Annotated in this window: 59 protein-coding genes and 1 other annotated feature (1 of these 60 only partly in view); of the genes, 40 read left to right on the forward strand and 19 right to left on the reverse strand. The window is 39.1% G+C overall.

Annotation, left to right across the window (positions count from 1 at the left end):
* Together JOD18_RS02305 and JOD18_RS02310 are read left to right on the forward strand one after the other, a co-directional pair.
* Nucleotides 1-555 carry the end of a DUF418 domain-containing protein gene (locus JOD18_RS02305; protein ID WP_460578294.1) on the forward strand. 633 nt of this gene lie to the left of the window's left edge, so 555 of the gene's 1,188 nt are visible here — the last part of the coding sequence; its start codon lies beyond the left edge, outside the window; its stop codon occupies nucleotides 553-555.
* A gap of 105 nt (nucleotides 556-660) precedes the next feature.
* On the forward strand, nucleotides 661-1,029 hold the full coding sequence (locus JOD18_RS02310) for a YisL family protein (RefSeq protein WP_204667318.1): 369 nt from the start codon (nucleotides 661-663) through the stop codon (nucleotides 1,027-1,029).
* Between the two features lie 634 nt (nucleotides 1,030-1,663).
* Here the strand turns inward: JOD18_RS02310 and JOD18_RS02315 are convergent.
* Together JOD18_RS02315 and JOD18_RS02320 are read right to left on the reverse strand one after the other, a co-directional pair.
* Nucleotides 1,664-1,876: a hypothetical protein gene (locus JOD18_RS02315; RefSeq protein WP_204667319.1), complete on the reverse strand. Its 213-nt coding sequence runs from the start codon at nucleotides 1,874-1,876 to the stop codon at nucleotides 1,664-1,666.
* A gap of 333 nt (nucleotides 1,877-2,209) precedes the next feature.
* Nucleotides 2,210-2,713, reverse strand: coding sequence for a small multi-drug export protein (locus JOD18_RS02320; RefSeq protein WP_204667320.1), 504 nt, complete (start codon nucleotides 2,711-2,713; stop codon nucleotides 2,210-2,212).
* 661 nt (nucleotides 2,714-3,374) lie between these two features.
* On the opposite strand from JOD18_RS02320, the gene asnB reads away from it, so the two are divergent.
* The 4 genes from asnB (at nucleotide 3,375) to JOD18_RS02340 (ending at nucleotide 7,619) form a co-directional block, all read left to right on the forward strand.
* A complete protein-coding gene (gene asnB / locus JOD18_RS02325; protein WP_204667321.1) occupies nucleotides 3,375-5,204 on the forward strand; it encodes an asparagine synthase (glutamine-hydrolyzing) in 1,830 nt (609 codons plus the stop codon).
* Nucleotides 5,205-5,374: 170 nt separating this feature from the next.
* Nucleotides 5,375-5,602 carry a hypothetical protein gene (locus tag JOD18_RS02330; protein WP_204667322.1) on the forward strand — a complete coding sequence of 76 codons (228 nt, stop codon included), beginning with the start codon at nucleotides 5,375-5,377 and terminating at the stop codon, nucleotides 5,600-5,602.
* Nucleotides 5,603-5,763: 161 nt separating this feature from the next.
* Complete coding sequence (locus JOD18_RS02335; protein ID WP_204667323.1) at nucleotides 5,764-7,197, forward strand: alpha-amylase family glycosyl hydrolase; 1,434 nt, start codon at nucleotides 5,764-5,766, stop codon at nucleotides 7,195-7,197.
* A 221-nt stretch (nucleotides 7,198-7,418) separates the two neighbouring features.
* The gene (locus tag JOD18_RS02340; RefSeq protein ID WP_204667324.1) at nucleotides 7,419-7,619 is read left to right on the forward strand and encodes a transcription initiation factor TFIIIB; all 201 of its coding nucleotides are present in this window, start codon (nucleotides 7,419-7,421) and stop codon (nucleotides 7,617-7,619) included.
* 34 nt (nucleotides 7,620-7,653) lie between these two features.
* Here JOD18_RS02340 and JOD18_RS02345 read toward each other — a convergent pair whose 3' ends face one another.
* Complete coding sequence (locus JOD18_RS02345) at nucleotides 7,654-8,505, reverse strand: DegV family protein (RefSeq protein ID WP_204667325.1); 852 nt, start codon at nucleotides 8,503-8,505, stop codon at nucleotides 7,654-7,656.
* 889 nt (nucleotides 8,506-9,394) lie between these two features.
* Between JOD18_RS02345 and JOD18_RS02350 the strand changes: the two genes are divergently transcribed.
* The gene (locus JOD18_RS02350; RefSeq protein ID WP_204667326.1) at nucleotides 9,395-10,243 is read left to right on the forward strand and encodes a YitT family protein; all 849 of its coding nucleotides are present in this window, start codon (nucleotides 9,395-9,397) and stop codon (nucleotides 10,241-10,243) included.
* 117 nt (nucleotides 10,244-10,360) lie between these two features.
* Here JOD18_RS02350 and JOD18_RS02355 read toward each other — a convergent pair whose 3' ends face one another.
* From JOD18_RS02355 to JOD18_RS02365, 3 genes are all read right to left on the reverse strand, one after another.
* Nucleotides 10,361-10,624 carry a NifU N-terminal domain-containing protein gene (locus tag JOD18_RS02355; RefSeq protein WP_204667327.1) on the reverse strand — a complete coding sequence of 88 codons (264 nt, stop codon included), beginning with the start codon at nucleotides 10,622-10,624 and terminating at the stop codon, nucleotides 10,361-10,363.
* Nucleotides 10,625-10,896: 272 nt separating this feature from the next.
* Complete coding sequence (locus JOD18_RS02360; RefSeq protein WP_204667328.1) at nucleotides 10,897-11,088, reverse strand: DUF3813 family protein; 192 nt, start codon at nucleotides 11,086-11,088, stop codon at nucleotides 10,897-10,899.
* A 140-nt stretch (nucleotides 11,089-11,228) separates the two neighbouring features.
* Nucleotides 11,229-12,083, reverse strand: coding sequence for a Cof-type HAD-IIB family hydrolase (locus JOD18_RS02365; protein WP_204667329.1), 855 nt, complete (start codon nucleotides 12,081-12,083; stop codon nucleotides 11,229-11,231).
* Nucleotides 12,084-12,268: 185 nt separating this feature from the next.
* Here JOD18_RS02365 and JOD18_RS02370 point away from each other — a divergent pair, with 185 nt between their 5' ends.
* Both JOD18_RS02370 and JOD18_RS02375 read left to right on the forward strand, forming a co-directional pair.
* Nucleotides 12,269-13,033 (forward strand): prolyl oligopeptidase family serine peptidase, encoded by a 765-nt coding sequence (locus tag JOD18_RS02370; RefSeq protein WP_204667330.1) that lies wholly within the window; start codon nucleotides 12,269-12,271, stop codon nucleotides 13,031-13,033.
* Between the two features lie 123 nt (nucleotides 13,034-13,156).
* Nucleotides 13,157-13,468: a metal-sulfur cluster assembly factor gene (locus JOD18_RS02375; RefSeq protein ID WP_204667331.1), complete on the forward strand. Its 312-nt coding sequence runs from the start codon at nucleotides 13,157-13,159 to the stop codon at nucleotides 13,466-13,468.
* A gap of 181 nt (nucleotides 13,469-13,649) precedes the next feature.
* On the opposite strand, the gene JOD18_RS02380 is transcribed toward JOD18_RS02375, so the two are convergent.
* Complete coding sequence (locus tag JOD18_RS02380) at nucleotides 13,650-13,823, reverse strand: DUF2929 family protein (protein WP_204667332.1); 174 nt, start codon at nucleotides 13,821-13,823, stop codon at nucleotides 13,650-13,652.
* A gap of 542 nt (nucleotides 13,824-14,365) precedes the next feature.
* Here JOD18_RS02380 and JOD18_RS02385 point away from each other — a divergent pair.
* From JOD18_RS02385 to JOD18_RS02405, 5 genes are all read left to right on the forward strand, one after another.
* On the forward strand, nucleotides 14,366-15,325 hold the full coding sequence (locus JOD18_RS02385; RefSeq protein ID WP_239587870.1) for a BMP family ABC transporter substrate-binding protein: 960 nt from the start codon (nucleotides 14,366-14,368) through the stop codon (nucleotides 15,323-15,325).
* 589 nt (nucleotides 15,326-15,914) lie between these two features.
* Complete coding sequence (locus tag JOD18_RS02390; protein ID WP_204667333.1) at nucleotides 15,915-16,850, forward strand: beta-ketoacyl-ACP synthase 3; 936 nt, start codon at nucleotides 15,915-15,917, stop codon at nucleotides 16,848-16,850.
* An 18-nt stretch (nucleotides 16,851-16,868) separates the two neighbouring features.
* On the forward strand, nucleotides 16,869-18,107 hold the full coding sequence (gene fabF, locus JOD18_RS02395; protein WP_204667334.1) for a beta-ketoacyl-ACP synthase II: 1,239 nt from the start codon (nucleotides 16,869-16,871) through the stop codon (nucleotides 18,105-18,107).
* A 181-nt stretch (nucleotides 18,108-18,288) separates the two neighbouring features.
* Nucleotides 18,289-18,501, forward strand: coding sequence for a YuzI family membrane protein (locus JOD18_RS02400; RefSeq protein WP_204667335.1), 213 nt, complete (start codon nucleotides 18,289-18,291; stop codon nucleotides 18,499-18,501).
* 77 nt (nucleotides 18,502-18,578) lie between these two features.
* Nucleotides 18,579-19,340 (forward strand): DUF3603 family protein, encoded by a 762-nt coding sequence (locus tag JOD18_RS02405; protein WP_204667336.1) that lies wholly within the window; start codon nucleotides 18,579-18,581, stop codon nucleotides 19,338-19,340.
* A 159-nt stretch (nucleotides 19,341-19,499) separates the two neighbouring features.
* On the opposite strand, the gene trpS is transcribed toward JOD18_RS02405, so the two are convergent.
* Nucleotides 19,500-20,492, reverse strand: a complete 993-nt coding sequence (gene trpS / locus JOD18_RS02410; protein ID WP_204667337.1) for a tryptophan--tRNA ligase — start codon at nucleotides 20,490-20,492, stop codon at nucleotides 19,500-19,502.
* Nucleotides 20,493-20,615: 123 nt separating this feature from the next.
* Nucleotides 20,616-20,866: a binding site (T-box leader), on the reverse strand.
* A 286-nt stretch (nucleotides 20,867-21,152) separates the two neighbouring features.
* On the opposite strand from trpS, the gene JOD18_RS02415 reads away from it, so the two are divergent.
* The 14 genes from JOD18_RS02415 to pepF all read left to right on the forward strand — a co-directional run bounded on the left by JOD18_RS02415 (nucleotide 21,153) and on the right by pepF (nucleotide 36,187).
* Nucleotides 21,153-22,304 (forward strand): DUF2264 domain-containing protein, encoded by a 1,152-nt coding sequence (locus JOD18_RS02415; RefSeq protein ID WP_204667338.1) that lies wholly within the window; start codon nucleotides 21,153-21,155, stop codon nucleotides 22,302-22,304.
* 142 nt (nucleotides 22,305-22,446) lie between these two features.
* Complete coding sequence (locus JOD18_RS02420) at nucleotides 22,447-23,607, forward strand: Gfo/Idh/MocA family protein (protein ID WP_204667339.1); 1,161 nt, start codon at nucleotides 22,447-22,449, stop codon at nucleotides 23,605-23,607.
* A 156-nt stretch (nucleotides 23,608-23,763) separates the two neighbouring features.
* Nucleotides 23,764-24,603, forward strand: a complete 840-nt coding sequence (locus JOD18_RS02425) for a sugar phosphate isomerase/epimerase family protein (RefSeq protein WP_204667340.1) — start codon at nucleotides 23,764-23,766, stop codon at nucleotides 24,601-24,603.
* Nucleotides 24,604-25,130: 527 nt separating this feature from the next.
* On the forward strand, nucleotides 25,131-26,345 hold the full coding sequence (locus tag JOD18_RS02430; protein WP_204667341.1) for a putative glycoside hydrolase: 1,215 nt from the start codon (nucleotides 25,131-25,133) through the stop codon (nucleotides 26,343-26,345).
* A gap of 102 nt (nucleotides 26,346-26,447) precedes the next feature.
* A complete protein-coding gene (locus JOD18_RS02435) occupies nucleotides 26,448-27,056 on the forward strand; it encodes a GNAT family N-acetyltransferase (protein WP_204667342.1) in 609 nt (202 codons plus the stop codon).
* 298 nt (nucleotides 27,057-27,354) lie between these two features.
* Nucleotides 27,355-27,750: a transcriptional regulator SpxA gene (gene spxA, locus JOD18_RS02440; RefSeq protein ID WP_204667343.1), complete on the forward strand. Its 396-nt coding sequence runs from the start codon at nucleotides 27,355-27,357 to the stop codon at nucleotides 27,748-27,750.
* Between the two features lie 503 nt (nucleotides 27,751-28,253).
* Complete coding sequence (gene mecA, locus JOD18_RS02445; protein WP_204667344.1) at nucleotides 28,254-28,934, forward strand: adaptor protein MecA; 681 nt, start codon at nucleotides 28,254-28,256, stop codon at nucleotides 28,932-28,934.
* A 453-nt stretch (nucleotides 28,935-29,387) separates the two neighbouring features.
* Nucleotides 29,388-29,792, forward strand: coding sequence for a DUF418 domain-containing protein (locus JOD18_RS02450; RefSeq protein ID WP_204667345.1), 405 nt, complete (start codon nucleotides 29,388-29,390; stop codon nucleotides 29,790-29,792).
* Between the two features lie 79 nt (nucleotides 29,793-29,871).
* Nucleotides 29,872-30,540, forward strand: coding sequence for a DUF418 domain-containing protein (locus JOD18_RS02455; RefSeq protein WP_204667346.1), 669 nt, complete (start codon nucleotides 29,872-29,874; stop codon nucleotides 30,538-30,540).
* A gap of 87 nt (nucleotides 30,541-30,627) precedes the next feature.
* Nucleotides 30,628-30,981: a VOC family protein gene (locus tag JOD18_RS02460; protein WP_204667347.1), complete on the forward strand. Its 354-nt coding sequence runs from the start codon at nucleotides 30,628-30,630 to the stop codon at nucleotides 30,979-30,981.
* 17 nt (nucleotides 30,982-30,998) lie between these two features.
* Complete coding sequence (locus JOD18_RS02465) at nucleotides 30,999-31,544, forward strand: winged helix-turn-helix transcriptional regulator (RefSeq protein ID WP_204667348.1); 546 nt, start codon at nucleotides 30,999-31,001, stop codon at nucleotides 31,542-31,544.
* Nucleotides 31,545-31,776: 232 nt separating this feature from the next.
* Nucleotides 31,777-33,177 carry an MDR family MFS transporter gene (locus JOD18_RS02470; RefSeq protein ID WP_204667349.1) on the forward strand — a complete coding sequence of 467 codons (1,401 nt, stop codon included), beginning with the start codon at nucleotides 31,777-31,779 and terminating at the stop codon, nucleotides 33,175-33,177.
* A 50-nt stretch (nucleotides 33,178-33,227) separates the two neighbouring features.
* Complete coding sequence (locus tag JOD18_RS02475; RefSeq protein ID WP_204667350.1) at nucleotides 33,228-34,313, forward strand: competence protein CoiA; 1,086 nt, start codon at nucleotides 33,228-33,230, stop codon at nucleotides 34,311-34,313.
* A gap of 53 nt (nucleotides 34,314-34,366) precedes the next feature.
* Nucleotides 34,367-36,187, forward strand: coding sequence for an oligoendopeptidase F (gene pepF, locus JOD18_RS02480; protein WP_338029478.1), 1,821 nt, complete (start codon nucleotides 34,367-34,369; stop codon nucleotides 36,185-36,187).
* A 227-nt stretch (nucleotides 36,188-36,414) separates the two neighbouring features.
* Here pepF and JOD18_RS02485 read toward each other — a convergent pair whose 3' ends face one another.
* The 4 genes from JOD18_RS02485 to JOD18_RS02500 form a co-directional block, all read right to left on the reverse strand.
* Entirely contained in the window at nucleotides 36,415-36,609 is a 195-nt protein-coding gene (locus JOD18_RS02485; protein WP_204667352.1) for a hypothetical protein, read from the reverse strand.
* Nucleotides 36,610-37,022: 413 nt separating this feature from the next.
* On the reverse strand, nucleotides 37,023-37,916 hold the full coding sequence (locus tag JOD18_RS02490) for a DsbA family protein (protein WP_204667353.1): 894 nt from the start codon (nucleotides 37,914-37,916) through the stop codon (nucleotides 37,023-37,025).
* Nucleotides 37,913-38,314, reverse strand: a complete 402-nt coding sequence (locus JOD18_RS02495; RefSeq protein WP_204667354.1) for a globin domain-containing protein — start codon at nucleotides 38,312-38,314, stop codon at nucleotides 37,913-37,915. The genes JOD18_RS02490 and JOD18_RS02495 overlap by 4 nt, the downstream gene beginning before the upstream one ends.
* A gap of 1,024 nt (nucleotides 38,315-39,338) precedes the next feature.
* Nucleotides 39,339-39,920 (reverse strand): CYTH domain-containing protein, encoded by a 582-nt coding sequence (locus tag JOD18_RS02500; protein WP_204667355.1) that lies wholly within the window; start codon nucleotides 39,918-39,920, stop codon nucleotides 39,339-39,341.
* A 216-nt stretch (nucleotides 39,921-40,136) separates the two neighbouring features.
* Here JOD18_RS02500 and JOD18_RS02505 point away from each other — a divergent pair, with 216 nt between their 5' ends.
* From JOD18_RS02505 to JOD18_RS02525, 5 genes are all read left to right on the forward strand, one after another.
* A complete protein-coding gene (locus tag JOD18_RS02505; RefSeq protein WP_204667356.1) occupies nucleotides 40,137-40,319 on the forward strand; it encodes a hypothetical protein in 183 nt (60 codons plus the stop codon).
* Nucleotides 40,320-40,489: 170 nt separating this feature from the next.
* Nucleotides 40,490-41,056: a hypothetical protein gene (locus JOD18_RS02510; protein WP_204667357.1), complete on the forward strand. Its 567-nt coding sequence runs from the start codon at nucleotides 40,490-40,492 to the stop codon at nucleotides 41,054-41,056.
* 470 nt (nucleotides 41,057-41,526) lie between these two features.
* Nucleotides 41,527-42,150 (forward strand): GTP diphosphokinase, encoded by a 624-nt coding sequence (yjbM, locus tag JOD18_RS02515; RefSeq protein ID WP_204667358.1) that lies wholly within the window; start codon nucleotides 41,527-41,529, stop codon nucleotides 42,148-42,150.
* A gap of 14 nt (nucleotides 42,151-42,164) precedes the next feature.
* Nucleotides 42,165-42,971 carry an NAD kinase gene (locus JOD18_RS02520; RefSeq protein WP_204667453.1) on the forward strand — a complete coding sequence of 269 codons (807 nt, stop codon included), beginning with the start codon at nucleotides 42,165-42,167 and terminating at the stop codon, nucleotides 42,969-42,971.
* 18 nt (nucleotides 42,972-42,989) lie between these two features.
* Entirely contained in the window at nucleotides 42,990-43,880 is an 891-nt protein-coding gene (locus JOD18_RS02525) for an RluA family pseudouridine synthase (RefSeq protein ID WP_204667359.1), read from the forward strand.
* Between the two features lie 131 nt (nucleotides 43,881-44,011).
* Here the strand turns inward: JOD18_RS02525 and prpE are convergent, their stop codons facing one another.
* Nucleotides 44,012-44,743: a bis(5'-nucleosyl)-tetraphosphatase PrpE gene (gene prpE / locus JOD18_RS02530; protein ID WP_204667360.1), complete on the reverse strand. Its 732-nt coding sequence runs from the start codon at nucleotides 44,741-44,743 to the stop codon at nucleotides 44,012-44,014.
* An 89-nt stretch (nucleotides 44,744-44,832) separates the two neighbouring features.
* Entirely contained in the window at nucleotides 44,833-46,023 is a 1,191-nt protein-coding gene (locus JOD18_RS02535; protein WP_204667361.1) for an FtsW/RodA/SpoVE family cell cycle protein, read from the reverse strand.
* 578 nt (nucleotides 46,024-46,601) lie between these two features.
* On the opposite strand from JOD18_RS02535, the gene mgtE reads away from it, so the two are divergent.
* From mgtE to JOD18_RS02550, 3 genes are all read left to right on the forward strand, one after another.
* The gene (gene mgtE / locus JOD18_RS02540) at nucleotides 46,602-47,966 is read left to right on the forward strand and encodes a magnesium transporter (RefSeq protein ID WP_204667362.1); all 1,365 of its coding nucleotides are present in this window, start codon (nucleotides 46,602-46,604) and stop codon (nucleotides 47,964-47,966) included.
* Nucleotides 47,967-47,990: 24 nt separating this feature from the next.
* Nucleotides 47,991-49,850, forward strand: a complete 1,860-nt coding sequence (locus tag JOD18_RS02545) for a monovalent cation:proton antiporter family protein (protein WP_204667454.1) — start codon at nucleotides 47,991-47,993, stop codon at nucleotides 49,848-49,850.
* A gap of 197 nt (nucleotides 49,851-50,047) precedes the next feature.
* Entirely contained in the window at nucleotides 50,048-50,488 is a 441-nt protein-coding gene (locus tag JOD18_RS02550) for a thiol-disulfide oxidoreductase DCC family protein (protein ID WP_204667363.1), read from the forward strand.
* Nucleotides 50,489-50,558: 70 nt separating this feature from the next.
* Here JOD18_RS02550 and JOD18_RS02555 read toward each other — a convergent pair whose 3' ends face one another.
* Both JOD18_RS02555 and JOD18_RS02560 read right to left on the reverse strand, forming a co-directional pair.
* On the reverse strand, nucleotides 50,559-52,121 hold the full coding sequence (locus JOD18_RS02555) for a glycine betaine uptake BCCT transporter (protein WP_204667364.1): 1,563 nt from the start codon (nucleotides 52,119-52,121) through the stop codon (nucleotides 50,559-50,561).
* Between the two features lie 465 nt (nucleotides 52,122-52,586).
* Nucleotides 52,587-53,072, reverse strand: coding sequence for a CotY/CotZ family spore coat protein (locus JOD18_RS02560; RefSeq protein ID WP_204667365.1), 486 nt, complete (start codon nucleotides 53,070-53,072; stop codon nucleotides 52,587-52,589).
* Between the two features lie 171 nt (nucleotides 53,073-53,243).
* On the opposite strand from JOD18_RS02560, the gene JOD18_RS02565 reads away from it, so the two are divergent.
* The 3 genes from JOD18_RS02565 (at nucleotide 53,244) to JOD18_RS02575 (ending at nucleotide 54,471) form a co-directional block, all read left to right on the forward strand.
* Entirely contained in the window at nucleotides 53,244-53,621 is a 378-nt protein-coding gene (locus tag JOD18_RS02565; RefSeq protein ID WP_204667366.1) for a CotO family spore coat protein, read from the forward strand.
* A 119-nt stretch (nucleotides 53,622-53,740) separates the two neighbouring features.
* Nucleotides 53,741-53,950 carry a hypothetical protein gene (locus tag JOD18_RS02570; RefSeq protein WP_204667367.1) on the forward strand — a complete coding sequence of 70 codons (210 nt, stop codon included), beginning with the start codon at nucleotides 53,741-53,743 and terminating at the stop codon, nucleotides 53,948-53,950.
* 242 nt (nucleotides 53,951-54,192) lie between these two features.
* Nucleotides 54,193-54,471 carry a hypothetical protein gene (locus JOD18_RS02575; RefSeq protein WP_204667368.1) on the forward strand — a complete coding sequence of 93 codons (279 nt, stop codon included), beginning with the start codon at nucleotides 54,193-54,195 and terminating at the stop codon, nucleotides 54,469-54,471.
* A 115-nt stretch (nucleotides 54,472-54,586) separates the two neighbouring features.
* Here JOD18_RS02575 and JOD18_RS02580 read toward each other — a convergent pair whose 3' ends face one another.
* The 3 genes from JOD18_RS02580 to JOD18_RS02590 all read right to left on the reverse strand — a co-directional run bounded on the left by JOD18_RS02580 (nucleotide 54,587) and on the right by JOD18_RS02590 (nucleotide 56,587).
* Nucleotides 54,587-55,261 carry a DUF421 domain-containing protein gene (locus JOD18_RS02580; RefSeq protein ID WP_204667369.1) on the reverse strand — a complete coding sequence of 225 codons (675 nt, stop codon included), beginning with the start codon at nucleotides 55,259-55,261 and terminating at the stop codon, nucleotides 54,587-54,589.
* 172 nt (nucleotides 55,262-55,433) lie between these two features.
* The gene (locus tag JOD18_RS02585) at nucleotides 55,434-55,859 is read right to left on the reverse strand and encodes a GNAT family N-acetyltransferase (protein ID WP_204667370.1); all 426 of its coding nucleotides are present in this window, start codon (nucleotides 55,857-55,859) and stop codon (nucleotides 55,434-55,436) included.
* Nucleotides 55,860-55,870: 11 nt separating this feature from the next.
* Nucleotides 55,871-56,587 carry an alpha/beta hydrolase gene (locus JOD18_RS02590; protein ID WP_204667371.1) on the reverse strand — a complete coding sequence of 239 codons (717 nt, stop codon included), beginning with the start codon at nucleotides 56,585-56,587 and terminating at the stop codon, nucleotides 55,871-55,873.
* A 307-nt stretch (nucleotides 56,588-56,894) separates the two neighbouring features.
* On the opposite strand from JOD18_RS02590, the gene JOD18_RS02595 reads away from it, so the two are divergent.
* The gene (locus JOD18_RS02595; protein ID WP_338029479.1) at nucleotides 56,895-57,560 is read left to right on the forward strand and encodes a DUF3298 and DUF4163 domain-containing protein; all 666 of its coding nucleotides are present in this window, start codon (nucleotides 56,895-56,897) and stop codon (nucleotides 57,558-57,560) included.
* Nucleotides 57,561-57,671 lie beyond the last annotated feature (111 nt).

The raw sequence follows: 57,671 nt of genomic DNA on the forward strand, positions 1-57,671 counted from the left end.
AATAATCTTTTTCAATTTATTTTCATTACCTGTAATATCCTGCCTATTTTTTTGTTAGGAGTGTTGTTTGCAAGAAAAAAATGGCTGCATGATATCCAGCAGCATAAAAAGATTCTGCATATTTGGTGGGGGGTCTCTCTTGGTCTGTTTGTGATTTTCAAAGCAGGTCCATATTTAGCAGGAAATCCAATCTGGCTGCAGCTGCTTCAGGATACGATAGGTGGTATATCTTCTGCTGTATTTTATCTATTAACCATCACCCTTCTTTATAATAAGGCAGTGAAGTTCTTTCAATATATTGGCTGTGTAGGAAAAATGGCGTTATCCAATTATATCTACCAATCTATTATTAGTTTTATCATCTTTTATTCGGTAGGATTTAGTTTGTATGGAAAATTGACGCCGTTACAAACCGTATTAATTGGCCTTGGGGTTTACCTAATCCAGACCATAGTCAGCTACTGGTGGCTCAAGCATTATCAAAGGGGACCAATTGAATGGTTATGGCGCAGCCTGCTTTATAAAAAGAAATTGGCTAATAAACGAACAGGATAAAATGATTTGACAATTACGTGAAAAGAAAGCTGAAAAATGCATTTTGCAGATAGACATGATATGATGTACAGTGACAAATAACGGTTGAAATGGGGGTGCAAAGTAATGACACATTTACACATTACGGCATGGGTATTGGGACTGATTCTGCTATTTATTTCTTATGGAATGTATAAGAAAGGGAATAAGGCAGGCAAGATCTTGCATATGATATTACGTCTGGATTATTTATTATTGCTATATTCAGGTATTGTCATGCTGATCCAATATTTTGATATCGGCGGCGCATACATGGGAGAAGCCATTGTCAAGGCATTAGCAGGGTTGTGGGTTATTTCATCAATGGAAATGATTTTGGTAAAGGCCTCCAAGTCAAAGCCGACCAAGAGCTTCTGGATCCAACTTGTGATTGGCTTTATTATCGTGCTAGTATTAGGATTTGGCCGTTTGCCAATGGGAATCAAATTATTTTAAAAAATAGCAGACTTTAGCCTGTTGGCATAAAAAACACGAAGAGATCTTATCAAATAAATGTTTTCAGGCAATGCTCAAGTGGAATATGTACAAAAATCAAAGTTTCTAAAAGGTAGACGCAAAAATGAGCGTCTATCTTTTACTTTACACTATGAAAAAACTTTCCTATGGGACATATTCGAGAAAGTGAAATACCAGAAGAAAAATGGAAATCATATCTTGACTCTGATAGTGAGATGGTCATGCTGTATATTGGAATCAAATGTTTCCGGTTTGTTTCTAGCGTCGGATTTGTCTTTTGTTTCTGCCCCTCACCCTTTAAAGTCCATTGGATAAACAATGTCAGTACGCACAATACAAAGGTAAGCAGGAACGACATTGGAATTAGCTGTGTCTGTGGCAGAAGTTTTAAAAAGGAACTACTACCCGCTCCTTGCGATAGTGATAAGGCAAACTGCAAACGATATTGTTCAGAATGGTCAGCTGCCTTGTTTTCTTGGAATCTACAGGTGTGTAATTCACATATATTTAAAATCATATCTAGCTTGAGGGTGATATAATCTATATCAGAAACGTAGCATTTGAATCACTGTTTTAAGCTGATTAAAAGAAAATACCATCATCTGCCGCTCCTTTAGTCTTTACTTACAATCCTTGCCATTAAGTAAGAAACGACAACTATAAGTGCAATATTGATAAAACCGACAGGAACAAACCAGTCTGGCGATTCGAAATCGGGCAGTGCAGGTATATTCGATGATATTCCTTCATACATAATCAAAGATGGAATAACTGACAGTAATAGCATTATTATCAAGGCACCATATAAAAATATCCATTTTTTCATTGTCTTTTCACCTCTCAGATTAATTTTTTAAAAGTTCCAGCAATATATCTTTATCAACAGTAAAAAATAAAAGCAGTATTAATAAAATAATATTTAGTGCGCCATTGTAAATAATCCAATCAGATAGTTTTGAAATAAAAAACAAATCAATAGCTGGAAAAGTGATTTCAGAAGGATGAAGTAAATAAGAAGGGGAGGAGATCCATCAAAAATATTAATTTATCGTATCTTTTTTTATCCTATCTCCCATTCTTTCTTTACCTTTAATAAAAAAATGTCGTCAATCAGCAGGAATTTTCAGACTTTTCTTCTATACTAAAATCAGCCCCTTTTTTATGAAAATGGATTTAGATTTGGAAGGTATTCCAAAAGATTCACACCATAATGGAAAGCAACTCCTAAGGCAATCGACCATGCTCCAATACCAATAGCCTGCCAAAGACTCACATAAGCCTTGCTAGCCCCCGATGCAACGGAAATTGCAGCACATACATGGAAACAAATAATCGGTCCTGCAAAGGATATTCCGGCAACCCCATATTTGTTGAATATATTTTGTGCGCGATTGTTTCTCTTGCTTCCTTTATTTGTTCTCTTTTTAACTACTTTCTCGCGTAGACCAGATAACAGCCAAATAAATACCATCACTGACAGCCAGTTTCCCACAGCAGCTATCGCAACAATTTGAATACTTGGGAATCCAAATACAATCCCGATTGGAATTGCTACATAGGATTCAAAAAACGGAATAATCGAGATAAATAACGTCCCTAAATACTGCACCCATGTATCCGCCTGTGTTAATGTAATGACAAAATCTTGAAACCATTCAATCATAAGCATTCACTCCTCAATTATTTGTTGATTCCATCATATGGGGGAATAATCAGCCCCGCATTAGAATCCCGATGAAAAGGGGAAAAATAAAGGTGAGTGGGAAGTAAAGAAAGGTGAATAGTGATACTTTTAAAAGAATGCTGCTATTACAGTATTTGAAGAGAGATAATAAGGATGAATAGCGACTGTTTCAGGGTGGATGGGGTGGAAATAAAGGTGGATGGAACCGATTTTGGGATGTTTCTTTTCGAGAGTGAATATATCACCATGTAACCGGCTGTTGGTTCAACTTACGTTTAATGGGGAGAAAGGAAACGGACTAAGTGCATGACGTCACGAAGTTTCATTTTATGAGTTATAATTCCGCCTTTATCTATTATAAAGGTCAATTGGCATCCTTAGAAAATAGAAGATGTACATTAGCTGACAAGTAAAAATGAAGAATGAGCAGATGAAACATCATAGAAAAGATTTATCCTGGTGTGGCAGACTATGAATTTCCTGTTGTCAAAGAAACGACCAGGGAGAGAACGGACGTTAATATCATGATAAGTCTCGTTAACTGGACATAAAGCAGACCCTCAATTAGTGAAAGTCTCACTATCTCTTAGGCTCTGCATATAATGAAAAGAGTAATGAAGAGAAAGGTGTGTCGATACAAATGTGTGGGATAACAGGTTGGGTCGATTTCAGCCGTGATGTCGAACTGCAGCAAGTCCAGGTTATGACCGAACAACTAAAGCATCGAGGACCGGATGAGAATGGCTATTTTAATGATACGCATCTCGCATTTGGTCATCAGCGTTTGATCGTGGTGGATCCAGATGGCGGCAAGCAGCCAATGCAGTCGCAACGGCATGGACTTGATTATGTACTGGTTTATAATGGTGAATTATACAACACGGAAGAGTTACGGAACGCATTAATAAAAAAAGGCTGGACATTTAATTCTCATTCCGATACGGAAGTTTTGTTAAAGAGTTATATGGAATGGGGCGAGGATCATGTTGATAAATTGAATGGTATTTTTGCCTATGCGATTTGGGATCCAAAACATCAGCAGTTATTTTTGGCAAGGGATCGCTTAGGTGTAAAGCCGCTTTTTTATACCGAGCATCGCAATGGAATCTTATTTGCTTCTGAGATAAAAGCACTGTTAGCCCATACCGAGATAAAAGCCGTTCTTAAGGAAGAAGGGTTATCTGAGGTGTTGGCGCTAGGGCCTTCACGTACACCGGGTCATGGTGTCTTTGATGGCCTGCATGAATTGAGGGCAGCCCATGTAGGTATCTATAATCGGGATGGCTGGAAAACAAGACGGTACTGGAATGTGCGAAGTCAGCTGCATCAAGATTCAGTGGAAGAAACCGCCCTCAGAGTGCGTCAGCTGCTTATGGAGGCCGTAGAACGTCAGTTAGTATCTGATGTGCCATTGGGAACCTTTCTATCGGGTGGTGTTGATTCTAGTGCGATTACAGCCATTGCTGCTAATAAGCTAGACCAGCCGTTTCAGACATTTTCAATTGATTATCAAGAAAATGATAAATATTTTACTAAAAGCAGTTTTCAGCCTAACCAAGATCGCGACTTTATAAAGACCATGGTGGAGGCCTTGGGGACAGATCATCATACATGTACAATGGAAAATAAAATGCTAGCAGATTTATTAAAAGCTGCTGTTACTTACCGTGACTTACCTGGGATGGCAGATGTCGACTCCTCTTTTCTTTGGTTCTGTCAGCAGACGAAGCAACACGTGACGGTTGCCTTGTCGGGAGAATGTGCAGACGAAATATTTGGAGGTTATCCATGGTTTTATCGTGCAGATGATCTAAACCGACAAGGCTTTCCTTGGATCCGGTCATCAGAGGTGCGTAAACAGCTGTTGCGTGATCAAATTACGTCAAAACTAGATATTGATCAATACTTACAAGAACGATACCATGAAACCATTCAGGAAACCCCGCTTTTAGAAGGAGAAAATTCCGAATCAGCGGCCAGAAGACAAATGTTCTATCTGAATATGCACTGGTTTATGCCAACATTGTTAGATCGAAAAGACCGGATGAGTATGGGAGCAAGCTTTGAAGCGCGTGTCCCATTTAGTGATCATCATTTAGTGGAGTATGTCTGGAATATTCCTTGGGAAATGAAAAATTATGGTAATAGAGAAAAAGGTATCCTAAGAAAGGCACTGGAAGGTTTACTGCCTGATGAGATATTATATCGCAAAAAAAGCCCATATCCGAAAACTTATCACCCTGATTATACGGCGGCAGTCGTACAGTGGATGGAGTCGATCGTTGATAATAAACAATCCAGATTATTTGAAATTATGGATCGTGACAAAGTAGCTGAATTAGTCAGACACAGGGCTGCCAATATTCGTGATCCATGGTTTGGCCAATTGATGGCAGGGCCGCAATTGCTTGCCCATATCGCCCAAATAAATTATTGGTTAGAAGCCTATGATGTCACAATTGATTTGTAAATTCACTTCAGCTGCAGTACCGGTCAGTTTTATTGATTGGGTCAGGGAACGGCCTAATATGCTGGCTTTTGTCATATTAGGTATATTAATAACCAGCTATTATACGCGTAACAAATTAAAGAAGAGAGTAAAAGAAGCAGCCAGGCACAAATACTAATAGATTGGTATTTGTGCCTGGTTTTTCTAAAAAGGTAAGAAAGCATATCCAATGCCAGCTATTATTAGCTACTTCAGAAATAACCATAGTAGAAGATATGGAGAGCAAGGAAGTCGCTGCGGCTGACCGTTTCGCTTTTCGACGTACAGGACGTACTAGTCCAGACGTGGCGATTGTCGTCGCAATGTTAGTCTGCCGAGGGGTTGCTCTTCTTGGTTTTTCTTATTACAATCGTCTGTAACTGGGAGACTTACAGACTTACGGATGATTGCACAAGGATAAATACATAAGAGAACCGGCTAGTCACAAAAATGTCATAGACAATGATAGATATGTATTTGACTTTCTAATCGACACTCTAGGATAATAGAAGAATAAATAATTGTGGAAAAGGGGACCAATATGTATTACATGAAAAAAGGAATAATTGCTTTTTGCTCTTTATTTCTGCTTTTACCTTTCTTATCAGCAGAAGCAACAGAGCAGAATGATGAAAAAATGTATTATATCCTTGTCGATCGTTTTAATAATGGAGACAGTAGCAATGATATCGATATAAATATTGAAGATCCTCAAGCTTATCATGGCGGGGATTTACAAGGGATTATCAAAAAGTTAGATCACTTTCAGGATATGGGGATTACTGTTATAAACTTAAGTCCAGTTATGGAGGCCGGCTCATACCATGGTTTTGATGTGGTGGAACCGCAAAATGTAAATCCGCACTTTGGAGATGTGGCGGTATTGCAACAGTTGGTGTCTGAAGCACATGAAAAGGATATAAAGGTGATTTTAGATTTTGTTCTAACACATGTAAGTGAAGAACATCCATGGAATAATGGGCAAATAAATTGGGTGGGAGCAGCAACAGAGAATCAACTTGGCGAGAGTTTGCCGACAGTAGATATGGAGAATCAGGATGTACAGGAGTACTTCTTAGAAACGGCTGTCTTTTGGATGCAGACCACCAATATCGATGGGTTTCACTTTTATATTAATGAACAAACACCAGATGATTTCATTAGTAACATGAATCAACGCCTTCAAACAGAAAAAGAAGACTTGATTATCCTTTATGATGGAGAACATGCAACAAATGATAATGATATGAATACGTCCTTTCAAACAGAAGCGGTAGATATATTGAAGCAGCCTGGTCAATCAATTACCCCTCTATTAGAGCGAGATATAACTGGTATTCATTATATGGAGGGAGTAACCACGCCACGTTTTGCCTATGCTTCTTCACAGGCGGGTTTTAATCCGTTAACCAGATGGAAGTTAGCTACGACCTTGCTTTATACACTTCCTGGTACTTCTATGTTGTATCAAGGGGTAGAAGTACCAATGGATAATGGCGTTGCAGAACCAGATCATCGTATGGCAGAATTAAATAAAGAAGACGAAGAATTGATGGAACATATCGACCGTTTATCCAATTTTGCACAAGATTCGTCGGCTATGCAGCATGGTGATTTTGAAATAGTTGGAGAAACAGACGCGATGACAGTGTTTAGGCGCTCTTCAGAGGACCAAACAATGTACGTAGCCATTAATAACGATACCGAGACAAAATCGATCTCTCTGTCTGGAATTGCAGATGATATGCAATTACGCGGGTTGCTAGAAGATGATATCGTCAGACAGCAAAGTGATGGGGAGTATCGAATTATTATGGACCGTGAAACAAGCAATATCTTTATTCTAGAGGATAACAGCGGTATCAATTGGTTCTTTATTTCATTAATTGTTGTCATCTTTGGTGGTTTTGCTGGATTTATTGTAGCTGTGAACAGAAGGTATAAAAAAAGCCAAGCAGAAAATGGAAAATCTTAACGACACAAAAAACCAGATGACATCAAACGATGTACATCTGGTTTTTACTTGGTTGTCAGCTTCCGTACCCGAGTTTATAACCATCCGTATGCCCTTGCTAATCAGAGTCCAGTCTGACAAGTCTTTCTTCCTGTTATCTTTTTTCCTTCTTTCATAAAAAATTCTATATGAAACAAATCAGTCATCTCATTCGTATTATCTAATAACAGGAGGTATGTTTTATGAATAATCAAAGAAAGCAATGTCCAAATTGCAGCTCCACCGAATTAGGGATAGGCAAACAAACAGGCTATGCCGTTGTCCAGCCAGAAAATAAGATGTCGTTTGGTTCGAATATTACCCATCTTATTTGCACGGAATGCGGTTTAGTTATCGAAAGCTTTGTGAAAAAACCAGGGATATTTAAGGATACACTTTATTAAAGGCAGGTTCATGTACGGGTGCATAGGATAAGTTTTAGTCGTTTAGGAAAAAGAGAGCAATCGTCCCGGGGCCTGCGTGTGCACCAATCACAGCTCCTACCATGCCAATTTTGATCTCTTTTACATCCCATTTCTCACGAATCATTTGTGCAATATGCTCTGCCGTTTCCAAGGCATCACCATGACTAATCGCAATACGTTGATTCTCGAGATTAGCACCTCTTTCTTCCATAATCTCTATCATCCGTTTAAATACTTTCTTTGATCCGCGTATTTTCTCTAATGGAATTAATTTACCGTCTTCCATGTGTAAAAGCGGTTTTACCTTGAGCAGGGTACCAACAAAAGCTGCAGTCTTACTTACACGGCCGCCACGGTATAAATATTCTAAATCATCTACTGTGAAGATATGTTCCATATGTTTGTAGTCATGCTGGGCTGCTTGCAGGATTTCCTCTGCACTTGCACCAGACTGTGCCAATTCAGCGGCATGTAGTACGACTAAGCCATAGCCAAGTGAAGCACATTTCGTATCTAAGACATGCAGTTCGAAATCAGGATAATCTTCTTTGACCTCTTGCTCCATTAGTTTGGCCCCTTGGTAGGTTCCAGAAAGAGCTGAGGAAAAGGCAAGGTAAATGACTGGATTACCTGCAGCGGCATGCTTTTCAAAGATATCTTTAAATGCTTGTGGACTTACTTGAGCCGTTTTTGGTGAGGCACCGTCACGCATGGCATCATAGATTTTTTTCGGTGAAATGGTTATCCCGTCCTGGTATTCCTCTTGGTTAAGCTGAACGGTTAGCGGCACCATTTCAATCCCATAGGTTTGATAATCCTCTGTCGAAAGGTCACACGCGGAATCTGCAATTATTTTTACTGTCATCATTATTTCCTCCTTTTTCTTATCGAATAATAAAATGAGATTGTCATTAGGGAAGTATCTCCCGCTGATATTAAGTGAAGCTAGCAACCTCGTTACGAGTGGGCAGTACTGAGTTAAAGAGGTTGTTCAAAAAGTCCAATAAAAATGACGCATCGAATTTCTGTGTTGGCAATAGAGGAACTTCTACTAAAATCACCCACAGCGTGTGGGTAACGCAGAAGTCAACACTTCCTGTGTAAGTCCGCTACTCACGTATTAAAAGCATACGTTCCGTTCCTTGAAAAAGAAAACCACTTTTTCGGCGTGCAAGATCGTTTCCTTGAAAAAGAAGGTCACTTTTTCTGTGTGAAAGACCATCTCCTTGAAAAAGAAGGTCGCTTTTTCTGCGTGCAAGATCGTTTGCTCAAAGGCTGCGCGGCTTGGAACTTTCGACGTACAGGACGTACTAGTGCAGGCGTTATGACAGGACGTCATGGGTTTAGCCTGCCGACGCACACGATGTGCTAGTATTGGTGTTGCAACAAATGGTTTCGGTGGGGCAAGTAACCGCAGTCCCAGGACGTTGCGAACTTAACCGATGATGATCCTTTTTATCGAACTTTTTGAACATGCACTCTAGGAGATTATTTCACAGGAGAACTGGTACTCATCCCTATTTTCTATATAATAAGTGTAAGTGTTATGTTTGTAAACGTCAAAAAATCGTCAAATACTTGAAAAAGGTAAACTTTTTTAAAATAGTGTAGGTTTGACTAGAGCGGCATAAGAACATACTTATAAAGTCAGACTATTATCAGTGAGTTTTTTCCAGCTCGACTGACGGTTGAAAAAAATGATCAGCGTTCTTATCACCTTGATGAACGACTAATGCAAAAAAGGAGGAAATCTTGTGTTTTTGATGGGAGCAAAACGAATTATCATCGTAATTATTGGAGCAGTACTAAATGCTATCGCCTTAAACTTCTTCTTGATCAGTGCCAATGTGTATGCAAGTGGTTTTACAGGGGCAGCACAAATCCTAACAACCGTGTTCCAAGATTATTTGGGAATTGGATTTGCCAGTACAGGACTTATTTTATTCATACTTAATATACCTGTCGCTATACTTGGATGGATAATGGTTGGGAAGGGTTTTACCATATACAGTATTCTGTCGGTATTAGCTACTTCTTTTTTCCTGGAAATATTCCCAGTTATCAGCGTGTCAAATGATATTATGCTAAATGCGGTATTTGGCGGTGTTATCGCAGGCTTAGGTGTCGGGATTACATTAAAATGGGGGGCTTCTACTGGGGGATCTGATATCATTGCGATGATCTTATCGAGAATGAAAGATAAACCAGTTGGCGGCTATTTAATGATCATTAATGGAGTTATTATCGTAATTGCAGGAATCTTAAATGAGCCAGAGAATGCATTGTATACACTAATTGGTTTATATGTGACTACAAGGGTTATTGATGGTATTCATACCCGACATGAGAAAGTAACCGTAATGATTGTGACCAAGAAAGCAGACGAGCTTCAACAGGCTGTACACAATACAATGGTACGTGGTATCACCATTTTGCCAGTGCAAGGAGCGTATACAAAAGAAGATAAACATATGTTGTATTTGGTCATTACTCGTTATGAACTATATGATTTGGAACGGATTATACGTGAAGTTGATGAGCATGCCTTTGCCAATGTAATGGAAACAGCAAATGTGTATGGGTTTTTTAGAAGAAACGATTGATAAACCTACTTATGAAAAAACGCAAATCTCTGTATGCCTCGTCCAAACAACCACTAACATAGAGAAAAGGGCTGTTGCACCATGTAGTTCCCATTGTGCAACAGCCCTTTGCAATTTTTAATACCCGTGTTTTGTAATGATTTCTTCCACCTTGTTTGTCAGCTCGTCCCATTCGACATGGGGGAGTTTATTTACTGTGATAAAGTGCTGAAAGCCAAACACATTATCAACACCGTCAACGGTCATCAATTCATTCAATACGTCATGCTCACTGGTTTGTCCGGGCATCACAGAGATGCTGTTATTTCCTTCAAAGATCATTTTGTCACTAGTAAATTTCATGGCATTCGGATTAGGGGTAGGTTCTACATGAATGGTCATTAATTATTCTCCTCTCCAGTTCAATACTGCGTCAGCCATCATAAGCCAAAAGCTGACTGATGAAAAGTTTATTCTATCATGGTGTTCACTGCCCGTAAATCTCTGCGAGAATATCAGAGGAAACAGCTTTTGGAATGATAGACATTGACACCAGATACCGTTCACTTTATATAGTATCATATCCAACAGGTAACGTATAGCAAAGTCAAAGCAAATCTTGCCATAGAAAAAGCAGAGATACGTAAAAGTGATCTCTGCCATTTCTTGTGATGTTACTTCCAATTATTATCTTTCTGTAATTGTTCTTCGAGCTGGCGCAATTCTTGCTGTTCTTCCGTTGTAGCATGAGAATAGGCAGCTTGGATAGCCGACTGTGCAGCCCGCTTATCCTCTTCATCAAAGGTACCGCCGTTCATCATGCGGTTTACAGCATTCTTTGCTTGTTCTAACATTTGATTTTTCATCATAATCCTCCTTAGGAATCTTAGGTGTATCCAATTAGATGACCATCATGATTCGCGGTAGACAATGTTTAGGGCTCAGTACGAAGAAAAACATGAACATCCTTTGACGTTCATGTTTAGTATGGCTGGAAAGTAGTGATTTATTCTAATGAAGTTTTAGCAGTTATCGGTACGTTATCCAATTTTAAATAGTCTGCTAGGAAATTACCAATACCATCTTCTTCATTGGTGGCTGTTTCGTGTTTGGCAATATTCTTTAATTCGTTAATGGCATTTCCCATTGCAACGCCAACTCCCGCATATTCGATCATTTCTAAGTCATTATCTTGGTCTCCAAAGGCAATGATCTGATTAACAGAAATTTGAAAATAATCCGCAATCTTTTGTAAGCCGACAGCCTTATGGATACCCTTTCGAACGATTTCGATAACATTCCACGGCACTCCCCAATTACGGTGTTCAATAACAGCAGCATGGTTGTCACTTAAATAATCCCGTAATTGATCGATATGATGATCTTCTGGATGAATTAATAAAGAAGTAGGATCATCTTGAAGGGATTGATGTAAACTGCCGATATTAAGTAGTTCCTTCTCTGCTGGAATAGTGAATACATCCACTAACTCTTGGTCAAAGCGGTCTAAATACATATTATCCATCATTTCGGCAAAGATATTTTTCACATCAAAATCATAGCACGTTTGAATAATCTCTTTGGCCGTACGATTAGGAAGCGGCGAATGAAGCATATCCCAATTCTTATCGAATGGATGATGAATCAACGCTCCATTGAAATTAACCATCGGAGTATCCAAGTTAAGCTCCTGATAATATTGAATACTGGCGCGGTGCGGTCTGCCAGTTGCAATGACAACGATATGACCAGCTTCCTTAGCCTGTTGAATTACTGCTTTTGTATAAGAGCTAATTTGCTGCTGATCGGTTAGTAATGTCCCATCTAAATCCAATGCGATTAAATGTCTATTTGTCTGCATATCATCACCTCTTTACTAATTATAGTCTATCTGTATTTCTAATTGGTGTAAAGTTCTTGTGTTTTTTCTTCCTATTTTTTGCAAGTTAGCTGGAGAAGTACTATCATAAAGGGAGAAGGTACTATTAGAAGCAAAGCTTCCGTTATAAGGGAGGCGAGCGCCAAACAGATGAAAGGATTGTTATAATGATTATTGTAAATAAAGAATATTGGAATAACATCCCACTATTACATATTGTCGAAGCGGAAAAAAGAGAACAGCCCTTGCCAACGTTAACATATTTCCATGGTATTACAGGCGGGAAGGAAGATAATTTACCAATTGCCTACTTACTTGCTGAAAAAGGCTATCGTGTGCTATTGCCAGACTGTCTGCTGCATGGGGAAAGAGAAGAGGATCTCGGTCGTTTGGAGATAGAATTACGATTTTTTGAGGTCATTAAGCAGAATCTTGATGATCTAGAGAGTCTTTATCATGAATTGATAGCAAAAGGCTTACTGGAAGACAACCGCTTTGGAGCAGCCGGGACAAGTATGGGAGGAATCACCACTGCTGCAGCCTTAACACAATTTGCATGGATTAAAGCGGCTGGAGTTTTAATGGGCACACCAAAAATAACGGCCTATATGGAAGATCGCATTGCCATATTGAAACAGAATGTCACAGAGCTGCCAGTCTCTGATCAAATGATTGAAGTCATGTTAACGGAAGCGGAAGAAATGGATTTATCGCTGCAAATAGAAAAGCTATTTGAGCGGCCTTTATTTTTCTGGCATGGTACAGCAGATGAAGTAGTGCCCTTTAAGCATGCTTATGATTTCTATGAAGAGGCAGTCGGCCAATATAAGAACCCTGAGAATATTCGTTTTCTAAAACAGCCAGACAGGGGACATAAAGTAAGCCGGCTGGCGGTTTTAGAATTGGTCGATTGGCTGGCGTATCAATTATGAGGTAATTTATGTGAACTACTCACCACTTAGCTACGCTTGAAGATGGAGACTTCTTGGCTAAAATCTTTAAAAAAATGTGGGTTTGTTTTATAATAAGGAGCAAGTAAATAAAGGAGGTATATTATGGACCAAGCACTAGAAGAGAACCTAATGGGAGCTTTGGAGAATGTTATTGACCCAGAGCTTGGTATAGATATTGTCAATTTAGGACTAATTTACGGTGTAGATCTTGATGAGGAAGGTATTGCTACTGTAACCATGACATTAACTGCAATGGGCTGTCCCTTAGCAGGTCACATTGAACAAGATGTAAAACGGGTGATGGAAGATATTCCTGAAGTAAAGGATACGGAAGTCAATATCGTTTGGAACCCGCCATGGTCAAAAGAGCGTATGTCACGCTACGCCAAAATTGCCTTAGGTATCCCAGATTAATAAAGTTAGACTTATCTAGAGGTAATTGTCCGTTCCTCCATGAAATGGGACTTGCGGATAATTGTATTAGGATAAAAGACAGAACACCCTTTCACTAGTTAATGTGGAAGGGTGTTCCTTTTGAACAACCTCTATAACAAAAATTAAAACTCTTGCCATATGGCAAGAGTTTATCGGTGTCCTATTTTTCCTCTTTAAGAATGCCTTCACCTAAGACGATAGCAGCAATCGCAAAGACAGCCGCAATGGAGATGGCAGATGCAAAATTAAAGGCTTGACCAGCCATACTTGAAAGTACATAGGCCACTACAACGATAATAACGACAGCCCAAAAGATAGTAGCAAAATATTTCAATTCGTTCACCTCTCTATTCTCTGAGAAATCTCATTTATTACAGCGTTACCGCCCAAATACCTCATTTCCTATAAATGATAACAGACGTTAGCATGATTTTGCTGGGAAGAATAAATCCCTTAATTTTCTTTGTCACCAGTTTTTATGTATTACCTCACCTACCACATTTAATCATTAATGATCGTTTCTAGTCCTGCTGATTTGGTTATAGAGGCTCTTTTTAACCACTATTCATTGTTTGGCGGATAAAGAGGTTTGTGATATAGGGCTTACAATATGTTTTTTTACATAATACATTTTATCAAACTTCTTGTACAAAATAAACAAAAATATTTATAGTAGAGGAAAATATGATCAGTTTGTGACGTCTCTATTTTTTAGTAATACTATTTTGCACCCATTTTTTGAAAGCTATAAGTGCTGTTTTGCGTGCAGTTGTAATGAATTTGTAATATCTTCTTTGTTTACGGAATCAGGGCTAAACGGTAGAATAGTACTAGGTATACATAGATGAATAGATCGTTCATTAAGGAGTGCATATATTGAGAAGGTTTATGACGTTTCTTGCCATTATACTGCTGTCCGGCCCATTTCTAGCTAGTTGTCAGCAAGGGGACCATTACCAGATAGAAAGGGTTGGTATGTTAATTGAACATACGATAAATGACCAAACATGGGGAAGTAAGGGGTATCACGGTTTATTGGATATACAGGAAAATTTGAATGTCGAGGTGTTATTTCGCGAAGGCGTTCAAACACAGCAGCAAGTAAATATAGCAGTAGAAGAGCTCTCCAACCAGGGCGTACAGGTTATCATTGGTCATAGCAGTATATACGGCGAGTTTTTTAACCGCATCCAATCATCTTACCCGGATATACAATTTATTTATGTGAACGGTGGTTATTCGGCAGATAACTTAATTAGTTTAAATTTTAATTCATTAGCCATGGGCTTTTTTGCTGGTATGCTGGCAGGAGAAATGACCGAAACCAATCAAGTTGGTATCATTGCGGCATTTGAATGGCAGCCAGAAGTAGAAGGTTTTTATGAAGGGGTAATGTACCAGAATAAGAATGCTAAGGTAAATGTGCAGTATGTAAATGGCTGGGATGAATCGCCATTAGCATTAGATTATTACAGAAAAATGAGAGAAGAACAGGTTGACGTCATTTATCCCGCTGGTGATGCTTACAGTCTCGCAGTGGTGGAATCTGCCATGAGTGAGGGAATCTATTCTATCGGATATGTTAATGATCAGCAGGCACAAGGCGGTCAATCCGTCTTATCTAGTACCATACAGCATATCGATAAATTGTATGTATATGCCTTAGAACAACTAATGGATGGAAATCTTCCAGGAGGAATTTATAATTTTGGCTTTACGGAAGATGTAATCAGTATGGGGACTTACAGTAATCATGTGCCACAAGAAATGATTGATCTTTTAGATCATCTAATCGAAGATTATAAGGACACAGGTCTGCTTCCTCACCAATCTTAGTTATTTTATCCCTTATGTCATTTAAAGAGGTTATTCCAAAAGTCCAATAAAAATGACACGGCTAATGCCGGAGTTGACAATAGGGGAACTTCTACTAAAAACGTCCACATCATGTGGACAAGGAAGAAGTCAATACGTCCTGTGCAAGTCCGTTACTCACGTATTAAAAGCATACGCTCCGTTCCTTGAAAAAGAAAATCACTTTTTCTGCGTGCAAGACCATCTCCTTGAAAAAGAAAATCACTTTTTCCGCGTGCAAGACCATCTCCTTGAAAAAGAAAATCACTTTTTCTGCGTGCAAGACCATCTGCTCAAAGGCTGCGTCGCCTTGAACTTTCGACGTACAGGACGTACTAGTGCAGGCATTATGACAGGACGTCATGGGTTTAGTTTGCCGACGCACACGATGTGCTATTATCGGTGTTGCAACACGATGTTGCGAACTTAACCAATGACTGTCCTTCTATCGCCCTTTTTGAACACGCACTTAAACAGGTTAGAAACAAACTTGAAAAAAAGTATATCTTGTTTTATTATTAGTACCAAGTCTTAATAATTGATATTAATTCCTTTTGAGAGGATGTTGCAGGTGAAAGCAGGGATTCTTGGAACAGGGCATTATGTTCCTGAGAGAGTATTAACGAATAAAGATATGGAAGAGATAGTAGAAACCAGTGATGAATGGATTCGCACACGAACAGGTATTGAAGAACGGCGAATCGCTGGTGATCATGAGAAAACCTCTGATATGGCTTACAAGGCAGCTGAAGAGGCCTTAAAAGAAGCAGGAATTACTGGAGACCAATTAGATTTAATTTTAGTTGCGACAGTGACCCCTGATCAATCGTTTCCGACAGTTTCTTGTAAGCTGCAGGAATATTTAGGAGCAACAAAAGCCGCTGCTATGGATGTTAGTGCTGCTTGTGCTGGTTTTATGTATGCTATGATAACGGCAAAGCAGTTCATTGAGTCAGGAGATTATCAACATATATTAATTGTTGGAGCAGAGAAACTGTCCAAAATTACCGACTGGACAGATCGAAATACATGTGTGTTATTTGGTGATGGAGCTGGGGCAGCTGTCCTAGGACCAGTAAGTGAAGGAAAAGGAATTTTATCTTTTGAATTAGGTGCAGACGGCAAAGGCGGTAAGCATCTATCACAAGATGGAGACTTCATTTTTATGAATGGGCGTGAAGTGTTTAAATTTGCTGTCCGTCAAATGCCGGAATCAGCTGTTCATGTAGTTGAGAAAGCAGGGTATGCTAAAGCAGATGTTGATTATTTAATTCCGCATCAAGCCAATATCCGGATTGTGGAGGCAGCTAGACAACGTTTAGATATAGCAGAAGACCGTGTAGCGATTAATATTAATAAATATGGCAATACTTCAGCGGCTTCTATACCAATTGCTTTGTCTGAAGCAGCAAAAAACGGTAAAATAAAGAATGATGATTTAGTGGTTCTTGTCGGTTTCGGTGGAGGACTGACATGGGGCGCTGTCGCCTTAAGATGGGGTAAATAGATCAAGGGAGGAAATGAAATGAGTAAGAGACGAGTCGTAGTGACGGGAATGGGTGCCGTTACACCATTAGGAAATACGGTCTCTGAATTCTGGGACCATTTGAAATCAGGTGCTTCAGGTATTGATTACGTGACAAAAGTAGATAAAGACAGCTTCCCAGCAAAAGTAGCTGGTGAAGTAAAAGATTTCGATCCAACACTGTATATGGACAAAAAAGAATCCAAACGTATGGATCTTTTTACACAATATGCAGTGGCTGCTGCTCGTATGGCAGTAGAGGATGCCAAACTTGATATTAATGATGAGATTGCAAATCGTGTAGGTGTTTGGATTGGTTCTGGTATAGGCGGAATGGCAACTTATGATGAACAATTTCGGAAGTTTGTTGATAAAGGTTACCGCCGTGTAAGTCCATTCTTTGTGCCAATGCTTATTCCAGATATGGCGGCTGGACAAGTATCTATTTTATTAGGTGCTAAAGGGATCAACAGCTGTACAGTGACAGCTTGTTCTTCTGGTGCAAACTCGATCGGTGACGCCTTTAAGGTTATTGAACGTGGTGACGCTGATTATATGATCACTGGCGGGGCAGAGGCGCCATTAACACCAATGGCATTTGCTGGTTTTTCAACAGCTAAGGCCTTATCGTTTAATGAAGATCCACATACCGCAAGTCGCCCGTTTGATAAGAATCGTGATGGATTTGTGATGGGAGAAGGTGCTGGAATCTTAATACTAGAGTCATTAGAAACAGCAGAGAAACGTGGGGCTACGATCTACGCAGAGATTGTAGGTTATGGTGCTACAGGTGATGCGTACCATATCACTTCACCAGCTCCAAATGGCGAGGGTGCTGCTCGTTCGATGCAGCAAGCTTTAGATGATGCAGACATTTCTCCAGAACAAGTGGACTATGTCAATGCACATGGTACTAGTACAGCTTATAACGATGAATTTGAAACACAGGCTATCAAAACCGTATTTAAGGACCATGCTTATCAAGTACCGGTTTCATCGACAAAATCAATGACCGGCCATTTATTAGGAGCGGCTGGTGCCGTAGAATCCATTGCATGTGTGAAGGCACTGCAAGAGAGTATTCTGCCGCCAACGATTAACTATGAAACACCAGATGAAGCTTGTGATTTAGATTATATTCCTAACCAAGCCGTCGAAAAAGAGATTGACATTGCTATCTCTAATTCGTTTGGATTTGGCGGACATAACGTAACATTAGTATTTAAGAAATTTAAATAAAGCGAGATTGATCGGGTGTTAATGTCCATTATGCTTGCCTCAGGATTAAATTTGTTAGCTGAGCGTCCTATTTTTATGATAGGGCGCTGTTTTTATTTGCGTCATTTTTAAGCATGAGATTATCGACATAGTTTCTAAGCTTGTACATATAATAAAACAAAGCTAAGAGGGAGCGTTTTATATGATTTATCTAGTGTTATTTCTGGTTGGATTTGGCTTAGCGATATCAGGTGGTGTATCGATTATTTTATATTTAAACTTCATTCCAGCCGGTTTGAGCATCTTAGATTATCTAGCAATTATCCAAACAAAAATAGAATGTTATTTCTTTTTCATCGGTCTGATTTGTATGGGGTGTTCAGTACATAAGCTGTCTAATTTATCTGTTAAATAATAACAGCAAAAGAATAATTTATCCTAGATTGGTCATACTGTTCATTAAACAGATTAGTCAAAGTGAGGGATAGAAATATGCTATATTTACACGATGTATGGGTGAATTGGTTTGAAGGAGAAGAGAATGGTTACAATGTTTGTGAGTTTCATGAGTGGCGTAAGTCTGACGGTATCGAAATTCTGGATCAAGCTCCGATTCTGCTTATAGATCACAAAGCATTTGTCTACATTGAAAATGACCTCCAAGATATCCCTTCTGCTATTTTAAAGCAAATTTACCAGCAGGCATATGTTCGTAAAAACCAGAAACGACAACCTCTTGACTACGCTTGTATTATCACCGATGGTTTTTCGATTATGGCCTTTGATACGATGGGGTATCATATTCCCATGCGAAAAAGCCGGTTGATTCCGCGACAAGAACGTTTGGTATTGGAATTAATAAGAGGGAGAACACCGGAAAAGTATTCTTTACCTAAACATACTGAGAAGGAGTTCCATATTTTATCCTTACCTCCACAATATATGGCGGGGCTTACGCGCAAAGAGCGGCAGCTTAAGCAATTATTGATGATTGCTATTGATCAATTGGAGGCGAATCAATCGATTGAAGAAATCAGATATTGGTTAACAGAGTGGCAGCCGGAACAATACCAGCAAATTAAACATATGTCCTTCGAGCAGGCTTGGTACACATTATATCAAGAACTGGTAAACGGCTGGGGGATAAAGCATGAAGCCTTCTGTCAGCAAATTATCAAAGGACATGCCTTCTATGAGGATATTTGGGAAAGGGAGCAATCTACACATACGGCAAAAAGCCTTCGTTCTACATAATTAAGAACGAAGGCTTTCATTTGGCTAACAATAAACTGTTTTGGATAGGTGGTGTGAGTCATCACTTTCCATTAGATGTTCTAGCCATGCAATGGTATGATCTTGTGGAACAGGCCTCTCTAGTAACGGATTAAATATACAGTTGTTTTCTAACAAAAACTATTTCTTCTTAACACGGCCTAGACCGATTGCTTTTTTTGCTTTTGTCAGCATTCTATTAGCAGCTATATTTGCCTTTTCTGCCCCTTGGTCTAGTAAGTCATCTAATTCCTCTGAGTTAATTAACTCATGATAACGTTCCTGGATAGGTCGTAATGTCTCAATCACCACATTAGCGGTATCTTGTTTGAACTCTCCATAGCCGCTGTCACGATATTTCTCTTCTAATTCTTCAATGGACTGACCAGAACAGATAGAGTAAATGCTGAGTAAATTACTGATACCAGGTTTATTTTCTTTATCAAACTTGACAATACCTTCGGAATCAGTCACCGCACTCTTAATTTTCTTCTCAATCTGTTTTTCGGAATCGAGCATTAAGATGACTGCTTTTTGATTTTCATCAGACTTACTCATTTTTTTCGTTGGCTCCTGTAAAGACATAATACGTGCTCCAACTTTTGGAATGCTTACTTCCGGGATGGTGAAGATATCATTAAAACGTGAATTAAAGCGGTGTGCTAAGTCGCGCGTTAGTTCTAAATGCTGTTTTTGATCTTCACCAACTGGTACGATGTCTGTGCCGTAAAGCAAGATATCGGCAGCCATCAGCGGCGGATAGGTAAGTAAGCCGGCTGATACCGCTTCTTTTCCTTTTGATTTATCTTTAAACTGTGTCATTCGCTCTAATTCGCCAATATAACTGATGCTTTGAAGGATCCACCCCAATTGCGTATGTGCCGGTACTTCCGACTGGATAAATAAGACCGATTTGGTTGGATCAATACCAGAAGCAATATACAGCGCTGCCAGTGATTTTATATTCTCCCTTAGTTTTAACCGGTCTTGCGGCACCGTAATGGCGTGCTCATCAACGATACAAAAAAAGCATTCATTATCTGCTTGTAATTCTACAAACTGCTTCATTGCCCCTAAATAGTTACCCAGCGTTAATGTACCGCTAGGCTGAATACCTGAAAAAATTCTTTTCATTCATGTTCACCTCTGCAAATTTATTAACTAACAGATTGGCGAAAGAGCCAGCATAGCTCCTCACCTATTTTTTAACAACCTGTTAAACACAAAAAAGCCCATTCTATCCCCTTTTCTATATAGATAAGGGACGAATGAACCGCGGTGCCACCCTTGTTATCATCCTTAAGATGATCACTTGACTGCTAGATAATGCTAGCATGCATGGAAAATCTTCTGAAAAGGCCAATTCCTTCGTTACACTAAACTGCAGTATAACAAAAAACAATGCCTGTCATAAGGCTTTGTTTTTCTTTACATAGTACCTATTCCCAGCTGCCATAGGCTCTCTTTAACTAGAGGTAAAGAAGTACTTCCCTTTTCTTTTCCAAATTCTATTCGTATGTAATGTATGTGATTGCATTATATAGAATTTAAGCCTGATTTTCAAGTCCTATCTTTCGATTCCTCCAAAATACGCTGTTTGATTCAATCTGGGAAGTTTTGCTAGTGGCAGCAGCGCAATCAATGCTGAACCCGTTTTTTTCCAATAGGAGAGTGCAACCTACGTCATAGCATAAGTGTTTCGAGGCAATTGCAGACTAGACAAAGTAAAGCTTAGTAAAGTAGACTAAACGCATGAAAAACTTCTGAATTATAGTTGTAATGAGGTGATACATTATGCAAAAAAATGGACAGGAACGTCAATATTGGCTGGATACCATGTTACGGATTGCTGCCCCTGTCTTACAAGCCTTATCGGAGAGACAGTTGAAACAGCTAATGCCAGTCGAAGCAGTTCCTGGACAGGACAGAACAATTTATACACATTTGGAAGCGTTAGCAAGGTTGTTGAATGGGATGGCACCGTGGCTGGAAAGGGAGAGTAACGACAGTCAAGAAGAAGCAAGGAGAAGACAGTACTGCGCATTAGCCAGAGAGGCTATCAGAGCTGGCACAGATCCTGATTCGCCTGATTATATGAATTTCACGGAAGGTGGTCAGCCTATTGTAGACGCGGCTTTCTTGGCACATGCTGTTCTTAGGGCACCGGTGGAGCTGTGGGAGAAACAAGATGATCAAACGAAAAGAAATCTGATCATAGCCTTGAAACAAACGAGGCGGCAGAAACCGGCTTTTAATAATTGGTTATTATTTGCTGGTATTATTGAAGCTTGCCTATATAAAGTGGGAGAGCAGGAATGGGATCCGATGCGGATTGACTTTGCTTTTAAACAGCTAGATCAATGGTATATGGGTGATGGTGTGTATCAAGATGGACCGAGGTTCCATTTTGATTATTACAATAGTTTTGTTATTCATCCAATGATTGTTGATCTAGTCGAAACAGTCGGTGCTGTTTATCAAGATTGGCACGACCGGCAAGACAGTTATCTGCAGCGTGCGCAGCGATATGCAGCTATTCTCGAGCGGCATATTTCTCCGGAAGGTACTTACCCGCCAATTGGCCGGTCACTTGCTTATCGATTTGGTGTCTTTCAGTCATTGGCCCAATCGGTACTGCGCCACGAATTACCTGCTGAACTGTCGCCAGCCCAAGTGCGTACTGCATTAACGGCAGTGATCGAAAAGACAGTAAAGGTACCAGGGATGTTTGATGCCAATGGCTGGCTACAAATTGGTCTGACTGGTCACCAGCCAGAGATTGGGGAGCCTTATATCTCAACTGGCAGTCTTTATTTATGCAGTACCGTATTCTTACCACTAGGATTACCGAAAGAAGATGAGTTCTGGACCAGTCCGGCAGAACCTTGGACTGCCAAAAAGGCTTGGGAAGGGAGCACCTTTCCTTTGGATGCAGCAAAGGAATAAAATTTTGTCCATGGAGACAGCAGCTGAACACAGGTGAAAACAGCGATCCATGATTTCTGCTTAACTTCTGTAATTTCGCTGGAACTTGTAGTAACAGTTTTGCAAAAGGTAAAAAATATGTTAAGAAAGGATGTTTTATATAGTGAACAATGTACGTATTGGAATTATTGGGGTAGGTAATATGGGCAGTGCTCACTCCAAATATTTGCTGGATGGAGCAATTGAGGGAGCAACATTAAATGCCATACTAGATACAGATCCACAAGCAATTCAAGCTTTTACAACAAGATTTGGTGAACGTGTTGCTACTTTTGTTGATGAGGAGGCTTTTTTTCAATCAGGTCTGATAGATGCCGTGTTAATTGCGACACCACACTATGATCATGCCTCGCTTGCTATTAAAGCGTTTGAACACGACTTGCATGTATTATGTGAGAAGCCTGCAGGTGTTTATACAAAACAAGTTCGCGAAATGAACGAGGCGGCCTCGAAAACAGATAAGATTTTTTCGATGATGTATAATCAACGGACCAATCCGTTATATCAGAAACTGCGAGAGTTAATTCAAGATGGCGAGCTGGGAGAAATCAGACGGATTAACTGGCTGATTACCAACTGGTACCGTTCGCAAAGCTATTATAATTCAGGCGGTTGGCGTGCTACTTGGTCAGGTGAAGGCGGGGGTGTACTTATAAACCAATGTCCGCACCAATTAGATTTATGGCAGTGGCTGACTGGAATGATGCCGAAGCGGATGCGAGCTTTCTGTCAATTTGGTAAATACCGAGAGATTGAAGTAGAAGATGATGTAACTGCTTATGCCGAATATGATAATGGCGCAACAGCCGTGTTTATCACAACTACTGGCGAAACACCAGGTACCAACCGTTTAGAAATCTCCGGGGACCGCGGTAAGGTTGTAGTGGAAAACGGTAAGCTGGAATTCTGGCAGCTGCGTGTATCAGAGCCAGAGTTTAACCAAACATATACAGGCGGCTTTGGCGAACCAGAATCATGGAAAATCGACATACCGATTAAAGGTGAAGAAACGGAACATCCTGGGATTACACAAAACTTCGTAGACGCTATTTTGAAAGGTACTCCTTTATTGGCTCCTGGTGAGGAAGGTATTAAAGGATTAACCTTATCCAATGCCATGCAGCTGTCTAGCTGGACCGATGATTGGGTGGAGTTTCCGATCGATGAAGAATTGTATTATCAGCACCTGCAAGACAGGATTAAGCAGTCCACAGTTGAGAAAAAGACAGCCAAAGTAACCTTGGATGTCGAAGGTACTTATTAATAACCTAAGTACTAGTTGGTAGCAAACTTTGCTGACCGTGCCTAGCGGTGTAAAAATAAGAGACCGGCTGGATGTCCGCTTGGCTAAATAGAATAGGACTGACCTTGAGACATTTCTTATTTTTCGGAAAAATAATCGAAAGGAATGGTAAAAACGATGAAATTTTCTGTATTTACAGTAATGGCTCCTGATACGACACCGGAAGAAATGATTCTTTATCTAAAAGAAACCGGCTATGACGGAGTGGAATGGCGCTTTAAAGAAACACCAGAAGAAGTGAAACAACAAGCAACCAGTTTCTGGGGCAATAACCTTTGTACGATTGATCCATCAATTACAGACGCTGAGATTGAACGATTGGCGAAATTAGGCAGCGATAATGGGATTGACGTGTTTAGTGTAACACCATATCTGACATCTGGCGATTTACAGGCCACAGAGCGTGTCTTGGAAGTGGCACAGAAATTTGGTGCTTCTTCCATTCGGGTTGGAGTGCCCCGTTATGACCGATCAAAAAACTATCTAGATTTGTACAAAGAAGCAGTAAGCTACTTGCAAGAAGTAGAGCAAATGTGTAAACAATATAAAGTTAAAGGCTTGGTAGAAACCCATCACGAAACAATTACCCCAAGTGCAGCTTTAGCGTATCGCCTTGTTCAATCATGTAACCCTGATCATATTGGTGTGTTGTATGATCCTGGTAATATGGTTCATGAAGGGTATGAGAATTATCGTATGGGGATGGAGCTATTAGGAGATTATTTGGCACATGTTCATGTCAAAAATGCCAAATGGAAGCAACATGATGGTAACTGGCAGGTTGAATGGGCACTGCTGGATGAAGGAGTCGTCAATTGGGCGCAAGTGTTAGCTGATTTAAAAGCAGTTGGTTATGATGGGAATATTGGGATGGAAGATTTTAGTGGAGCATACGGTACAAAAGATTCGCTAAAATACAACATCGATATGATTAAAGAATATTTAAATCGGGTATAGCCATTAGGTGAAAGGAATATATATTCCTTTCGCCTTTTCTATTGGAAACGTTGTATTCCTTTGTTCAATACCTATTCACATTTCCAAATTTTTTGAAAAAATTTAAGGGAAAAACACAAAAATAGGCGTTTTTTCTGTATAATGAAAAAATACATATAATTAAAGTGCGTGTTCAAAAGTTCGATAAAAAGGATCATCATCGGTTAAGTTCGCAATGTCCTGGGACTGCGGTTACTCGCCCCACCGAAACCATTTGTTGCAACACCGATACTAGCACATCGTGTGCGTCGGCAGGCTAAACCCATGACGTCCTGTCATAACGCCTGCACTAGTACGTCCTGTACGTCGAAAGTACCAGGCGGCGCAGCCTTTGAGTAACGTACTTGCACAGGATGTGTTGACTTCTGCGTTACCCACACGATGTGGGTGAACTTAGTAGAAGTTCCCTGATTGCCAACGCAGAAATTCGCTGTGTCATTTTGATTGGACTTTTTGAACAACCTCTTAAAGTTAGGAGCTGTAAATACATGCGGAAATACATAAAAGTAATACTGGGTATGTTGTTTTTACTGCCTATTATTTCTCTCGCAACACCAGTCAGTGCAGAAGAAAATGAGGAACTATTGATGGCAAGTACCCATATGACCCATTCAATAGGGGAGGTACAATTAGATTCACAAGCTCATTTTGCACGATTTACATATGATTCAGGCCGTAATTTCGAATATCCCGATGCGGTTAGGGGAATTTTTGTAACGGGCAATTCAGCAGGCGGGGAGAAATTTAATTCTTTGCTTGAGATGATCGATAATACCGAATTAAATGCAATGGTTATCGATATCAAGGAAGATGATGGAAATATCATGATTGACCCAGAGCAAGACCTCCCGTATGAGGATGCTGTACAAGGAATAATCAAAGATCCGGAGGCAATGATGGAGACCCTTGAGGAGAGAGGTGTGTATCCGATCGCTAGAATTGTTGTCTTTAAGGATACACAGTTGGCCGAAGCACGTCCAGACTTATCTTTTCTGGAGAATGGGGAAGTATGGAAGAATGGCAGGGGAGAGGCTTTTGTAAGTCCATTCCAGAAAGAAGTGTGGGAATATAATGTGGAAATTGCCAAAGTAGCGGCGGAACTCGGCTTTAAAGAAATCCAGTTTGATTATGTACGTTTTCCAGAAGGTTTTGAAACAAGAGATGAAGACTTAGAATATGATCAAGGTGACTATGCAGATGTAGATATGGACAATATTAAGAAAAGGGTCGAGGCAGTAACAGACTTTGTTGCTTATGCTCGAGAGCAGCTTTCTTATTATGATGTAGACGTTTCTGTAGATATCTTTGGTTATGCGGCAACACTAGAAGAAGCACCAGGGATTGGTCAGAACTTCTCTAGAATTTCAGAAAATGTCGATGTGATTTCTTCGATGATTTACCCAAGCCACTGGACTTCTTATTTCGGTATTGATTTTCCTGATAAAGAGCCTTATAAATTGGTCAGTGAGTATGCTAAGCTGGAAAATGAAGTGCTTGGTGCGTTGGATGAGCCACCAGTTTCAAGACCGTGGCTGCAAGACTTTAGTGCCCCTTGGTTATACAGTGGTCCTACTTTTGAATATGGAGTAAAGGAAGTAGAAGCTCAGATCAGGGCTTTACATGAAAATGGGATTGAAGAGTTCTTACTTTGGAATGCTAGCAATAATTATACAGAAGGCGTAGATTATACACCGTTAGATTAATCATAAAATGGAGGAACATCCTCCATTTTATGATTATATTTCATGAAAAAGGGTATAATACTTTGTAGGTAGAGATGACTGCAGCGAAGGGGGGAACGTTAAGTGAATTGGTATGAGAAATTACAACGGTATTTTCCCGAAGATGAGATGAAGTCGAAAGAACATATGGAATTATTGTTAAAGGAAAAGGGAGACGTATACTTTAAGGATGAAGGACCAGATCATGTGCTGATGTTTGCAGAATTTCCTACTTTCTTGTTTATCGATTATGTATACGTGTCTAAGGAATCGAGAGGACAAGGGATTGGTCATCAATTATTTGAGAAACTCAAGCAGAAGAATAAACCAATTATTCTAGAAGTGGAGCCGCTTGATTATTCTGATTCAGATACATCTAAACGATTACACTTTTATCAGCGGGAAGGCTTTAAACATGCGGCAGCTATTGGATATACCCATCAATCATTAGTGACGGATCAATCAAGCACATTAGAGATTCTATATTGGTCGCCTCATGATGAGAATGAGGAAGAAGTATATCAGCAAATGAAGATGATGTACGAAGATATTCATACGTATAAAGATAAGGAGTTATATGGAAAAACTTATCGTTCCGTAGATGAGGCAGTCAAGTATGATACGAATCGCAAGTCAGATAATATTTTCCATTCTATACAAAAGATGAATGACAAATCTTCAGAAAAACCCTAGAGATTTTCATTCTCAATTAGTATAATTGTATATTCAAAAAGATCGGTAAAAAAGACTAAAAAGCCCATGGTGGCGCGGAAATTTGCCATTTTATTTTTATCGGACTCTTTGAACAACCTTTATAAGAATGTGTAAAAAGAATGTGTAAAAAGTGAATAAAATCACTTAATACTCTATCATTAAGTGATGAAATATAGTATACTTACATTAGAAGATAATAGATTATAGTCATTTTAAAGTAATAAAAAATGAAAATAACAGAAGCATCATTATAAACTATATTGAGGAGTGAAGTTTCATGGTAACACTTTATACCTCGCCAAGTTGTACATCATGCCGTAAAGCGAAAGCATGGTTAGAGGAGCATGATATTCCATTTAAAGAGCGTAATATTTTCTCAGAGCCGTTGAGCTTGGATGAGATTAAGGAAATTCTTAGAATGACTGAAGACGGAACAGATGAGATTATCTCCACTCGTTCGAAAGTCTTTCAAAAATTAAATGTCAATTTGGATCAATTGCCGCTTAAGGACCTGTTCCAGTTGATTCAGGACAATCCAGGTTTACTAAGAAGACCGATTATCTTAGATGAGAAACGATTACAAGTAGGTTACAATGAAGATGAAATTCGTCGCTTCTTGCCGCGTACTGTTCGTACCTTTCAATTAAAAGAAGCGCAGCGGATGGTGAACTAAATGAGAAAGCAGATCTTATGTAGAAGATCTGCTTTTTTTTACTGAAAATGTTACTCGCAGCTATGAATTTTTCCGCTGTAATAACAAACCATAAAGAGAGACGCCCGTCAGTGGAAGTCTGCATTTTGCAACGCGATTAGTCTTGACCGAAATCATACATGGAGTCTAGGACGAACCGCTTTATGCTAGTTACTTGACAATCTTAGGATTTAATGGATAATGGGAGTTCCACACACATATATTGTATGAAGCAGAATATCTAAATAAATGAATCATATAACTAGTGACAAATGGAAGCGAATAAGCTAAAATCTATAGATAATATAAGAATGTGAAGAATTTTAATTTTTTTGGCTTAATTGTTTTCAAAAACATCATTTTTATCATACAATATATATAGAATAAGTTAAAGTAGCTGATAAAAAGGGTAAATATAAATAAGGGTTTAGCTAAACAAAGTCCCTTCCACCCCATTACTTTTGCAAGAAGGGAGAGTTTATATAATGGAAATAGAGAGAATTAATGAGAATACCATTAAATTCTACATCTCTTATATGGATATTGAAGATCGTGGTTTTGACAGAGAGGAAATATGGTATAACCGTGAGAAAAGCGAACAGCTTTTTTGGCAGGTTATGGATGAAGTGAACTATAATGAGGAAGATTTCCAAATTGATGGACCATTATGGATTCAAGTTCAGGCATTGGAAAAGGGTCTTGAAATTGTTGTAACAAAGGCTCAGCTTTCTAAAGACGGACAGAACCTGCACTTACCAACTGAATCAGGCAAAACCATTGATATGCCAGTCGATGACAAAATTGAGTCATTGCTTGAAGAGAAGTTTGGCCCTGCAGAGAAAGATTTAAGCCAAGCAGAACAGTATGGTCAGGATTTTGTTGTTGTGGTTAAATTTGCTGAGTTAGAAGATATTATTCAGTTAAGTCATGTGTTTGAATCCGTCGAAGGGATGAAAGATGAACTGTATTTCTATGAGAACCAATACATGTTAGTGACACGTTTCGATGAAGAATTCTTATCAGATGATGAACAAGAAGACCTTATCAGCCAAATTTTAGAATATGGTCAGGAATCAACGGTGACTGTATTTATTGTAGAAGAATACGGGAAAGCAATCTTTGCCGAAGAGGCACTCGCTCAAGTCAGCGAGCATTTTGCAAGATAACTAAGTATCGAATTTTGGTGCTTAGTTTTTTTGTGGTATAAGAAATAAAGTACGATAGCCATTCTAAGCCGTTGAAAGTACAACAAAGCCATTTAGCTAAATGTTTTGGAGTATAAGAGCTTCTAGGAAAACAACATACTTTTTCAACCCTATTTAACGAATGCCGAGTTTTTTTTATGATAAAAAGACTATGTAAGCTTTCGCTGCTTAAATGAGTAATACATTATATTCAGATACCTGCTGGTCTTTCCCTCTCTCTAAGGCCTCTTCTTTTACGCCTCTTGTAATAATACTGCCAAATAGAAATACCCCCCAGCAAGTAAAATAAACTCGATAATCCCAAATCCCTATTATTTTTTAATTGCACTTTCCGTAACGTGAACCACTATACTTTGATTTAAACATCGTGATAAACACGTTTCATTTGATTACAAATTGAGTGGGGAGAGATCAATGGAAAGGATACGACTGCTGGATGTGTTAAGGGGTTTGGCAATTATCGGAACACTGGGTATTAATATTTGGATTTTCTCATTAATGGATAGTCAGGGAGGTTTTTCTGACAACGAAGGGTTAGCGTATCTGGAATCATTGGATGCGTTTATATACACGTTGTTTATATTTTTATTTAACGGAAAATTTCTTGGGCTCCTTACCATTATGTTTGGAGCAGGACTAGAGCTAAAACGGCAAAAGAATCTGTCCGCAAATCGAAAATTTCTTGGTGTTTATGTATGGAGCTGTGTGCTTTTGTTCATAGATGGATTGTTACATTTTCTGTTTGTGTTTGAGGCAGATATTCTAATGAGTTATGCGTTAGCAGCCAATCGTTGCTGTCATTCTGGACAAGGGCAATGAATTAGCGAAGTGGATCGGATGGATTCTCGGCATACTGCATGGCGTCGTAATCATCGTCATTAGTCTGGGGTTCGGTCTTTTGTTAAGGTTTGAAGAAGCACAGGATATGATGACTAGAGTGTTTCAACGAATAGCTAATGAAACAGCAGAAATCTTTTTATACGGAGGTTATTGGGAGCAGGTTGCTTACCGCAACAGCCATTTTTTTGAATTGCGGATGGAGGCTGTTACTATTATTCCTTTTAATATTTGTCTGTTTTTAATTGGTGTCTGGCTGGTGCGCAGCGGATATTTTGCACAAACAGAAGTTGGCAGAAAGAAACGGATCAAGCTGTTGAAATGGGGCATGGGCATTGGAATTCCGTTAAACGGTATTATATTTACTCCTTTAGCTGAATTTAACGTTGTAGCCGATCGTTATTTATTTGCTCCGATTATGTCATTAGGATACATCGGACTTGTTTCCTATCTCCTTGATAAATACAGCACTTCTTTTATGATACATGCATTAGAAAAAGTGGGGAGAGTCGCATTAAGCTGTTATATACTGCAAAATATCTTAGCCTGTGTTATTTTTTACGGCTGGGGGTTTGGTTTAGGTGCTTATAGTAACGTTTGGATTGTTATGGCAGCATGGCTGTTTATATCTGCATTGTTGATCATGTTTTCCTTTAGCTGGCTGCGCTTCTTTAAACAAGGACCATTTGAATATATTTGGAGAAGTACTGCCAATGTTAAATTTAAATAAACGGACTATTTTTTTCAAGTATTATTGACAACCGAATATATATTAAGTATACTTTCGGTATCAAGATTTAAAAAGGAGTGTTCTAATATGTATAAACCAGGTTTTACATTATGGTACAGTGTTAGTGATGTCGAGCGTACATTGGCATTTTACACGGAGCAGTTAGGATTTGAAATCGATTCATATGACAAAGAAAATGGTATGGGAAGTGTGCACACCAATACGAAAGATTGCTACATTGGATTTTCCGAAGCCGAGCAAGTCGTTCCGTCCACAGCCGCTGCCGTCATTGAAGTAGAGGATATTGATGCGACAGTTAAACATTTGAAAGAGAAGGGGATTGTGTTTAACGGTGAGGTTTCTACCATTCCGGGATATGCTAAACTAATTACCTTTAAAGATCCGGACGGACATGATATGGAATTATCTCAAACACTATAATGGAAAAAGTTGTTCAGATGATACACATCACGAAAGAACTTTCGGGAAGGTGGAACATTCCAATTCTGCTGTCACTTGATGAATCAGGAGGCAGATTCACTCCTTTAAAAAATATGCTGCAAATTTCACCATCCAGGCTGAGCAGCAATTTAAAGACGATGAAAGAAACAGGGCTTATTCAGCAGCTATCTCCTTTTGAGCGGAACCATCCATTGCTTCCGGAATACAAACTTACGGAAAAAGGGCACTTCCTGAAAGAAGCTGCCCTTATCATTTCAAATGCTGAGCATCAGCTGCAACAAGGATTTCTTGCTGCTAAAGCGTGGAACTGGCCGATATTAATTGCCCTCTATCACCAATATCATGAGTTTAATGCTATACGTCAGCTATTGCAGACAGTAACACCTCGCATACTGTCCAAACGGCTCAGTGAACTTCATGAAAAAGGTATAGTCGAGAAAACATTAATCACAGATCCAACACCAAAGTATACGTACGCTTTAGGTGTAGACTCCGAATCGATTATTCAAAGTACAAATAGTAAATTGACTGCATTGCTTTAAGTTCATCTCTTGTTTTGGTGTAATGGCATCAAAAGCAAGAGATTTTTCTATGCTGTTTTGCTGGTTTAGCACGTCCCAATGCTTTTTTATGTGCCAAAAAGCACGTTTATCACAGTAGATATTCTTACGCTTTCAGAATGCATGGAAAGTAAGGGAAACATATGTTTATTTCGTTAATCGAAATAAATTATGTTATACTTACGGAAAGAACACAGCAGAAAGTAGGAAAGCTATGACAAATGAACAGACGACCATTAACCGCACCCCTCTAATGATTGTTTTAATTTCAGGAGCTTTTGTTGCCATTTTAAATCAAACGTTATTAGGTACGGCATTACCACATATCATGGCTGATTTACAAATTGATCCAGCCACTGCCCAGTGGTTACAATCGATTTTTATGCTTGTTAATGGGATTATGATTCCTGTTACTGCTTTCTTAATGGAACGATTTACAACCAGGGCATTATTTCTGACCGCTATGGGAAGCTTTACGATAGGTACGTTGATTGCTGCCCTTGCGCCTGATTTTTCCTTTCTTATGGCCGGCCGTGTATTGCAGGCTGCCGGCGCTGGGATTATGATGCCGTTGATGCAGACAATTATGTTTCTTGTTTTTCCAATTGAGAAACGTGGTTCAGCCATGGGGATGTTTGGGTTAGTTATTGCTTTTGCTCCGGCAATCGGACCTACATTATCAGGCTGGCTGGTGGAGCACTTTCCATGGCGAAGCTTATTCTATGTTGTCCTGCCGATTGCAGTCCTCGATCTCATCGTAGCTTATAAAATTTTAGTGAATGTAACCAAGCAGACATTCCCGAAGGTAGACACTATTTCTATCGTATTATCGACTCTAGGTTTTGGCGGTTTGCTTTATGGCTTTAGCTCAGCTGGAGATATCCAATATGGCTGGGGGAGTCCAATGGTATATATTCCCTTAATTATCGGTGTAATTACGTTAATTTTCTTTATACACCGCCAATTACATTTAGAAAAACCAATTTTGGAATTCCGGATTTTTCAATATAGAATGTTTGCTTTGACAACTGCGATCGGGATGATTTCTTTCTTAGCTATGATTGGCGGAGCGATTATTTTACCAATTATGATGCAGGATTATTTAGGTTATAGTGCGCTTGATTCTGGTTTGGCATTATTACCCGGTGCTGTTTTAATGGGGTTGATGAATCCAATAACTGGCCGTCTTTTTGATAAATTTGGCGGGAAATGGCTGGCTGTTATTGGCTTGGGTCTGATAACAGTGACGACATTTATGTTTACCGTCTTGACAACTGACACATCATGGATGTATATCGCTACTGTCAATGCGATCCGGATGTTTGGAATTGCAATGGTGATGATGCCAGTAACAACCGCAGGATTAAATCAGCTGCCAGAACGATTAATTCCTCATGGAAGTGCAATGAATAATACGTTACGGCAAATGTCAGGTGCCATTGGTACGGCATTATTAATATCGGTAATGTTAAATCAGGCCATACCTGCAGATGGGCTTTCCGGTATGGTAGAAGGAGTGAATATTTCCTTCATGGTAGCAGGGATTTTTGCCGCAATTGGTTTTCTATTAGCCTTTTTTATCACCAATTCCATCCCAAGAAAAAAAACGGCATAAGCAGGGAAATACACCTTCATGTAGAATTATATACATGGAGGTGTTTTCCTATGTTACAAGCAATCAATCAAGATGGGCAAGTAGTAGCTATCTGGTCAGTGGATCGGCAAGAGATCGAACAAATGCGTAGCATGACCTTTTATTGTCCTGCTTGTAAACAGCCATTAATAATCAAAGCTGGGAGCAAGAAATCTCCACACTTTGCTCACAGGGTTGACAAAGGCTGTGCCTTGTCAGGTGAAAGCAGCTATCATGATGAAGGCAAAAAGGATATCTATGTGTGGCTGAAGCGTCAAGGCTATAAGGTCTATTTGGAACATCATATTGCAGAGATTAATCAGCGGCCTGATATCTTATTGGAGATAGCAAATAAACGAATTGCCATCGAATATCAGTGTGCTGCCATTTCACAGCAAGAAATGTTGAAGCGGACGGCAGGCTATCGTTCTGTTCAGATACATCCCATTTGGATTCTAGGCGGCAATCGACTGAAACGTCAATCAGCAGACACGTTACATGTCTCTATTGCTGATCAGGTTTTTCTCTCGCAAATTCATCCTGTTTATCCATTAGCTTTGTACTATTACTGTTCTGCTTCCAAACAAATTGCTTCATTTCAGGACATTATTTTTGTCACTAGGCGGACAGCATTTGGTAATCTTACATTTAAGAAGTTATCCGGACTTACTTGGCAAGAACTCTTTCAACCGCATTATCGATCTAAATCTTTGTTTCAGCGGTTTTGGCGGCGGAAGAAAGAGAAATGGCGCTATCAGCCTGCTTCTCCTTATCATCAGCAAGAACAGGTGTGGCGGCAATGGCTCTATTTAAACCAACTGCAAATCACTGATTTTCCTTCCTATGTGTATCTCCCGATTACATCACAATATCAAATGAAATCTGCTCCATGGATTTGGCAATCTCGTCTTTATGTAGATTTATTTTTACAAAGACAGCAGTTCTTTCGGTCAGAGGCAGAACATATACTGCATGATCATTACCTTCCCCTTGAGCAATTTCCCTTAATCAATAATAAGACTAACCCCATTGATGAATATCTTCAACTTTTGATCCGCTTTCAAGTAATTAAAAAAATCACCAGCAATCAGTATCAGGTTAATCATAGTACTGTATGATTCAGCGTAAAATAAGGTATAATAAATTAATAACCTTGTTAAGGAGGATGTATATGACAAAAGAGCAAAAATCATTGCCAACTCGGGATCAGATTCCCGAAGAATTAACTTGGAAACTAGAAGATATCTTTGCTACAGATGAAGAATGGGAGAAAGAATGGCAAGAGGTTAAAAATGTATTACCTAAATTCGAATCTTTTAAAGGGACACTAGGAGATAGTGCAGACAAGCTATATCAATTATTTACTTTGCAAGATGAAGTCTCGGAAAGTTTAAGTAAATTATATACATACGCACATATGCGCTATGATCAGGATACAACGAATTCCTTTTATCAAGCACTAAATGGAAAGGCTGAAACACTTATTACACAAGCTTCCAGTATGATGAGTTTTATCACGCCTGAAATATTGAAACTTGATGAGTCTGACTTGAATCAATATGTGAAAGAACATGAAGGATTACAGCGTTATCAACATACACTTGATGAAATTAACCGTCAGCGCCCCCATGTCTTGTCTGAGCAAGAGGAGGCTTTACTGGCCGAAGCTTCAGAGGCGACGGATAGTGCTTCACAAACGTTTGGAATGCTTAATAATGCAGATCTAACTTTTCCAACGATTGAAGATGAGAATGGTAATCCAGTGGATTTAACTCATGGCAGATATATTAACTTTTTAGAATCTGCTAACCAACGTGTAAGACATGACGCCTTTAAGGCAATGTATGACACGTATGGACAATTCAAAAATACTTTTGCTTCTACACTCCAAGGTGCAGTGAAAAAAGATAATTTCTATGCGAAGGTTCGTAACTATGATTCAGCACGTCACGCTGCCTTGGATAAAAATAATATTCCTGAGTCTGTTTATGATAATCTAATTGAGGCTATTCATGAAGGATTACCTTTACTGCAGCGCTATGTCGCACTCCGTAAGAAGGTATTGGATGTTGACGAGCTCCATATGTATGATTTATATACGCCAATGGTTCCGAATGTCCATATGAAGTATTCTTATGAACAGGCACAAGAAGCTGTTATCGAGGCTCTGAAGCCGTTCGGTGAGGAGTATTTAGAAGTAATGAAGCGAGCCTTCAGCGAACGATGGATTGATGTAGAAGAGAATAAGGGCAAACGGAGCGGTGCTTATTCGTCGGGAGCGTATGGTACGAATCCTTATATTTTAATGAATTGGCAAGATAATTTGAACAACTTATTTACTTTAGCACATGAGCTGGGTCACTCTATGCACAGTTATTATACTCATGACAGCCAGCCATACCGTTACGGAAACTATTCGATTTTTGTAGCAGAAGTAGCTTCTACTTGTAATGAAGCGCTGTTAAATGAGTATTTAGTGGAACAGACCGATGATCCGAAAGAAAAGTTATATCTGCTTAATCATTTCTTAGAAGGATTTAGAGGTACGGTGTTTAGACAAACTATGTTTGCTGAATTTGAGCATATGATTCATCAACTATCTCAAGATGGGGAAGCTCTAACAGCAGATCGGTTAACAGAAATTTATTATGACCTGAATAAGACGTATTTTGGAGATGACTTAGTGATTGACGAAGAAATCGGTTTGGAGTGGGCTAGGATTCCACACTTCTACTATAATTATTATGTATATCAATATGCAACAGGTTATGCAGCCGCACAGTCATTGGCTGCACAGATCCTGGAGGAAAAACAACCAGCTGTGGAACGGTACTTGGATTATTTGAAAGCTGGAAGCAGTGATTATCCAATCGAAGTTTTAAAGAAGGCTGGAGTAGATATGACCGAAAAAACGCCAGTCGAAAATGCGCTAAAAGTATTTGAAGAAAAACTGAATGAAATGGAAGCATTATTAGAGCAAGAATTAGCCTAAAAAATGGTCTAAAAAAAGAATCGGGGTGCAGTTGAATTCTGCCCCGATTCTTTACATAATCTTGATTGCTAACGCGATCATCCGATTCAATTTAGCGTTATAAATGGTCTATTCATGTGAAGGTTAATGTCTTCTATCCTTTAGTAAAGCAGAAAGGACCTGAGGGTGTCCAGCGCAGCGTTTTTTTTTGCTGAAATAAGTAAGGGCAAAAGTCGCCAGGTATCTCCTTATATAAAACGAGAGCGGCGTCTATTAGATGGTTTAAAACCTTTGAATTGTTTCTTTGATTGATAAAAATACACGGTAACATAAATAGAAATAAATAGTAATGGAATGGTGAAGTAGGGAGGTATAATTCGCATCAGGCCAAAGATATTGAGTATGAATGCCAAGACAGGAACGAATAAGAGCATTATTCGCATAAAAACCCTCCTTTCTAACTTCGCAAAGTATGTACGAAATATTGGATTGCTTGAACATCCTCCTATAAAAGCATCTTGATTATCGTTTATAAGTCTGTCTCAAAGTTCAAGCAGAGTGAAGAAGTTAGGATAAGGAACATTTGACTAATTTTTTGAAGAGTTTAGGTTGCTGTATTTCTTTTAGTATATGTCCAACATTGCGTGAAAATCACTTAAGGAAACAGAAATGAGGAAGAAGAGGAATAAAAATGACAAAATTGTGAAATATTGAACATGTATATTGTTTATCTGACAGACTTTTGTTATAGTGAGTACAAGTTAAACAAATATACCCCATTTTGTTTGACCTGATTTATCTCCTGTCCCTTATCTAGAGTAGCAAAGAGGAGCTGCTTGAGTACAGCTCCTCTTTGTTATTGTGTATATTTCCAAAAACAACCGAATTTAACGGGTACTTTTTCTACAAGTTGTTTTAACTGTAATTTTTTCATTTCCTTTTCTGCCTTCTCCATGGACCAATCATAAACGACGGCCACCTCTTTGGTACCAACAAAATTATAATGAGAAATAAAATCTAATAATTTCGGCTTTTTTGCTGGAAGAGGTTCTTTTTGTAACATTTGCTTTAGTATTCTGACGTATACTTCATAAGGATAGCTTCCAGAAATTTTTAACCCGGCGTCATCTTCTGATTCGTTAAAGAAAACCATCGTAGGCAATTCATCGACTTCCATTTCTTTGGTAATCTTTATATCACAGTGCAAAGCTTTTTTGGCAGAACAAGAATATAGGTCGTTGCGGAATTCGTCTAGATCCAAGTGCACTCGCTTGGCAACGGTCAACAAATTCTCTTCTTGTGTGATATTTTGCTTATCTAAAAAAGCCATTTCTTGCATCTTTCGTAAAAAGCGTTTCCCAGCCTTCTTTCCTTGTAATTCAGCAGCCTTGATGGCGATCGAGGCAAGGCGTGGCTGATGAATAGGGTTTTCAACCCAAATGTCTCCATCACATGGCATACCAGTACGGTTGGCTGTCTTTTCCCAAATATCCTTTAGTTGACGAGGCTTTTCAAAAGACTCTCTGTTAGCACATAAGGCTTGCCCGCTAAGGACAGTTCGAATCGTGAAAAAACGTCCATATTCAATGGATAATTTCTTGATAAAAGGTTCTAATGCCCAGCATTCAGGACATAATGGATCTATAAAAATATATATTTCAATCGGTTTTTTTAAAATGTCAATAAAGTGATAATGCGTTGTTTGGTTCCGATCTTGCTTGTTCCAAGATCCGGCAGATTTCCAATTCACAATGATTCTCCTTTCTGTTCGGGTGTATTCATCATGTGATTGGCTGTCAAAGTAAGCCGATCAAACATTGCACTACGGTACGGTTCAGGAATTTCTGCCACTTCTAAAGCCTCTTCCATACAGGAAAGCCACGCGTCACGCCTTGTTGGAGTAATCGGAAAGCGTAAATGTCGTTTCCTCATCATTGGATGTCCATGTTCTTGAATATATAAAGGCGGACCTCCAAAAAATTGAGTTAAAAACTGCGTTTGTTTTCTTGCAACTTCTGTAAAATCATTTGGGAAGATAGGGATTAAATCAGGATGTTTGGCTACACGTTCATAAAAAGCCTCGACTAATTTCTTGATTGTTTCTTCTCCGCCAATTGCTTCATAAAGAGAGCTAGTTGTATCTTTCATATTTTTCCAAACCTTTCTCGTTCCATGATCCTCATATTCTTTATCACAGTGTTAATGGTTCGTAAGTCCCTCACTGATAAGAAAATAGGAATAAAGAGGTGAGGGATAACGTATGCTGTCTTGATAAGTCTCGCTATCCATCAGCCGAAAGCTCCCGACTGATGGAAGTCTCACTTTGCCACGGTGTAACGTCCGTAAGTCCCTGTTCCCAAGCGCATATCATTATCAAGCAACAAGGAAATAAGGGGAAACGATCGTTAACACCCTGATAAGTCTCGCTATCCATCAGCCGAAAGCTCCCGACTGATGGAAGTCTCACTTTGCCACGGTGTAACCGTCCGTAAGTCCCTGTTCCCAAGCGCATATCATTATCAAGCAACAAGGAAATAAGGGAAACGGTCGTTAACACCCTGATAAGTCTCGCTATCCATCAGCCGAAAGCTCCCGACTGATGGAAGTCTCACTTTGCCACGGTGTAACCGTCCGTAAGTCCCTGTTCCCAAGCGCATATCATTATCAAGCAACAAGGAAATAAGGGAAACGGTCGTTAACACCCTGATAAGTCTCGCTATCCATCAGCCGAAAGCTCCCGACTGATGGAAGTCTCACTTTGCCACGGTGTAACCGTCCGTAAGTCCCTGTTCCCAAGCGCATATCATTATCAAGCAACAAGGAAATAAGGGGAAACGGTCGTTAACACCCTGATAAGTCTCGCTATCCATCAGCCCAAAGCTCCCGACTGATGGAAGTCTCACTTTGCCACGGTGTAACCGTCCGTAAGTCCCTGTTCCCAAGCGCATATCATTATCAAGCAACAAGGAAATAAGGGGAAACGGTCGTTAACACCTTGATAAGTCTCGCTATCCATCAGCCGAAAGCTCCCGTCTGATGGAAGTCTCACTTTATTGTAACAGTCTTTATATCAAACAATCAAATTATGTGTTTGGTGATACGATCCTGCATGGTTAAAGGGACTAACTGTTATTGAACAGTTGTTAGATACACTGCTGCTCTTATTCTATGATTAGCTGGATAGAGTTTTATAGAAACGGGCGATCTTATTTGCAGTTTTTCTCCTTGGGATTTGCAGTATATTCAATATAGATGTAAATACTTGCTCACCTTGCAAACGAGTGGCTGCTTCTAATTCCAATTCATAATCGGTTTGGCCATTGTAGCAGCTAGTATCCAGTACAACAATTGTCTGTTGATAGTTACACTCCAGACGTTTGGTTTCCAACCGTCCGCCATATTGTAAGTTTTTTGAATTAATACCTATTACTGTAAGGTAGCTCTCAATCTCTGGTTTCGGAATAATAATACCATTCATCCAGGAGTGTGCTTCCGCAGGTGTCAGGGAAGCATGCACTTCCAACAGCCCGTCTCCATCTGGGTTAGGTTTTTTTAAAGTTAACTGAAATTGGTTATTCTTTTCTCTTATACGCAGTGCGGCATGATGTTTCTTTAAATCAAACTGCCTCGTCTCAAAATAATAATTCTTTTGATGTGTTTCTTTCCAGTGATATGCTCGAAAAAATTTGTGTATGGATTCATACTCTTTTTCGGTAATTAGATTTTTATATTCAATTTCGATTTCTTCTGTCATCAAGGCTCCTCCTTTCCTTAGCGTATCATTGTGCAAATCAACTGCAATGCCAATGTAATACAGTAGTCTATAGATAAAATTGGACTACTTCTAAAAAAGTTGCTGCGGAGGGCATGGTTTATTGAACAGTCTCCATCCCCAGCTCCAGTCAAAGAGGCCCTTCTTTTGTATAGTTAGAGTCTACCAAAACAACAACTAACGAAAGAGGACCTCTAAATGAAAGATACCATATCTGCATTAACAATGAAAGCCCCAGAACAAATAACCTGCCGTGCACTGCAGCAAAGTTATTCTCAACTGACTGTTCCCGCGTTTCTGATCGGCAGACCCAGCAAAGCGATGGAGATATTTTTAGGCTATCCGGAATTAGAACAATATAAATATTTTACTCAACGTTGATCGAAAACTGTCTCGAATGTACCATTATTTAAGTGTTATTACGATAGGCACAACAATTACAAATGGAACAAGCTCAGTTACCTAAACAAGGATTGGTTTTTTCATTTTATCTGGAAACCAACTCTTTTTTATGGTAAAATAGTTGCATTACATATGGAGGAGGAATGGGAATGAGGAAATTATTAATACTTATATTGTCGATGTTCTTTTTACTAGCAGCATGTGGAGAAACAGCCAATGAAACAGGAGCAGCTGCGGAAGAGGATAGCACTTCAAACGAGGAGACAGATTCTGGTTCTGAGGAAGAAGCGGACGAATCAAGTGAAACGGAAGAGGCTGCAAGCGAAAATGAAAACAGTGGAGAAAGTGAATCAAGTACATATGATGAAATTCTACTTGATGATGATAATGTCAAAGTAGTATTAACTGAAATTGAAACAGAAAGTGATGACATATTTGGTGATCAACACAACATCAAAATGGAAATTGAAAATAAACTTGATGAAACAATAGAAGTACAGTCTCGTGAGGTTTCTGTTGATGGTTTCATGGTCGATGATATGGTAGTTTTCAGTGAAACAGTAGCAGGAGGCAAGAAGTCGAACGCTGAACTCACTATTATGGCATTTGACGAGGAACTTCCGGAATTAAACGAAAACATAGAATTTAAATTAATGATTCTGGATGAAGACTTCATGGAAGTAACAAGTGCAGACGTTACTGTCGATATTAAATAAACAAATTGAAAGTCATCCTAACGGGTGGCTTTTTTATAGTTTTTTTAGCTGGAAACATGGTCATATTTGTGTTTTACATTGAATAATGAAGGTAACCAATAAGCGTAAAGGTGTTCAGTGGGTGATTTGCCCATCCCCAATTGAACGATAGTTACACGGTGATAAAAACACTGTTATATCAATATTTAAAAAGTTTTCATGTGTATATCTTCCCTGTGAATAATATATATATGGTAAAATGAAGGTAGATATCAACTAAAGCATTTGCTTGGAGCTGGACGTGGCTATCCTTTGACAAGTAGGTATCCGCAAGCAAGAATTCTATCATTCCCTAGCCAACAAGCAACAAGAATAAAATGAATTCTTTCGCTATGTAGTTTCAAACAGTGCATAGAAAAAAGCAACGCAGGACAGGCTGTCTTGCGCGAGTTTATAATGTGTAAAAAAATAGCAACTAGGTGGTGCTGCATATGAACTGGAGAACCTTCTTGGCACCTTATGTCCAAGTCGTGGAGGAATTGAAAGTTAAACTAAAAGGAATGCGGGCTCAGTTTGAATATGAGACCAATCATTCTCCAATAGAATTTGTTACTGCGAGAGTAAAGCCTATTTCCAGTATTAAAGAGAAAATGAAAAGAAAGAATATACATATAGACAACATTGAAACCGAACTTCAAGATATTGCAGGGGTTAGGGTAGTGTGTCAGTTTGTTGATGATATTGATGATATTGTGGAACGATTAAAATCTCGTAATGACTTTGAGGTGATCGAAGAACGAGATTATATTAATCATAAGAAAGAAAGTGGTTATCGCTCTTACCATTTGATTATTTCTTATCCAGTAGAAACCATTCATGGAGAGAAGAAGGTTATTGCAGAGATTCAGATCAGAACACTTGCGATGAATTTTTGGGCAACCAATGAACACTCGCTTAATTATAAGTATGAAGGACGAATTCCGGAAAGGATTAGGGCACGTTTAAAAAGAGCAGCAGAGGCAGCCTTTAAATTAGATGAAGAAATGTCCAAAATTAAGGATGAAATCCAGGAAGCACAACGTATTTTTCGAACGGATAAAAATAATCATAAGTAAGGGAGGAACCAATGATGCGCTTTTGTATTCTGTCAAGGGAAGATAGTAAATCAAAAGTTATTACCTCTAGGATGAGGCAATACTTAGAGGATTTTGCTCTGGTCTATGACAAAGAAGAACCTGAGCTAGTCATTTCTGTCGGGGGAGATGGCACTTTTCTTGAGGCGTTTCATACGTATCGACACCGATTAAAGGATACGGCCTTTATCGGCGTTCATACTGGTCACTTAGGTTTTTATGCAGATTGGGTGCCCGAGGAAATAGAAAAATTAATTATAGAAATTGCAAAGAAACCATTTGAAGTGGTGGAGTATCCCTTATTAGATATTAAGATACATCCAGTTGACAGTAATGAGTATCAGCATTTTCTGGCACTAAATGAGGTGTCTGTTAAATCGACAGAAGGCACATTGGCGATGGATGTCCATATCAAAGGAGTCCATTTTGAACGTTTTCGAGGAGACGGCTTATGTGTGTCTACTCCTTCGGGAAGTACTGCTTACAATAAGGCACTTGGCGGAGCAATCCTCCACCCATCTTTAAATGCCTTACAAGTGACAGAAATGGCCTCGATTAATAACAGGGTATACCGAACGATAGGCTCACCGTTAATTTTACCAAAACATCATGTCTGTGAATTGTTGCCGATTTATCAGGGCAGAAATATTTTAATTACTATTGATCATCAAACAGAAGTATACAAGAATATATCGCGAATCGAATGTCGTGTAGCTAATGAAAAAATCCGCTTTGCACGATTTCGTGCATTTCCATTCTGGAAAAGGGTGCACGACTCCTTTATCTCCGATGAACGATCATAAGTATGAAGGTGAACGCAAATGAAATGGAAAGTCCATCATGCAGAGGAAGGGCTGCTATTAAGAGATTATTTACGTCAAGTAAGACACATTTCCCGTAGTGTATTAACTGCTGTGAAGTTTGATGGCGGCAAACTATTGGTAAATGAGGAAGAAGTTAATGTTCGTTATCGACTTGCAGAAGGTGATTGGATTGAAGTAATTTTCCCGCCTGAAGAGCGAAGTGAACAACTGATCCCAAAACCAATACAGCTGGATATTGTATATGAAGATGACGATGTGCTTGTCTTACATAAACCAGCATATCTGGCTACTATGCCATCGCCCTATCATCCGGAAGGTACACTAGCTAATGGAATTATTCACTATTATGAGGAACATGACATTCCATATACGGTACATGTTGTTACAAGACTGGATCGTGATACATCCGGCTTGTTGCTGGTAGCGAAACACCGTTATAGTCATTCGCTGTTGTTTCAGCAGCAACAGCAGCACAAGGTAACAAGACACTATCAAGCGATCGTATCTGGGCATTTTTCCAATAAAAAAGGTACGCTAAACTCTCCTATTGATCGTGTGCCAGGTTCGATTATGCAAAGACAGGTAACAGAAACGGGTCAGGCAGCTGTTACCCATTATCAAGTGATTGCAGAGCTTACTCAGGTGTCATTGTTGGATATTCATCTAGAAACGGGCAGGACCCATCAAATACGGGTTCATATGTCAGCTGAAGGTCATCCGCTAATAGGCGACCAAATGTATGGAGGCGACACCGAACGGCTTACTCGACAAGCCTTACACTGCTGGCAGCTTGCCTTTTATCAGCCCATTACAGGTGAACCGCTATCGTTTCAACTTCCGCTGCCTGAGGATATGCAACAGGCATGGGGAAATTATCAAGGTCATTAAAAGGCCATAGTTTGCTTGAGGCTATCATCCGAGACTTCCATCAGAGCTTTTCATCCTCAACTAACGGTTAGCACTGTGATAAGTAAAACTCAAAAAGCTACCGATGTTCCAATCGATAGCTTTTTTTCGTTCTATTGAAATTTTTCTTCAGTAAATGGCAGCCGGGAAGGTACATCGACAATTTCTTTCTCTGGGAAACGGATGGCCGTTAATTTATTGCCAAACACACAGCCTGTATCAATATTGACCGTATGCTGTACAAAACGTGCTTCTAAGACAGGAGTATGTCCGTAGACAATCCATTTATCACCTTGATATTCCTGAGCCCAATCTCTTCTTTCCGGACGACCGTCAGCTAGTTGTTTTCCGGTAATATCTCCATATAATACAAAGGTTTTTACCCTGCTGCCCGATTGGCCAATATATTTTTCCGGAATGCCTGCATGGGCTATCACAAGGTTAAGCGAATCAAAGCTCTGATACAATGGAGCTTGTTGATATAAGGTGAGCATCATTTGCCGCACTTGTTCTTGCTCGCTCTTTGGAAGTTGTTCCCACTCAGCAACAGTGGTTTCCAGCCCATGTTTGAGCTGGACCTTATTTCCCAAGAAAAAACGAAATAGCTTATTGCAATGATTGCCTGGCACATAATAGGCTTGTTTCTGTCTAATGACTAAATCATACACCAATTTTATTACAGCAATGGAATGTGGGCCTCGATCAGTTAAATCACCGATAAAAGCGAGCTGTCTGCCTTCTGGATGAAGAAGCTGTTTATCTTGCCATTGATAGCCGAGTATGTGCAGTAAGTCTTCCAGCTCTTGAAAACAGCCATGAATATCTCCAATGATATCTAATTTCACCTTAAAAACCTCGATTCCATAACTGCTGTGTCAATGCAACACAAGTCTGATGTTTTTCTAAAAATGCCTGCTTCTATAACAAAAGGACTTTAGGAATCTTCAAACATGTAGTCCTTAGTCCGGTAATAAACACTAAGGGCAATTCCAATCGCCAACATATATGTCATTATCGAGTTTCCTCCATAACTAATAAAAGGAAGCGGTAATCCTGTTACTGGAAGTAATTGAATCAGCATGCCAATGTTTTGGAATACTTGATAGGTAAACAAACCGATAATACCGACAATCATGTAGGTAGCAAAAGGATCTTTACAGCGTAATGCAATATAAATCAATCGATAAATAAGTAAAAAGTAAATCAAAATAACTAAACTGGATCCGAAAAAGCCAAACTGTTCGGCGATAGCAGAGAAAATAATATCAGTATGATATTCAGGGATACGGTAAGTCATTTCAAACCCGCCAATACCCTTACCTACTAACTGGCCGGAACCGATGGTGAGCATTGCGCGTACGACTTGGTAGGCCCCGCCTTGGGCATGTTCATCCGGTATCAGCCAGCCTTGGAACCGGGATACAATATGTTCCATGCCATTATTGATTAAAAGTTGGTTGACTGCATCCGTGAAATTGAGATATAGGTAGATAGCGGTCATAAAACCTATCCCTAAGGTACCCACTATAACCAAAATAATACGCCATTTAATGCCGGAAACTAAGATCATACAACCGGTAATGGCAGCTAAAACAAGTACAGCTCCATAATCGGGCTGCTGGGCAAGGAATGCCATTGGAATTAAGGCGATAATGACCATTTTGGCTAACAGCCATAAATCCATCTTTATAGTGTGCTCCGGATATTTCTCATTATGTGTGGCCATAATATGGGCGAGAAAAATCAACAAAAACACCTTGATAAATTCTGCGGGCTGGAGGGTACCTATTACAGGAAATCGAAACCAGCCCCATGCCCCATTTACATTAGTAGCAATTCCTGGCGGGAAATGAAAATACAGCATAACAAGTGACAGAACACCTAACCCATAAAGAACGATAGAAATCTGGCGTAATCTTTCATAATCGAACAACAACATACCTGCAGCAAGCATAGATCCGATGATATACCAGACAATCTGTTTGAGGTACATATTGTGATACAATGGACTTTGATTTAGATAAGGATTAAGTGTATACAAGATGAACACACTAATAACTGCCAGGATGATGACAATTAATATTAAGGCATAATCAATTTTAGATTTATATTTTTGTTCAAGCATAATGTATGATAACCTTTCTTTCTTGAAAAAATTAGACTATGTCTAGTATAGTTTAAAAATGGTTTTTTGAGAAATAAAATTGCTGATTTTTTATTTGCTGCCACTTTATATAAAAGGGGAAAAACCGACTTGATTTATTATATAGCAACAAAATATGCCATGTTTCTTATTTTATCATTTAATTTTGCCAAGAGTGTGTAAATTCTACGTATTTTATAGAGACATGTGTTATTCTGTTTACAGCTTCTTATTTTGATTGAGTAATATCTGACAACCTTATTATAAAAGAAATGGACAGCGATACAAAACCGTTACTCAAATGAGCATCGTCTTTAATGGTTTGGCTTGTTTTTCTGTGCGAAATGGTGTGATTTGCACAGGATCATATAAAGGTTGTTTTCCCCAGTGTCACGGTTAACACTGGGGTGAAACAAGTAATAAAATGAAGGAAGCTAATCAAAGAATAGTAAAATCAAGTAAAACTTATCGGGGTGTCAGCCTCCAGACTTCTAGAAACTTCTCCAAGTATGGAAGAGAAAGGGTTGCACCGAGATAAACAAGAAATGGGGGTAGGAATAATGGAACATTTGGAAAAGCAAGAAAGAATGGAAGTATGGGATAAGATTCAAGGGGCACTAATGGAGGAACAGATTAGCCAATTTCGGGCAGAATTCTTAGCTTTACATCCATATGACCAAGCTAAGATTTTCGAAGAGCAGCCAGAAGATATACGTTTTTTAATATATTCCTATTTATCCCCGGAAGAAATGGCCGAGGTTATTGAGAATGTAGATAATGATCTGGTAACGACTTTTATTACAGAAATGGTACCAGCCTTTGCTGCCAAAGTATTGGAACATATGGCGATTGATGATGCAGTAGATATTCTTAACGAACTAGATACTAATAAATTGGCCAGCTTTTTAACGATAATGGATCAAGAAGTGGCGGCAGAAATTAAGAAACTATTGCATTTTGAAGAAAAAACAGCCGGAAGTATTATGACCACAGAATATGTGGTTATTCATACACAAATGACGGTGAAAGAAGCCATGCGTCATCTGCGAAAAGAAGCGCCTGAGGCAGAGACTATTTATTATATTTATGTCGTCGATTCTTATAAGAAGTTAGTAGGAGTAATCTCTCTGAGAGACTTGATCATTGCAGAAGGAAATTTAAAAATCAAAGAGGTTATGAGTGAGCGGGTCGTTTCCGTACAGGTGGGAGAAGACCAGGAAGATATCGCACAAATGATGCGTGACTATGACTTTCTTGCATTACCGGTCGTTGACTTTCAAAATCATTTATTAGGGATTATTACTGTCGATGATATTATGGATGTTATGGAAGAAGAAGCAAGTGATGACTACTCAAAACTTGCTGGTATTTCGGATGTGGAAAGCAGCGGGGATACAGCTTTTTCATCGGCCAAGAAACGTCTGCCATGGCTTATTATTTTATTATTTCTTGGTATGGTAACAGCAAGTGTGATTGGACGGTTTGAGGCAACATTGGAACAAGTAGCGATTCTAGCGGTATTTATTCCATTAATTGCCGGTATGGCTGGTAACACAGGGACACAAGCCTTGGCGGTTGCAGTAAGAAGTATTTCAACTGGTGAAATGAATAAAAAAGGAAAGGCGTCTGTTATTTGGCAAGAGGCAAAAACGGGAATTATTACAGGTGTATCTTGTGGGGTAATCATTACGCTGTTGATTGCCTTCTGGTATAGTGATTTTTTCTTAGGAGTATTGGTGGGAATTTCCATTATGGCGACCTTGCTGGTAGCAACTATTTCAGGTGCTGTCATTCCATTGATTATGCATCGCTTAAAGATTGACCCAGCTGTTGCCTCGGGGCCGTTTATTACCACTCTAAATGATTTAATTTCTATTTTTATTTATTTTGGACTAGCAACGGCTTTTATGCGTTTTTTAATCTAGATAGAGAGAGGAATGACGGAAGGTATGGAGCATGCTGAATCTGTCAGCTCACTATTAATAGTAGTAGTTGCAGCTTTTCTGACACCATTGATTCTGCATCGACTAAAAATCAAATTTCTTCCCTTGGTGGTGGCTGAGATTATTATCGGTTTAATCATTGGTGTCAGCGGATTTAATTTAGTCGAACAAAGCAGTTGGTTGGAAACATTATCAACATTAGGATTTATCTTTTTAATGTTTTTAAGTGGTTTAGAAATAGATTTTTCTATTTTTTCGAGTAAAAAACAAAAACGAAAGCTGAAACAAGGATCAGGCAACAAGCTGCCTAATCCTGTTGTTTTAGCTTCTCTAGTCTTTCTCGGTATTTTTATGCTGTCTTTTGCCTTATCCTATGGATTAGTACTAGTTGGTTTGGTCGATAATGTATATCTAATGACACTTATCATTTCAACTATTTCTTTAGGTGTGGTTGTACCAACTTTAAAGGAAGCACAGGCGATGCAGACAACTGTTGGTCAAACGATTTTGCTCATTGCGGTTATTGCCGACCTAGTGACGATGATCCTTTTAGCCGTTTTTGTTTCCTTTTATAGTGAGGGGTCAGGCAACATGTGGCTGTTACTGATTTTATTTGTGGCAGGTATTTTATTATATTTCGTAGCAAACTATTTTCGAAAACAATCTTTTGTGGAAGCAATGTCTAAGGGAACGATTCAAATTGGGACTAGAGCCGTATTTACCTTGATTATGCTCTTAGTAGCTTTATCTGAATCGATCGGTGCTGAGAATATCCTAGGGGCTTTCTTGGCTGGAGCCTTGGTCTCTCTATTATCACCAAAACAAGAACTTATTCAGAAGCTGGATAGTTTTGGCTATGGTTTTTTTATTCCGATCTTTTTTGTAATGGTAGGGGCAGAACTTGATTTATGGGCACTCTTTAATGAACCTAGGGTATTATTGTTGATTCCGGTATTGTTTATTGCCTTATTAGTGTCTAAAGTCATTCCTGTTGCTATTCTGCGAAGGTGGTATGATACAAAAACAGTGATTGCAGCAAGTATGCTGCTTACTTCTACCTTATCGCTAGTCATTGCGGCAGCAACAATAGGTGAGCGCTTAGCTATCATTACCACTGAAATGCATGGGGCACTCGTGCTGGTAGCAGTATTATCTTGTATTATTACACCGGTCTTCTTTAAAAAATACTATGTTAATCAAGAGGAGGCTGATCATCAGTTAAGTGTAGCCTTTATTGGATTGAACCAAGCGACAGTGCCGGTTCTGCGTGAATTAGACAAGAAGGACTTTAAATCACATGTGTTCCATACCACATTAGAAAAAGTCGATACAGAATCACAGACGAATCCAATTTTTGATATTGCGGAGTTAGATGATTATGACATGGCTACACTGGATAGCCATGGTGTATTTGAACATGATATTGTTGTAGCTACAACAGGGGATGAAGCGACCAACAAAGAGATTGCTGTTTATGCCAAACAAAAAGGTGTCGAACGAGTCATTGCCCGAATTGAAACCACGGTAGCTGAGAAGGAACTGCAAGAGATAGGTGTCGATGTTTTCTCTGTTTTACTGTCTACCAAGACCTTGTTGAAGGCATTGATTGAATCACCTAATGTAGCCAATATCTTTACACAGCAAGAAAGTGCATTATTTGAAATAAATATGAATAATGGCAATTATGATGGAACGATACTTAGAGAGTTCCCATTTACCGGCGATGTGATCATGGTGCGCATCTTCCGAGGTAAGGATTCGATTGTGCCGCATGGTGATACAGAATTAAGATTGCATGACCGCTTAATTGTTACTGGCTCACCGCAATATGCTGAAGAGTTGAGACAGTTGTTAGAACATGTATAAAGTATTTGCGAGCTGTTCAGCTTTTTTCTTATAGCTAATGGGGCAGGCAGTAATTGTATAAAAAAAGCAACCTTATACTCTTTATCAGGGTATAAGGGTTGTTGTTTGTGCCAAATTCAGCCTCCTTAGATATCCTCAAGCTAGACAGGCACAATGTAACAGTTCGCTGTGATATACTGGTCAAAAGGAGCATAGTCATGAAAAAAATTATTTTATTTGACGGTGTCTGTAATTTCTGTAATAGCAGTGTGCAATTTATTATTAAACGCGATCCAAAACAGCATTTTCAATTTGCAGCTATTCAAAGCGATGTTGGACAACAATTACTGGTAAACTATCAGATTCCAGATAATGTAGATAGTCTGCTATTAATAGAAGCAGATGACTATTATATTGAATCTACCGCTGCCTTACGAATTGCCCGTTCATTACATCGTTTATATCCCTTATGCGGTCTTTTTCTATGGATTCCCAGATTTATTCGGGACCCCATCTATCGCTGGATTGCTAAGAATCGGTATCGCTGGTTTGGTCAACAAGCACAATGTATGATTCCACGCCCTGAGGATCAGCGGCGATTCATCACCTCACAGCAAGCTGCGAAACATTTACCTTTGGGAAACGAAGGCAAGAGGTGAAACATAGATTTGCGCATATAAAACCCCATTACCAAATGACCGGTAATGGGGGCTATATCTCATGTTAATTTTAATTTGAAAACTTTTCTTTTCGTGGTTGGCCCTTCCTTGACTGGCGTGACGACATTTTCTTCCCTTCTTCTTGGAATGCCTTTATTATCGATACAATGATTAACAGCAGTATAATCGCAAATGGGAAGGCGGCAATGATAGAAGCGGTTTGCAATGCCATCAGTCCACCTTGCCATAATAGCACAGCTGCTGTTCCTGACTGTACAATACCCCAAATTAGCTTAATCTTAAAGTCGGGATTTAAATCTCCATTAGTTGTCTGCATCCCTAATACAAATGTTGCAGAATCGGCTGATGTAATAAAGAAAATCGCAATCAGTAAGACCGCCAATACCGATAAAATCATTGTAAATGGTGAATGTTCTAATAGAGCAAATAAAGCAGCTTCATTTCCGCCGGTTGCCATAGTACCGCTTATATCTATTCCTTGATTCATTTCTAAGGAAATAGCTGATCCGCCAAAGATACTAAACCAAAGCGTTCCAAAAACGGTCGGGACTAATAATACCCCAATCACAAATTCGCGAACCGTACGCCCCCGTGAAACACGGGCAATAAACATACCTACAAACGGGGCCCAAGCTATCCACCAAGCCCAATAGAATATCGTCCAATCTTGTAACCAGCTCATATTGTCTTCATTAAACAGCGACATTCGAAAACTCATTTCTGGCAGGTTAGAGATATAACTTCCGATCGTCGTTGTAAAGAAGTTCAAAATAAAGTTTGTTGGACCTGTAAAGAGTAAGAAAAACATTAAAACAATGGCAACCACAATATTGGTTGTACTAAGAATTTTGATTCCTCGATCTAACCCGCTAAGCGCAGAAGCCATATATAAAACTGTTACAATGGCGATAACAATCAACTGGAGGGTAACGGTGTTAGCCACTGAACCAGAAACAAATTCAATCCCGCTTCCAATTTGTTGTGCGCCTAGCCCTAACGAAGTCGCCACACCAAATACAGTAGCGAAAACGGCAATTACATTAATTAATGTACCCCAGCCGCCATTCATTTTGTCTCCAAATAATGGCTTCAAAGTGACACTTATTAAACCTGGTTCATCTTTACGAAATTGGAAATATGCTAGTGCAAGGGCTAATGTAGCATAAATCCCCCATGGATGAAAACCCCAATGGAAGAAACTGTACTGCATTGCTACTCGGGCTGCTTCTGCGTCATTAGCCACGTCAAATGGCGGATTATGCAAGTGGGAAATAGGTTCTGCAGCTCCCCAGAATACAAGTCCAATCCCCATTCCGGCGCTAAACAGCATTCCAAACCATGTGAGGTAATTATATTTTGGTTTATCTCCATCTTTACCTAGTACGATATTTCCATAACGTGAAAAGATTAAATAGATAGCAAATCCAAGAAATATGGTTGCTGCCATTAAATAAAACCATGAGAAGCGTGAGACTAGAAAACCTTGAACAATCGTAGTAATATTATCTAGGTTCCATGTTGGCCAAAAACTACTCGGAACAAGTCCCCATATAATAAATAATAGACAGATGAAAAGAGAAATATAGAATACCTTTGTGCCTTTTTTAAGCATTGAATCTTCCTTTCTAATCGGCTGTGATTATGTTATTTGAGTATAAGTGCACAGTATACCTTACCCTTTTTATCAAAAGTTATTCGTCTTTTTAGTACAACGTTATGTATTCTAGCAAACTTTCAATAGGTAATTCAAGTGATAGAACTAGAGAAACACAGAGAAAAATAGGTCCTAACGGCGTGCTCATGCATGTTTAGGCACCCTGAAAATAAAATAAAAAAACGTTGGATTCTGACAAAATTCTCTTATTTAATCTTTTATGAGTGAGGCATGTTCATTCATTCTCTTTTTATAAAGACGTGATATTCCATTAATAAAATATCTTTTTTCTAAATGCCCCTTGTAAAGAAAAAATCACTGGCTAATTATCATTTTATCATAGAATATGTATCCATAAACCTCTGTCCGTAAAAAAACGCCAGTGAGTAATCATTCTCTCACTGACGGGAATTTCTCTAGCTATTAGAGCAGGGAAACAGCTGGTAAACAAGTAATGGCACAGAAACAAGTTAAATCAACGGTAATACAAATGCCAGTACGTTCTAAATCTTTTACCTGCTCATTATCTATTTGTTCACAAGGGCTGTGACAAGCGTTATCCTGATTGTCAAACACTAGCAATTCTAAGGTCGCGCAACAATCATCATTTACTTCATTGACGCGGAAGATAAAAGAACTGAAGCATTCGAAACGGTAGGAAGAACCTTCAATTTCAGCACCGAATCCTTTAAAGGGCTGCCCTTTTTTATTATATAAGATAAATGGAACCGTATCTAAACCAGTACTGCGGATCGGGGAAACCAAATTCTTAATCGATTGTGAACAACTGACATCACAATGCTGCTCAACCACATTATCTTGTGCGTCTGCAATAGCTCGAACTACGTCACATACACAGTCGTTCATTTCATCATGTTTATTATCATGACAACTTTCTACTTTACTCATTATCAGAACACTCCTTTAACTAAACTTTCGTAACAGTAATAACTTATGACAAGGACACAGGGCGTGTATAGACGAATGTCTCTTTTTTATGAAAAGTATCATAAAATGTTCACCAATGCTGGGCAGATAACATATAATTTATTAGTTTAGAAATTGAAGGAGGTTAGGAGCATGTCCTTTATTAAAGAAGATAAAGAGTGTCCTAAGCTGTATATTACACAGCCCGATTTCTCCAAGCCAACACGCCGAATGCAAACGGTTTATCAGTCGAATCGTCAAGCTGAGAAGCCAGCAGCTGACACGGAGTTGGCCGTGCCTAACACAAAAAAAGTAACAGAAATGACATTGGAAGAGAAGGTAAGATACTTTGCTGCCAAACCGTCGCACCTGCCAAAGGCTCGCTGCAGGATTACAACAGAGAAGCGCACCTATCTCGGGTTAATTCAGCATTATCAAAATGAGATGGTTACGATTAAAGTAAGCAGCAAGACAACTCCTGTCACCATTCCATTTAACCAAATAGAGGCCATCGATATAGTTGGTTTCTAGATATAAGAAATACACACCGATATGTTCGAGTTGCATACTCTATAGAGTGAGGCTTCCATTTGTACCGTGATAAAGGCTGTATGATATCATGTGAAAGATAACGTAAGGAGTGAAAAAGGTTGTCAGAAGAGAAGAAAAAAGTCATCTATGTGAAGGATTTAGTCATTAAGGCAGAGAATGTAAGAATTGAGCGAGAACGTCCTCATCATCCATTCTTTGGCGCGAGAGAGCAAGAACAGCGCGAGGAGGAAAAAGAGGAAGTAAGAGTAGAAGAGGAACATGAGCATAAAGAAAACGATCATGACAGACCTCCGTTTTCTTGGATTTAAACAAAAGCAGGCAGCTGGGTTTAATGTAAAGCTGCCTGTTTTTCACGATAGGAAACCATAAAAGTTGATGGATAAGTAAAACTTAGGCTGTCGCCATAAAAATTTGGTGATAAGTCTAATTTTTCTAATCAAAAATAAAAAATGACAGAAAAAGTACAAAAAAGAGGTTCTGCATACGAATAATTAGGGTATAGATAATTATGAAAGGGGATACATGATAAATATTGGAGGAGGGGAACACGATGGGATATATCATACCGGTAGATAATTATCAATACCAGCAGTATCATCAGCGTGTCACACAACCGAAACAAGACCCATATCCGATTGAAAAACTATATCCCAGCCAGTTTGATTTACACTATGATCGTATCTTAACTGGAGACAAAGCAATGACAGGATATTCTCAGCGCGATAAGCATACTGTCCAGACAGAATCACCGAAACTGACTACAGAAAAACACACAGAAATATATGCAGAAATGACCGGAAAAGGCAGGGAATTCGAAGCAAAAGTATGAAGTGAGATTAATCAGTTTTTTGACGACAGGTAACAGGAATAAATGAAAAGGGGCTGTTGACATTTATTGTGCAACAGCCCCTTTGAGTGGGGCAGTGCTGGTTATTTTGTCTGCGCTAAAAGCCTTGAATATACAGCTGCTGATCCTTTTTATATTCTGCATAAAAGACCTCTTTCACATCTTTTACTTCTTGTTTGGCTAATTCTTGCTGAAGCCAGGCCTTGTCCTTCCCGATTTCCTTAAGGTTATCCCAGATAATTTCACCGTCATTAATCAATACAAAGGAAAGAACAGTTGATTTTGGGGTGAGGTTGAAATCCTGCCGGGAAGCTTGCTGAAAAGCAGATTTCTTCATAACAGAGACAGTTCCATCTGTTTCCAGTATGGCATAATCTACCTCTTGTATTGAAAATACATCTTTTGACCGCAATAAATGCAGCAGCTGATTAATGTCCAGATTTCCTTTCTTCATTTCTTTCCGCTGCAGCTTGCCTTTATGGATAACTATGGAAGGACGGCCCTCTATCAGCGCTCTAGTCCCTTTGAATTTCTGGGTTGTCCATTCCGTCAGATAAAGGAGGGAACCCCAAAGCACAATCGCAAATGCAATATCTAAAAGGCCGACTTCATTATCATACAAAGCATTGCCGACTAATTCACCTAAGATAAGAGCAGAAATAAAATCAAAAGCAGTCAGCTGTTTGATTTGTGTTTTTCCAAGCAGCTTGGTTACTGCAAATAACATCACAAAACCAAATAATGTTTCAACAAAAATGGAACCATAATGCATGCTTATATCTCCTAACCAAAAAGTATTTGGATAAAGCCAGTTTGCTTATCCAATCGATAAAAGAGTGTGTGCAGCTCCTCTTTCCTTTTTGATTAGGTTGTACGAATCAACAGTTTTCATACTATGATCTGCTTACACGCTTACGATAAGCGCTTGTTTGCGAACATGCGGATTAGCCAATTTGCTTGACCATTGTCACATGCGGAATACCTGCGTCCATAAATTCCTCTGAAACAACTTGATAACCTAGTGTTTCATAAAAAGCAGTAGCTTGAACTTGAGCGTGCAGTTTAAAAGTATGATATTGACGCTGTGTTGCGATATCTTCCATGTAGAGCAATAAGTCCTTGCCATAGCCTTTACCGCGTTGTGATTTTGCTACACAAATTCGTTCCATTTTCGCATAATTATCAACAAAGCGAAGCCGGCTGGCGGCAATTGGCTGGCCCTCATGATAACCGACACAATGGATAGCCTCATCTTCCAATTCATCAATTTCTAATTCCGTTGGCACCTTTTGTTCATCTACAAATACCTCGAACCGAATTTTATAGGCGTCTTTTAATTCTGTTTCTGTTTTTACTGTATGGATTTCCATGCTTCCGTCTCCTAACTTAATATCAATTTGAAAATTTTTTTTAAATCTTGCTGCCAATACTTCCATGTATGATTACCATTAAACTCATGGTAATGGTAATTGGAAATGCTTCCTTGCAGACGTTCATGTAATAATCGATTGTCAGTCAAAAAGTCTAATGTTTCTCCCATGGTTGTATCTACTTCCCGTTCTTCCGTACCAATTGAATGATGGATCATGAGATGGGAATAATCATCTGTTTCATTTGCCCTTGATAATACTGCTTCATTGACAAAGGGGGATTGCATAATCACACCATCAAAGGTATGAGGAAATTGGCTGGCAACCATAAATGCCAGTGTGCCTGCCAGGGAATCTCCGAGCAGGATTCGTCTAATCGGTGTAATATGTAAGGCTTCTTCCACTGCTGGTATTGCTTCTTTAACGAGGAAAGAAATATAATCTTGCTGTTGAGTGCCGTCAGGGTGATACTTATGGGCACGGTCTTGTTTATTTTTGTAATGAATCCCCATAAAGATAGTCGGCTCGATTTCCATTTCTTCGTGTAATTGATCACTCAGTGTGGCAACACGTCCGATTTGAAAGTAGTCATTACCATCTTGCATAATACATAAACAATAATCATTAAAAGGTGTGAACCCTTCTGGAATGTACCATTTTACCTGCATATCTTCTTGCAGATATTGACTGTATAATGTGGAATCATCAAATTTGCCTTTGCGTTTCATGTCAACCCTCCTGAATAAAGTGAATTGTCCCGCTGACCAATAATTCAGATATACTGATTTTTGTAAAGGTGCAGGTTATTTGCAATCATAACAAAAGTATTTTAACACATAAGGAGAAGGAATGAATATTTGTTTGTCTGGCCTGTTTTTTCATTTTTTGGCGCAGAAAATGGTATAAGTTATCGTCAGAAGAGAACAATAAATAAGACTTCTATCGGCAGGCATTTTTGTCCGCTGTCGAAACCCGATGAAACGTATTAACATCATCATATCCCTGTTATCAATACAAAAAAAGGTGGGAAATCAGGTGATCAACAAAAAGGTAGTAATCATGTTCTTATTTGTTTCTTTGTTATCCGCTCATCATGTAATAGCTCAAGAACAAACTGCTCTAGTTACGGACGAGATATATAAAGATATGGCAGAATTAAAATATCCACAAGTGTCAGAGATGAACGATCCAGATTTTGAAAAACAAATTAATCAAACTTTTCAAAGGTATATTGAAGAGTCTTATCAAGAACTAATCTCTAATCAAAAACAGGCAGAAGAAGGTCACTATAATTTTGAATATCAAACCGATTTTCAGGTGAAATATAACCAGCCCTCTTTGCTAAGCATCTTGACAAGTAATTATATGTATACGGGAGGGGCACATGGAAATACCAAAGTGGAGTCTTTTAATTTTGATGAGGCACAGGAGAAACGTATTTATTTAACCGATATTTTGAAGAATGAGCAACAGTTAAAGGCTGTGAGCGATTATGTCTGGGAATATGCGATCAAACGTCCAGATATCTTTTATCCAGACTTAAAACGGGAAGATGTTCAACTATCCAAAGATACGGCCTTTTATTTCACGGATAATGGTATTACACTAGTCTTCCAACAATATGAAATTGCTCCATATGTCTCAGGTAACCAGGAAATTGTCATTCCGAAAGATCTTTATCAACAATCAAGCGGGTCATAGGGTTGTTGAAGCTTGAAACGAGAATAATGCGTGTTTTATGTGGCTGATAAAAACAAAGGGCATAAATCGTCTTGCCGTTATGAGGGATTGCAAAAAGCTCCAATGATATGC

Origin of the sequence: Gracilibacillus alcaliphilus (assembly GCF_016909015.1) — a bacterium.
GTDB lineage: Bacteria > Bacillota > Bacilli > Bacillales > Amphibacillaceae > Gracilibacillus > Gracilibacillus alcaliphilus.

Excerpts from the sequence above, each read along its gene's own strand:
- JOD18_RS02310 (WP_204667318.1), top strand. The coding sequence starts at position 661 with ATGACACATTTACACATTACGGCATGGGTATTGGGACTGATTCTGCTA.
- JOD18_RS02315 (WP_204667319.1), bottom strand. The coding sequence starts at position 1,876 with ATGAAAAAATGGATATTTTTATATGGTGCCTTGATAATAATGCTATTA.
- JOD18_RS02320 (WP_204667320.1), bottom strand. The coding sequence starts at position 2,713 with ATGATTGAATGGTTTCAAGATTTTGTCATTACATTAACACAGGCGGAT.
- asnB (WP_204667321.1), top strand. The coding sequence starts at position 3,375 with ATGTGTGGGATAACAGGTTGGGTCGATTTCAGCCGTGATGTCGAACTG.
- JOD18_RS02335 (WP_204667323.1), top strand. The coding sequence starts at position 5,764 with ATGTATTACATGAAAAAAGGAATAATTGCTTTTTGCTCTTTATTTCTG.
- JOD18_RS02340 (WP_204667324.1), top strand. The coding sequence starts at position 7,419 with ATGAATAATCAAAGAAAGCAATGTCCAAATTGCAGCTCCACCGAATTA.
- JOD18_RS02345 (WP_204667325.1), bottom strand. The coding sequence starts at position 8,505 with ATGACAGTAAAAATAATTGCAGATTCCGCGTGTGACCTTTCGACAGAG.
- JOD18_RS02355 (WP_204667327.1), bottom strand. The coding sequence starts at position 10,624 with ATGACCATTCATGTAGAACCTACCCCTAATCCGAATGCCATGAAATTT.
- JOD18_RS02360 (WP_204667328.1), bottom strand. The coding sequence starts at position 11,088 with ATGAAAAATCAAATGTTAGAACAAGCAAAGAATGCTGTAAACCGCATG.
- JOD18_RS02365 (WP_204667329.1), bottom strand. The coding sequence starts at position 12,083 with ATGCAGACAAATAGACATTTAATCGCATTGGATTTAGATGGGACATTA.
- JOD18_RS02370 (WP_204667330.1), top strand. The coding sequence starts at position 12,269 with ATGATTATTGTAAATAAAGAATATTGGAATAACATCCCACTATTACAT.
- JOD18_RS02375 (WP_204667331.1), top strand. The coding sequence starts at position 13,157 with ATGGACCAAGCACTAGAAGAGAACCTAATGGGAGCTTTGGAGAATGTT.
- fabF (WP_204667334.1), top strand. The coding sequence starts at position 16,869 with ATGAGTAAGAGACGAGTCGTAGTGACGGGAATGGGTGCCGTTACACCA.
- JOD18_RS02400 (WP_204667335.1), top strand. The coding sequence starts at position 18,289 with ATGATTTATCTAGTGTTATTTCTGGTTGGATTTGGCTTAGCGATATCA.
- JOD18_RS02405 (WP_204667336.1), top strand. The coding sequence starts at position 18,579 with ATGCTATATTTACACGATGTATGGGTGAATTGGTTTGAAGGAGAAGAG.
- trpS (WP_204667337.1), bottom strand. The coding sequence starts at position 20,492 with ATGAAAAGAATTTTTTCAGGTATTCAGCCTAGCGGTACATTAACGCTG.
- JOD18_RS02415 (WP_204667338.1), top strand. The coding sequence starts at position 21,153 with ATGCAAAAAAATGGACAGGAACGTCAATATTGGCTGGATACCATGTTA.
- JOD18_RS02425 (WP_204667340.1), top strand. The coding sequence starts at position 23,764 with ATGAAATTTTCTGTATTTACAGTAATGGCTCCTGATACGACACCGGAA.
- JOD18_RS02430 (WP_204667341.1), top strand. The coding sequence starts at position 25,131 with ATGCGGAAATACATAAAAGTAATACTGGGTATGTTGTTTTTACTGCCT.
- spxA (WP_204667343.1), top strand. The coding sequence starts at position 27,355 with ATGGTAACACTTTATACCTCGCCAAGTTGTACATCATGCCGTAAAGCG.
- mecA (WP_204667344.1), top strand. The coding sequence starts at position 28,254 with ATGGAAATAGAGAGAATTAATGAGAATACCATTAAATTCTACATCTCT.
- JOD18_RS02450 (WP_204667345.1), top strand. The coding sequence starts at position 29,388 with ATGGAAAGGATACGACTGCTGGATGTGTTAAGGGGTTTGGCAATTATC.
- JOD18_RS02460 (WP_204667347.1), top strand. The coding sequence starts at position 30,628 with ATGTATAAACCAGGTTTTACATTATGGTACAGTGTTAGTGATGTCGAG.
- JOD18_RS02465 (WP_204667348.1), top strand. The coding sequence starts at position 30,999 with ATGATACACATCACGAAAGAACTTTCGGGAAGGTGGAACATTCCAATT.
- JOD18_RS02470 (WP_204667349.1), top strand. The coding sequence starts at position 31,777 with ATGACAAATGAACAGACGACCATTAACCGCACCCCTCTAATGATTGTT.
- JOD18_RS02475 (WP_204667350.1), top strand. The coding sequence starts at position 33,228 with ATGTTACAAGCAATCAATCAAGATGGGCAAGTAGTAGCTATCTGGTCA.
- pepF (WP_338029478.1), top strand. The coding sequence starts at position 34,367 with ATGACAAAAGAGCAAAAATCATTGCCAACTCGGGATCAGATTCCCGAA.
- JOD18_RS02485 (WP_204667352.1), bottom strand. The coding sequence starts at position 36,609 with ATGCGAATAATGCTCTTATTCGTTCCTGTCTTGGCATTCATACTCAAT.
- JOD18_RS02495 (WP_204667354.1), bottom strand. The coding sequence starts at position 38,314 with ATGAAAGATACAACTAGCTCTCTTTATGAAGCAATTGGCGGAGAAGAA.
- JOD18_RS02500 (WP_204667355.1), bottom strand. The coding sequence starts at position 39,920 with ATGACAGAAGAAATCGAAATTGAATATAAAAATCTAATTACCGAAAAA.
- JOD18_RS02505 (WP_204667356.1), top strand. The coding sequence starts at position 40,137 with ATGAAAGATACCATATCTGCATTAACAATGAAAGCCCCAGAACAAATA.
- JOD18_RS02510 (WP_204667357.1), top strand. The coding sequence starts at position 40,490 with ATGAGGAAATTATTAATACTTATATTGTCGATGTTCTTTTTACTAGCA.
- yjbM (WP_204667358.1), top strand. The coding sequence starts at position 41,527 with ATGAACTGGAGAACCTTCTTGGCACCTTATGTCCAAGTCGTGGAGGAA.
- JOD18_RS02520 (WP_204667453.1), top strand. The coding sequence starts at position 42,165 with ATGCGCTTTTGTATTCTGTCAAGGGAAGATAGTAAATCAAAAGTTATT.
- JOD18_RS02525 (WP_204667359.1), top strand. The coding sequence starts at position 42,990 with ATGAAATGGAAAGTCCATCATGCAGAGGAAGGGCTGCTATTAAGAGAT.
- JOD18_RS02535 (WP_204667361.1), bottom strand. The coding sequence starts at position 46,023 with ATGCTTGAACAAAAATATAAATCTAAAATTGATTATGCCTTAATATTA.
- mgtE (WP_204667362.1), top strand. The coding sequence starts at position 46,602 with ATGGAACATTTGGAAAAGCAAGAAAGAATGGAAGTATGGGATAAGATT.
- JOD18_RS02545 (WP_204667454.1), top strand. The coding sequence starts at position 47,991 with ATGGAGCATGCTGAATCTGTCAGCTCACTATTAATAGTAGTAGTTGCA.
- JOD18_RS02550 (WP_204667363.1), top strand. The coding sequence starts at position 50,048 with ATGAAAAAAATTATTTTATTTGACGGTGTCTGTAATTTCTGTAATAGC.
- JOD18_RS02555 (WP_204667364.1), bottom strand. The coding sequence starts at position 52,121 with ATGCTTAAAAAAGGCACAAAGGTATTCTATATTTCTCTTTTCATCTGT.
- JOD18_RS02560 (WP_204667365.1), bottom strand. The coding sequence starts at position 53,072 with ATGAGTAAAGTAGAAAGTTGTCATGATAATAAACATGATGAAATGAAC.
- JOD18_RS02565 (WP_204667366.1), top strand. The coding sequence starts at position 53,244 with ATGTCCTTTATTAAAGAAGATAAAGAGTGTCCTAAGCTGTATATTACA.
- JOD18_RS02575 (WP_204667368.1), top strand. The coding sequence starts at position 54,193 with ATGGGATATATCATACCGGTAGATAATTATCAATACCAGCAGTATCAT.
- JOD18_RS02580 (WP_204667369.1), bottom strand. The coding sequence starts at position 55,261 with ATGCATTATGGTTCCATTTTTGTTGAAACATTATTTGGTTTTGTGATG.
- JOD18_RS02585 (WP_204667370.1), bottom strand. The coding sequence starts at position 55,859 with ATGGAAATCCATACAGTAAAAACAGAAACAGAATTAAAAGACGCCTAT.
- JOD18_RS02590 (WP_204667371.1), bottom strand. The coding sequence starts at position 56,587 with ATGAAACGCAAAGGCAAATTTGATGATTCCACATTATACAGTCAATAT.